Source organism: Pseudomonas sp. 10-1B (assembly GCF_000935045.1).
Taxonomy (GTDB): Bacteria; Pseudomonadota; Gammaproteobacteria; order Pseudomonadales; family Pseudomonadaceae; genus Aquipseudomonas.
Genome location: NZ_JYKS01000040.1, coordinates 1 through 55,195, shown reverse-complemented (window position 1 = coordinate 55,195; position 55,195 = coordinate 1). Strand labels below are relative to the sequence as shown.

Here is a 55,195-nt window from a genome sequence, read left to right as displayed (position 1 = left end):
GAGCCGACGGACGGAGCCAGCAGAACCGTTCCAGCATGAAGCTTTTTTCATTTCGACAGGTCAGCTCATCGAGCAATCGACAGCGCTTCGACCATACTCCAGAATGCAGCGGTTTCTAGGCGGAAAACCCTTGCACAGCCAACGACATACCAACTTTTAGTGAGCCTCAACGTGAAAACATCCCTGTCCATCCTCAGCCTGCTGCTGTTGCTCACAGGTACCGCGACCCTTCCGTCGACCGCTGCTGCACAACCCCCAGCCCAGGTTCAACGCGACCCGTCCAAGCTGCATCTTGCCTCAGGCAGCGCCCTGCTGATCGACCTGAACACCAACCAGGAACTGTATTCGAGCCACGCCGACCGCGTGGTGCCCATCGCCTCGGTGACCAAACTGATGACGGCGATGGTGGTGCTGGATGCCAAGCTGCCCATGGATGAAATGCTCACCATGACCATTGCCAACAACCCGGAAATGAAAGGTGTGTATTCACGGGTACGCCTGGGCAGCCAGCTCGACCGCCGGGAAACCTTGCTGATTACCCTGATGTCGTCGGAAAACCGTGCGGCCAACACCCTGGCCAACCACTACCCCGGCGGCTACCCGGCGTTCATCAAGGCGATGAATGCCAAGGCCCGCAGCCTGGGCATGGCACACACCCGCTACGTCGAGCCGACCGGCCTGTCGACGCAGAACGTGTCCACTGCTCGCGACCTGGCCAAGCTGTTGCTGGCCTCACGCAAGTACCCGATGCTGAGCGAGCTGTCGACCACCCGCGAGAAGACCGTGGCCTTCCGCAAGCCCAACTACACCCTGGGCTTCCGTAACACCGACCACCTGGTGAACAAGAGCAACTGGGACATCAAGCTGACCAAGACTGGCTTCACCAACGAAGCCGGGCATTGCCTGGTGCTGCTGACCCGCATGGACAACCGCCCGGTGGCCATGGTCATCCTCGATGCCTTCGGCAAGTACACCCACTTCGCCGATGCCAGCCGCATGCGCCAGTGGCTGGAAACCGGCGCAGCCAAGCCGGCACCGGCAGTGGCCATGCAATACAAGGCAGACCGGCAGAACAAGGGGCGGCTGGCGTCCGAGTGATCTGAGCCAGATATAGTAGGGCCTGCACCGGCCTATCGCCGGCAAGCCACACACAGACACTGCACAGGCCTTGAGGCTGATGCGGTCCATGTGGGAGCGGCCTTGTGTCGCGAAAGGGCTGCGGAGCAGCCCCAGGGTTTCAGCGCAGGTGCACAGATTGCTGGGGCCGCTTTGCGGCCCTTTCGCGACACAAGGCCGCTCCCACAATGACAGCACTAGCCGCAAGCCATGTGGGGCTTGCCGGCGATGGGCTGCACGGCAGCCCCAGGTCGTCAGGCCGTGGCACTGACCATTCCGCCCGCACTGCTGCCGCCCTCTTGCTGCAACAGCTCCAGCAGTTTCGCCGTGGCAGCCAGGATCTGCCCGTTGATGGTGGCAATGCTCGCCTGCTTGGCGCTCACAGCAGCCGCCTTGGCAGTTTCATCCATTTTGCTCTCCATCAGTGCCGCCAACTGCTTCTGCTCCTCGGCCAGTTGCTTCTGCAAATCCTTGATCAGCTGGCGCAGCGCGGTCACGCCCTGCGACTCGCCACTGTCTTCACTGTCCGTGGATTGCGCCTGGCTACCCGCTGAAACCTTCATGCTGTCGCTACTGATGCGCAAGGGGCCTGGCGCTTCACCGGCCTGGTTTGCCTGTTCACGCTCTGCAGTTGGGTTCGCGCCAAGGGTCTGCGCTGAAACGCCGTTGATCATCAGGTTGCTTGCTGTTATTGCGCTCATGTCGAATCCCTGCTTCAAAAATCGGTCCTTGCCGTAGCCCCCCCTATCGGCCACCTTTCGTAGTTCTTTAGCCCGCTTAAATTCCCCCTCGCCTGGCCCCTCTGCTACGCCTTTCCAGGCCGGCCTGACGCTTTTTTGCGCCGGCGGCTTGCGTCATCTGAAACATTTGCTTGCATTTAAATCGGCAGGTTTTGAATTCTCATTCGTCCTTATTAATGCAGCCCTCTTGGTTGGGCATAAGCTCGACTACACATTTCAGAAGACAGTCAGATGGCCAAATCACCAAAAAAATCCAAATCCAGGCTGTGGTTCCTGGTCCACAGCTGGCTCGCCCTGCCGATCTGGTTCTTCGTCCTGATCGTCTGCTTCACCGGCATGCTCGCCGTGGTCAGCCAGGAAATCGTCTGGCTGGCCAACCCGGACGTGCGAGCCAGCAAGCCCGACGGTGATGCCGAACGCCTGAGCTACCAGCAGGTGCTCGATGCCCTGCACAAAGCCGAACCGGACATGGTCGTGCGCTCGCTAAGCCAGCCCGACGGCTCGCATTTCGCACTCAATGCCTCGGTGACCTTCCCCGACGGCACCTCCCCGACGTTGTACGTAAACCCTTATACCGGGGTAATCCAAGGCAAGAGCCCGGACTTTAACTTCGAAGGCTTCACCCGCGCCCTGCACGGCTGGTGGCTGGTGCCATTCACCAATGGTTTCAGCTGGGGCTGGTACCTGGTTTCGCTGCTGGGCCTACCGATGCTGGCCTCGTTGGTTACCGGCCTGGTGGTCTACAAGAAGTTCTGGAAAGGCTTTTTCAAGCCGGTGCGCACCGGCCATGGTTCACGTATTTTCTGGGGCGACCTGCACCGCCTGGCCGGTGTCTGGTCGATCTGGTTTATCGCGGTGATTTCCATCACCGGAACCTGGTTCCTGATTCAGGCCATCCTGTTCGACAACAAGATCAGCATCTCCACCGAGCCGATCGTGCCGGTGATCGCGCGTGAACAGGTGCCCCAGACCGCCGATGGCAGCCCCGCGCCGCGCATCGACCTGGACGAGGCGGCCCGTATTGCCGGCCTGGCCATTCCGGGCCTGGAGATCAGTTTCATCTCGCTGCCTGCCACCGCGTACAGCCATGTCAGCATGGGCGGGCGCGGCTGGTATCCGCTGATGTTCCAGACCGCGTTGGTCAACCCCTACACCAGCAAGGTCGATAGCCAGTTCCTGCTCAGCGACCGCTCCACCCTGGAGTTCGTTACCGAGTCCATGCGCCCCTTGCACACCGGCGACTTCGGTGGCCTGCCGATCAAGCTGATCTGGTTCTTCTTCGGCCTGATCCTGACCTTGATGGTGTTCAGCGGCCTGCTGATCTGGACCAAGCGTACCGCCCAGGCCACCGCCGCCGCCCTCAAACGCAGTGAACGTGCCCCCCGCGCGGCACGCAGCGACACCACCGCGGAGATCCAGCCATGAACCAGGCCCAAGCCCTACCCGTCAGCCCGATGAAACAGTGGTGGTTGAAATGGCGTTTCCATCTGAACATTCTGCTGATTCTCATCCCACTGGGGTTCATGCCCAAATATTTCGCCGACGCCAAGCTGTTCCGCGGTGACGCTGGCCTGGGGGCCAACGTGATCAGCGATATCCAGGCCGGCCCCTACACGCTCGACCTGGCCGAGCTGCGTGACGAAGCGCCACGCGCCGACGGCCCGGCTGGCCACTTCAAATCCTTCAACGCAGCGCTGTGCAAGGCCTGCATCAATGATGTCAAGGCGGTTTACCTGCGCATCGGCAAACCGCGCAGCCTGCGCGCCGCCGGGACAATCTTCTTTGGCGCACCCTACCGCATGGGCACCAACCTGCCGATCCCGCCGCGCACCAAACCCGACGCGCAGATCTGGATCACCCTGGAAGGCTGGGACGGCAGCATGCACCAGGCGTCGGTCCCCCTGGCCAAGGCATCGCCAGCCACCGTGGCCTGGCTCGAGAAACAAGGAGGCAAGAAATGAAACACCTGATGCGCACCCTCGCCCTGCCCTTGCTGGCACTGGCCGCAGGCCCGGCCCTGGCGCACAACCCGATGTGCGAATGCGAAGAGCTGGCCAGCGGCCAGGTCAAGTGCACTGGCGGCTTTTCGGACGGCAGCGGTGCCCCCGGGGTGACCCTGGATGTGATCGGCTATGACGAACAGGTGCTGGTCGGCGGCAAACTGGGCGAGGACTCGACGCTGACCTTCAAGCGCCCTGATGGCGAATTCTACGTGCTGTTCGATGCCGGCCCCGGGCACGTGGTAGAAGTCGACTACGCCGATATCGCCCAGCCATGAGCCGCACCCAAGTGATTCGCCCGGCTGGCGCCGGGCACGAGACCCTGTACGTGCTGCTGGTCAGCCTGCTGATCGTGGTGCTTGCCGCCAGCGTGGTGATGCTGCGTGGCGAGCGTGAGGACGAACAGGCCATCGCCAGCCACCAGATCGATGCCCGCCGCGACCTCACCGCCGCCGAGCAAGGCCTGTACACCGACCTCAGGGTGGCCTTCGACGAGATCCAGCTGCTGCGCGAAGAAAACGCCGCACCGCCCAGTGTGCAGGCCCTGGCCGAGGAAGGCCTGCCACCATTCGTGGTCGATGCCGGCAGCCAGAGCCGTGGTGCTCACCAATGGTCGTGGCTGGCAGCCGGCGCCTACCTGGGCCGCAGCCAGGCCCCCGAGGTAGCGGGCAGCCTGCTACTGATCCTGCCGCCCGACAGCACTGGCCAGGCCGATGTCTGGCTGCGCCGCGACAGCGCCGCCGTGACCCCGGACGACCTCGGCCAGGCCGCCCTTGTCGCCGCTGGCTGGCAACAGGTGGTCAGCCACTACGACGCCGGGGTTACCCGCGAACACCGCCACTGAACCCAAGGACTTCCCCATGCTTCGCTCCGCCCTCGCCCTGCTCCTGGCCCTTGCCCTGCCGGCATTGGCCCTGGCCGATAACGGCAAGCCGCTGCGCATCGGTATCACCCTGCATCCCTACTACAGCTACGTGAGCAACATCGTCGGTGACAAGGCCGAGGTGGTGCCGCTGATTCCGGCAGGCTTCAACCCCCACGCCTACGAGCCACGGGCCGAGGACATCAAGCGCATCGGTACGTTGGACGTGGTGGTGCTCAATGGCGTCGGCCATGACGACTTCGCCGACCGCATGATCGCCGCCAGCGAAAAACCCGGCATCCACACCATCGAGGCCAACCAGAACGTACCGTTGCTGGCAGCCACCGGCATTGCCTCCCGCGGCGCCGGCAAGGTGGTCAACCCGCACACCTTCCTGTCGATCAGCACCACCATCGCCCAGGTAAACAACATCGCCCGCGAGTTGGGCAAGCTCGACCCGGACAATGCCAAGTTCTACACGCAAAACGCCCGCGCCTATGCCAAGCGCCTGCGCGCCCTGCGTGCCGAGGCCCTGGCCAAGGTCACCGAGGCCCCTAGCGCCACCTTCCGTGTCGCCACCATCCATGCGGCCTACGACTACCTGGTACGCGACTTCGGCCTGGAGGTGACTGCAGTGGTCGAACCGGCCCATGGCATCGAGCCAAGCCCGGCCCAGTTGAAAAAGACCATCGACCAGCTCAAGGCCTTGGACGTGAGGGTGATCTTCTCGGAAATGGACTTCCCGTCTGCCTATGTCGAAACCATCCAGCGTGAGTCCGGCGTACGCCTGTACCCACTGACGCACATTTCCTACGGCGAATACACCAAGGACAAGTACGAAGTGGAAATGAAGCGCAACCTCGACACCGTGGTCCGCGCCATCCAGGAGAACCGCGCATGACCGCCGCCGCCAACCTGGTGACGGCCTGCGGGCCGCGCATCGAGTTCGCCGGCATCGACCTGACCCTGGGCCGCACGCGCATCCTCGAACAGGTCAGCTTCAGCGTTGCCGCCGGCAGCGTGCACGCCATCGTCGGGCCCAACGGCGGCGGCAAGAGTTCGCTGATCAAGACCCTGCTCGGGCAGATGCCCCACCAAGGCCAACTGACCCTGCACTGGCCGGGTGAACGCGAGGTGATCGGCTACGTGCCACAGGCGCTGGAGTTCGACCGCGGCTTGCCGATGACGGTGGACGACTTCATGGCTGCCATGTGCCAGCGCCGCCCAGCTTTCCTCGGCCTGTCGCGTCGCGTGCAACCAGCCATCGACGCGGCCCTGGCGCAGGTCGGCATGCTCGACAAACGCAAGCGGCGCATGGGCGCGTTGTCCGGTGGCGAACGCCAGCGCGTGCTGCTGGCCCAGGGGCTGATCCCCGAGCCGCAGTTGCTGGTGCTGGACGAGCCCATGTCGGCGCTCGATGAAGCCGGTATCCAGGTGTTCGAACAGCTGCTGCTGGGCTGGCGCCAGGCCGGTACCACCGTGCTGTGGATCGAGCACGACCTGGAAGCCGTGCTGAGCCTGGCCGACCGGGTCACCGGCCTGAGCCGCCAGGTGCTGTTCGACGCCCCGCCCGCACAGGCCCTGACCCCAGAGCGCCTGCTCGGCCTGTTCTCCGTTCACCCGCGCAGCGAGAGCCTTGCCTGATGAGTTTTGACACATTTCGCCAACTGGTCCAGGACTGGGCCACTGCCGGCTACCTGCCCGAGGCGCTGGCCTACGGCTTCGTGGTCAACGCCCTGCTGGCCGGCCTGATGATCGGCCCGGTACTGGGCGGCCTGGGTACCCTGGTAGTGGTCAAGCGCTTTGCCTTCTTCTCCGAGGCGGTCGGCCACGCCGCGCTGACCGGCGTGGCAATCGGTATCCTGCTGGGCGAACCCTACACCGGCCCCTACGGCAGCCTGTTCGGCTACTGCCTGCTGTTCGGCATCCTGCTCAACTTCCTGCGTAACCGCACCGGGCTGTCGCCAGACACCCTGATCGGCGTATTCCTGTCAGTGTCGCTGGCGCTGGGCGCCAGCCTGCTGCTGATGCTGGCGGGCAAGATCAACGTGCACATTCTCGAGAACGTGCTGTTCGGCTCGGTGCTGACCGTCAGCGGCCAGGACCTGGTGGTGCTGGGCATCGTCGCGGTGCTGGTACTGGCCCTGGCCGTGCCGCTGTACAACCGCATCATGCTGGCCAGTTTCAACCCACAGCTGGCAGCCGTACGCGGGGTGGCGGTGAAAACCCTGGACTACCTGTTCGTGGTGCTGGTCACGCTGGTCACCGTGGCTTCGGTAAAGGTGATCGGGGCGATCCTGGTCGGTGCGCTGCTGGTGATCCCCGCCGCTGCCGCACGCCTGGTCAGCCAGTCGCTCAAGGGCTTTTTCTTCCTGTCGGTGCTGATCGCCACCCTGAGCACTCTGCTTGGCATCCTGCTGCCGATCGTCCTCGACCTGCCGGTGCCATCGGGCGCCGCGATCATCCTGGTCGCCGGCATCTGCTTTGCCCTGGCCGCCCTGGCCCGCGCCCTCGTCCCCCGCCTGCAAGGAAACCCGGCATGAACCTGAAACGCCTGACCCTGGCGCTGGCCCTGGCCGGCCTGCCGTCGCTGTCTTTCGCCACGCAAGTGCTGACCACCCTGCCCGTCACCCACAGCCTGGCCAGCGCCCTGCTCGATGGCACGGCGGTGCAGCTCAAGCGCGCGGCGCCGGCCAACCTGCCGGCCAGCCGCCAGCCGTCGTATTTCAGCGGGCGTGGCGGGGCCAGCCTGCACAAGGCTGCGCAGCAGGCCGATGCAGTGATTGGTGTGCGCTCGATCTGGCGTGACGACCCGCTATACCCGATGGCCCGGCGCAGCAATATCCGCATTGTCGAGATCGATGCTGCGCGGCCAGTGGATGGCGCCCTGCCGGGCATTGCGGTGAGCGGTGACGATGCCTATGGCGCTTACCCCTGGCTCAACCCGACCAACCTGGGGCGCATGGCCGACGTGGTGGCTAATGACCTGGAGCGATTGGCGCCGGACGACAAGGCGAAGATCCAGGGCAATCTGGCGGGTCTTAAACGGCAATTGCTGGAGCTTTCGGCCAGCAGCCAGACACGCCTGGCCAAGATCGACAACCTGACGGTGGTGAGCCTGTCCGAGCGCCTGGGTTATCTTGCCAGCGGCTTGAACCTGGATGTGGTCGAGCAGCCGCTGCCGGCCGAGTGGGATGCACCGGCGCTCAAGGCCTTGGCGGAGAACCTGCAGGCGCAGGATGTGGCGCTGGTGCTGGATCACCGGCAGCCGGCGGCGGCGGTGGCCGAGGTGATCAAGGCGGCCGGGGCGAAGCTGGTGGTGGTGGAGAGTGACCCTGAGGATGCCTTTGTGGGGCTGAAAGCCAGTGTCGACCAAGTGGTTGAGGCACTGGGCGAAAGCTGATGTTGCCTGTACCGGCCTCTTCGCGGGCTTGCCCGCTCCCACAGCTACATCACAGGTTTCAAGGGCTGTGTCGTACCTGTGGGAGCGGGCAAGCCCGCGAAGAGGCCGGCAAAGACAGCATACAGCTAACGCTTCATGCACCTCTGATAGCGTTCATCCACTCGCCCAGCAAACCACGCCGTGGTCAGTTTGCGGGTGATCTTCGGGCTTTTCAGCTGGATCCCCGGCAGCACCGCCCGCGGCACCGGCTTGCCAGCCGCGGCATCCGCCAGGGCGAAAACCCCGCTGTACAACTTGCTGTCCTCGAAGGCCAAACTGTCACCCTTTTCCAGTTGGCTGCGAATCTGCGGGTTACGCAGCCCCAGCTTCACCCCCAGCTTGCGCGCGGCTTGTTCGGTAGTACCCGGCATGATCGCCCCGGGCGCGATCAGGTCGCCGTCCAGGGCCAACGGCACGCCTGTCACCTTGCTCAGCGCTGCCTGAAACGCTGCATTGCGGCTGGCGTACCAGCCCGCGTTGAAATCGGCAAAGCGGTACAGCTGGCGTTCGTAGCTGGCCGGGTAGCCCAACAAGTGGGCAATGCCGAAGTACATGCCGCCCCGCCGGCTGAACACTTCCTGGCGAATGCTGCCATCGTGGCTGTAGGGGTAATCCTGCGCATGCTTTTCGGCGAAATCGATGCTGACCTGCATCGGCCCGCCGGTGTGCACCGGGTTGAGCCCGCCGAGCAAGGTCTTGCCCAGTGGCACACGGGCGATGACCTCGTCGTACAGCTCGCTCAACTGCTTCTCGCTGCGCACCGCCTGCAAGCGCTGCTGGTAGCTCTTGCCACTGCCCGAAGGGGCCTTCAATGCGCCGTCGACCAGCAGCTTGGGGATATGCAGGCGCGCGGCGCGGCGGTCGATTTCCTCGCGGGCGATACGCCCCAGGTTGGGCACCTGCGGGTCGGCGCTGAAGGTCGACTCCTGCTCGGTCACTGCCAGCACCGCGCACAGGTTGCTTTTGCTGGGGACAAGGCGCTGGGCTTGGAAAGCCACCTGGATGTCCCTGGCCCAGCCCTCGCGGTCCTTGGCCTGGGCGGGCAACAGCCGCAGCAGCTGTGCACGGACCTTGGCCGGATCCGCCTGTGGTGCTTCCTCCCGACGCCCGGCGCAGCCTTGCAGCAGCGCCAGGGCCATCAACCCGGCAGCCAGGAGCCGGCCGTTCAGGGCTGCTCACCGACCAGGTAGGTCTTGCTGATGTGGCGGAACAGCGGGTGGCCGGCACTGCCCATCAGCTCGAACAGCACCATTTCGCGGGTTACCACCTGCGCCCCTGCGGCACGCATGCGTGCCAGGCCCGCCGCCTTGCTCGCCGGGGTACGGCTGTCGCAGGCATCCTCGACCACGAACACCTGCTTGCCCAACGCCAGCAGGCCAAGCACGGTCTGCAACACGCAGACGTGGGTTTCCATGCCGCAGACGATCACCTGTTCACGTGCCAGCAGGCTGGCTGGCAGACATTGCGCCGCCACGCAGGAAAAATGGCTTTTCTCCACCACTTCGGCGGCCGGCGCGGCGGCCAGCAGCTCGGCCAGGGTATGGCCCAGGCCCTTGGGGTACTGCTCGGAAATCACCGTCGGCAACTCCAGCTCGGCCGTCGCCGCCAGCAACCAGCGGGCCCGTGCGCGGGTGCCTGCGGGGTCGCTCATGGCGCCAATGAGTTTTTCCTGGATGTCGACGACCAGCAGTGTGGCCTTGTGTGGATCGATCAGCATTGTCTAGCCCTTGCCTGGGAAAAGGCCTAGCCTCCCCCAGGCAAGCGGTGGCGTCAATCAGGCGGAAAGCCGAAGCGGTTGCAGCGATGCAGTCAGCGCGCCGAGCACACGGTCCTCATGCTCGTGGATGAAGAAGTGACCGCCCGGGAACATCTGCAGCGTGAACTCGCCGTGGGTTTCCCTGCGCCAGGCCTGCAGTTGCTCGTCGTTGGCCCGGTCCTCCGTGCCGCCCAGCACATGCAGCGGGCACTGCAACGCCGGCCGCTGGCGGTAGGCATAGGTGCCGCACAGCAGGAAATCGGCGCGCAAGGTCGGCAAGGTCAGGCTCATCAGCTCGGCATTGGCCAGCACTTCCTCTGGCGTACCCTGAAGCTCGCGCAACTCGCTGATCAGCTCAGCATCGCTCTTGGGCTCGCGCCAGTTCTTGCCGTCATAGTCCTCCCGACGGGTCGGGGCCGCCGTGCCGCAGGCGAACAAGGCCAGCGGCGCCGGGCAGCCCAGCGCTTGCAGCTCATGGGCCAGCTCGAAGGCCAGCAGCGCCCCCAGGCTGTGACCGAGCAATGCATACGGCGCACTGGCTGCCAGGCGCTGTTCGCTGGCCAGTTGCCGGGCCAGGGCCTGCATGTCGGTGTGCAGTGGCTCGGCCATACGCGCACCGCGCCCGGGCAGCTCTACTGGGCGCACCTGCAGCCAAACCGGCAGCTTGCGCCGCCAGCGGCTGTAGACCATGGCACTTGCCCCGGAATACGGCAGACACAGCAGGTTCAGCGCAGTCACTGGGCGGCGGCTTCGGCCATTTTCTGGCGCAGGCTCAGCGGGCGCATGTCGGTCCAGACCTCGTCGATGTAGGCCAGGCAGTCCTTCTTCAGGCCGCTCTTGCCCACGGCACGCCAGCCATTGGGGATGGCCTTGTAGTCGGGCCAGATCGAGTACTGCTCTTCGTGGTTGACCACTACCTGGAACTGGATATCGTCGCGGTCGAAAACGGAAGTCATTGCCTGTCTCCTTGAATGATGGGTGCCGCTGCGCGCCTGGCGCAGGGCGGCTTTCAAGTAGACGTAGCAAGTTGCAAGAAAATTAGTGGGGATATCATCCAGACAGGCCGCCAACCCTGTAGGGAGAAACTGTCTTGTATTGCCTGGGCTGGCCTCATCGCCGGCAAGCCAGCTTCCACAGGTACTGCGCAGGGCTTGAGGCCTGCACAGTCCCTGTGGGCATGTCGAGGCGTCGAACCGCCGCGAACACCGGCAAAGCCGGTGCTATCCATCGCGCTGGATTCTTCGCGGGTGACCTAGAATCGGCGGGTACTGATCAGCTCATCCAGCACCCGGGCTCCCACAAGGACCGCGAAAGGCTTGAGGTCTGCACTGTGCCTGTAGGAGCCCGGCTTGCCGGCGATGGGCCGCAAAGCGGCCCCAATCGTTGAGCAAGACAGTTGCTCTCACAGGTACTGCACAGGGCTTGAGGCCTGTGCGGCCGCTCCCAGATCAAGGAGCGCATTTCAGTTCAGGTATCACGCAGCAGGTCGTGGGTATCGAGAAGGCGGAAGGCGACCTGCGGGTTTCGCTCCAGTCCACGCCGAATCGCCGCCGGGATCGACTGCCGGGTCTTGCGGCACAGCCCGAGCTGGTCATCCAGTTCGATAACGATGCCGCGCATGGTCCGCACTTCGTTGAAACCCGGGGCAATGTGCACGCGGATGCCGAGGTTTTCGTACATCCGTTGCTGCAGGCGTTGCAGGTCTTCCAGGTCCTTGAGGTTTTCCAGGCGTTCGACCAGGCGTTTCTCTTCCTGGCGAGTCAGCAGGAGGATGCGCTGGGCTGTCTGCGGGTGGTCGGCCAGGTGTTCGCGGCCACAGTCGCAGGCGCCAGGGGGACAGGGTTGGCGCAAAGGAGGTGGTGTACTCATGCTGCAAGCATAGCTTGTACCGGCCCCTTCGCGGGTGAACCCGCTCCCACAGGTTGAAGCGGGCTTGCCCGGAACAAGCTCATCACGAACTTTCCTGTCAGGATAAAAAATTTCATAAACCTCTAGACCGCCACCCTTCACTTCGCCTATAAATCGCAAAAAGGAAATTTATATTCCTGACAAGAAACACCCCTTCGCCTCCTCGCGAAGCTTCTTTTGCCCTTGTGCCGACCTGCCCCACTCCATCACGAGGCCTTTCCGACATGCACCCCGCTCCCGATCACTTCATCCTGCGCGTCAGTTGCCCGGCCGTGTCCGGCATCGTCGCCGCGGTGACCACCTACCTGGCCGAGCACGGTTGCTACATCAGCGAGATGGCGCAGTTCGACGACGAGGACAACGGGCGCTTCTTCATGCGCGCGGTGTTTCGCTACAACACCGGTACCCAAGGCGACACGCCACAGCTGGAGGCTGGCTTTGCCGATGTGGCCCAGCGCTTCGACATGCAGTGGAGCCTGCACAGCAGCGCCCGCCCGATGCGCGTACTGCTGATGGTGAGCAAGTTCGACCACTGCCTGGCCGACCTGCTGTACCGCCATGCCAAGGGCGAGTTGGAGATGCAGATCACCGCCGTGGTTTCCAACCACCTCGACCTGCGTCCCATGGCCGAGCGCCAGGGCATCCGCTTCGTCTACCTGCCGGTCGGCAAGGACACCAAGGCCGAACAGGAAGCCGCGCTGCTGCGCATCGTCGAGGACACCGGCACCGAACTGGTGGTGCTGGCGCGCTACATGCAGATCCTCTCCGACGACCTGTGCCGCCAGCTGTCGGGCCGGGCAATCAATATCCACCACTCGTTCCTGCCCGGCTTCAAAGGCGCCAAACCCTACCACCAGGCCTACCAGCGCGGCGTGAAGCTGATCGGAGCTACCGCCCACTACGTGACCAGCGACCTCGACGAAGGCCCGATCATCGAGCAGGAAGTGCAGCGCGTGGACCACGCCTACGCACCGGATGACCTGGTGGCCATCGGCCGTGACACCGAAACCATCGCCCTGTCCCGCGCCGTGAAGTACCACCTGGAGCACCGGGTGTTCCTCAACCACGACCGCACGGTGATCTTCAAATGAACGCCATTCCCAGCGTCAAGCTGATCGACGGCAAAGCCACCGCGGCGCGGGTGCTGGCCGAGGTCCGCGAACAGGTCCAGACCCTGCGCCAGGGCGGCTTGCAGCCGGGCCTGGCCGTGGTGCTGGTGGGCACCGATGCCGCCAGCCAGGTATATGTGCGCAACAAAGTGCTGCGCGCCGAAGAAGTGGGCATCCGCTCGCTGGAACATCGCCTGGCCGCCGACACCACCCAGGCCGAACTGCTGACCCTGATCGACCGCCTCAACCGCGACTCGCAGGTGAACGGCATCCTCGTGCAACTGCCCTTGCCAGCGCACATCGATGAACACCGCGTGCTGCAAGCCATCAGCCCGCTCAAGGACGTGGACGGTTTCCACAGCGAGAACGTCGGCGGCCTGGCCCAGGGCCGCGACGTGCTCACCCCATGCACGCCCAGCGGCTGCATGCGCCTGCTGCGTGATGCCTGTGGCGAGCTGCGCGGCAAGCACGCCGTAGTGGTCGGCCGCTCGAACATCGTCGGCAAGCCCATGGCCGCCCTGCTGCTGCAAGCCGACTGTACGGTGACCGTGGTGCACTCACGCAGCCAGGACTTGCCGGCATTGTGCCGCCAGGCCGACATCCTGGTAGCTGCAGTGGGTAAACCACGGCTGATCGGTGCCGATTGGCTCAAACCCGGCGCAGTGGTGATCGACGTCGGCATCAACCGCATCGATGAAGGTGGCCACAGCTGCCTGGTCGGCGACGTCGACTTCGCCGCCGCGCTGCCCCAGGTGGCCGGCATCACCCCGGTGCCCGGCGGCGTCGGCCCGATGACCATCGCCTACCTGATGAAAAACACTCTGCTCGCCCTCGACCTGCAGCAACAGGCCGCCCACCAGGAGCGCACCGCATGCCTTTCGCCCTGCTGAAATACGGCCTGAGCGCCGACTACCCGGTGGAGGTCGACCTGCCGCCGCCGTGCGACCTCAAGCCACGCTATGACGTGGTGATCATCGGCGGTGGCGGCCACGGCCTGGCCATCGCCTACTACCTGGCCAAATACCACGGCGTGACCAATGTCGCGGTGCTGGAAAAGGCCTACCTGGGCGGCGGCAACACCGCGCGCAACACGGCGGTGATCCGCTCCAACTACCTCACCAGCGAAGGGGTGCGCTTCTACGCCGAATCAGTGCGCATGTTCCAGAACCTGTCGAACGAGTTCGACTTCAACATCATGTATTCCGAGCGCGGCCAGCTCACCCTGGCGCACACCGACGCCACCGTGCGCGCCTTCCGCCAGCGCGCCGAGGTCAACAAGCACTTCGGCGGGCGCACCGAGATGATCGACCGCCAACAGATCCGCGAGCTGGTACCCAGCCTGAACCTCGACCCCGGTCACCTGCCGGTGCTGGCCGGGCTGTGGCATATCGACGGCGCCACCGCGCGCCATGATGCCGTGGCCTGGGGCTATGCCAAACAGGCCGCCAAGCGCGGCGTGGAAATCCACCAACTGACCGAAGTGCAGGACCTGCTGATCCGCAATGGCCGCATTGAAGCGGTGCAGACCAACCGTGGCACCGTGCAGTGCGGCTGCGTGGTCCAGGCGGTGGCCGGTGCCAGCTCGCTACTGATGGCCAAGGCCGGCATTCGCGCGCCAATCCACACCTACCCGCTGCAGGCCATGGTCACCCAGCCGTTCAAGCCGTTTCTCGATCCGCTGGTCAGCTCGTCGGCGCTGCACTGCTACGTGCAGCAGACCAGCCGCGGCGAGATCGTCTTCGGCGGCGGCTCCGACCCCTACCCGCTGTACAACACCCGCTCCACCCTCGACCTCAAGGAAAGCCTGCTGGCCCACGCCATCGAGATGTTCCCGTTCATGGCCAACGCCAAGCTGATGCGCCAGTGGGCCGGGATCACCGACATGACCCCGGACTACAGCCCGATCTTGGGCCTGTCGCCGGTCGACAACTACTACCTGGACGCTGGCTGGGGCACCTGGGGCTTCAAGGCCACGCCGATCTGCGGCAAGAGCATGGCCGAGCTGGTCGCCAGCGGCGGCAAGGTGCCGGCCATGATCGCGCCCTTCGCCCTGGAGCGCTTCAGCCGCTTCCAGCAAGTCAACGAAATGGGCGCCACCGCGGCCAGCCACTAGAGGAACGCACGATGAAGATCCTGACTTGCCCCTTGAATGGCCCGCGCAACATCAGCGAGTTCACCTACGGCGGCGAATGCAAGCACATGCCCGACCCGGCCAGCTGCAGCGACGCCGAGTGGGCCGACTATGTGTTCAACAGCGACAACCTGGCCGGGGTGGTACTCGAGTGGTGGCTGCACAACGCCTCCAGCTACTGGTTCCTGGCCGAGCGCCACACCGTGAGCGACCTGGTGCTCCGCACTTTCGACCCTAAAGCGCTGTTCGACCGCCGCGTCGACTTTGCCCAGACCGCCACACCGGAGATTGCCGGATGAACAGCCACACGCGCCTCCCCGCCCCGATGGGCCTGCTGATCGACCGCGAGCGGCCCTTGCGTTTCGAATTCGACGGCCAGCCCTGCCAGGGTTTTGCCGGTGACAGCATCGCCAGCGCCCTGCTCGGCAATGGCCGCTGGCTGCTGTCGCGCTCGTTCAAATACCACCGCCCGCGTGGCCCGCTGAGCCTGGCCGGGCAAGATGCCAACACCCTGGTGCAACTGCCCGACGAGCCCAACGTGCTGGCCGACCTGGAGGCGGCCCGCGACGGCCAGGTGGTCGCAGGACAGAATTTCAACGGCAGCCTGGAGCACGACCGCGACGCCTACCTGGGCAAGTTCTCACGCTTCATGCCGGTAGGCTTCTACTACCGCTCGTTCTACAAGCCCAAGGGCATGTGGAAGGTCTGGGAGCCGCTGATCCGCAAGAAGGCCGGCCTGGGCGTGCTCGACCTCGGCTTCAAGCCGCAGTACTACGACAAGGCCTACTTGTTTGTCGATGTGGCGATCATCGGTGCCGGCCCGGCCGGCCTGCGCGCCGCGCTGGACGTGGCCAATGCCGGGGCCAAGGTGTTGCTGGTCGAACAACAGCCGGTGCTCGGCGGCTCGCTGACCTACGCCCGCTTCGACATCGCCGGCACCCGTGCCGCCAGCCTGCGCCAAGAGCTGCAGGCTGCTGTCGAGGGCCACCCGAACATCCAGGTGCTGTGCGAGGCCACCTGCAACGGCTGGTTCACCGACAACTACCTGCCGGTGATCCAGCACAAGCGCCTGTACAAGGTACGCGCCACCCGTTGCCTGGTGGCAGCCGGTTCGTTCGACCAACCGGTGGTGTTCCGCAACAACGACCTGCCCGGGGTGATGCTGACCAGTGCCGCGCAACGGCTGATGAAGCTGTACGCGGTCAAGCCTGGCCAGCGCGCGGTGATCCTCACTGGCCACGACGACGGCTACCTGGCCGCCCTCGACCTGCAGGAGCAAGGTGTTGCCGTCGCCGCGCTGGTCGACATGCGCGCCGCGCCGGCCGATGCCGCGCTGGCCGCCGAACTGCAGCGCCGCGATATCCCCGTGCACCTGGGCAGCACCGTGTACGAGGCGCTGCACGAAGCGGGCCTGCGCCATGTGAGTGGCGTGGACATTCGCCCGATCACCGGCCAGGGCAAGGTCGGCCCGCATGGCCTGCGCCTGGCCTGCGACCTGCTGTGCATGTCGGCCGGCTACATGCCGGTGTACCAGTTGCTGTGCCAGGCCGGCGGCAAGCTGGCCTACGACGGCAACCGCGACGAATTCGCCATCAGCCACTTGCCGGCCGGGCTGGACATCGCCGGCTCGGTGAACGGTCGCCACCGCCTGGACAACGTACTGGCCGACGCCAGCCGTGGCGCCGCCGAGGCTTTGGCCGCGCTGGGCTTGCCGGCGCCTGCGCCGTCGCGGTTCAGCGCCGAGGCCAAGGTCAACTTCCCCTGGCCGATCTTCCCCCACCCCAAGGGCAAGGATTTCGTCGACTTCGACGAAGACCTGCAAGTGCGCGATATCGTCAATGCCACCCGCAGCGGCTACCGCGACGTGCAACTGGTCAAGCGCTTCTCCACGGTCGGCATGGGCCCGTCCCAGGGCCGTCATTCAGCGCTGCCCACCGCGCGCCTGGTGGCCCAGGCCACTGGCCGCAGCATCGGCGAGACTGGCGTGACCACCGCCCGCCCACCGTTCCAGGCGGAAAAACTGGCGCATATTGCCGGACGCGCCTTCACCCCATACCGGCAAACGCCGATGCACTGCCGCCACCTGGAAGCCGGGGCGAAGATGATGCCTGCCGGTATCTGGCAGCGCCCGGCCTATTACGGCAAGCCTGGGGAGCGCGAGCGTTGCATGCAGGAAGAAGCCCGCCATGTACGCGAGAAGGTCGGCCTGATCGACGTTTCCACCCTCGGCGGCCTGGACGTGCGCGGCCCCGATGCTGCCGAACTGCTGGAGCGCCTGTACACTTTCGGCTTCGCCAAGCTGGCCATCGGCCGCACCCGCTATGCGCTGATGACCAACGAACATGGCGTGGTGATCGACGACGGTGTCTGCGCGCGCCTGGGCGAGCAGCACTTCTACGTCACCGCCACCACCAGCGGTGTAGATCGCATCTACCAGCAGATGCTCAAGTGGAACGCGCAGTGGCGCCTGGACGTGGATATCACCAACGTCACCGCCGCCTTGGCCGCGGTCAACCTGGCCGGGCCGCTATCACGCCAGGTACTGGCCAAGGTGTGTGACGATGTCGAGCTGTCGGCCGCAGCCTTCCCCTACCTCGGCGTACGCCAGGGCAAGGTGGCCGGCATTGCGGCGCGGATCTTGCGGGTCGGCTTCGTCGGTGAACTGGGCTACGAAGTCCACGTGCCGGCGCGGCACGCCGAACGCCTGTGGGACGCCCTGATGCAGGCTGGCGCGGGGCTGGGCATTCGCCCCTTCGGCGTCGAGACCCAGCGCTTGCTGCGCCTGGAAAAGGGCCATGTGATCATCAGCCAGGACACCGACGGCATGACCCACCCGGCAGAGATCGACATGCAGTGGGCCATTGGCCGCAAGAAGCCATTCTTCGTCGGCAAGCGCTCGATCGAGATCCTCGAGGCGCAGCCGCTCAAGCGCAAGCTGGTCGGCTTCAGCCTGCCCAAGGGCAGCCCGCAGCCGCTGGAGGGCCATCTGGTGCTCGACGGCCCGGACATCAGCGGCAACGTCACCTCCTGCGAGTACTCGCAAACCCTGGGGCAGATCATCGGCCTGGCCTACGCCGGCGCCCACCAGGCCACACCTGGCATGTGCATCCCGATCCGCGTGGAGGGCGGCGTGATGGTCAATGCCAAGGTGGTGCCACTGCCCTTCTTCGATCCCGACAACCTGCGCCAGGAGCTCTGAGCCATGACCCTTTTGCAAGCCGAAGCTTTTGTTCCACGCAGCCCGCGGGCCGAGTTGTTGCACACCTGCGCGTTGACCGACCTGAGCGATCTGGCTCGGGTCGGGTTTCGTGGGGGCGACAGTGCCGCCTATCTGCAGGCGCGTGGCTACCGCTTGCCGTCGCTACCCAACCAGGCCCTGCGCCAGGAGGACGGCGGCTGGGTGGTGCGGTTGTCGCAGAGCGAGTACCTGATGTTGGGCAGCCTGGCCGATGACGGTGCACGGGTGGCTGGCGCAGAGGCCGAGTGGGTGCTGGATGACCAGCGCAATTACCTGCTGCCGCGTCAGGACAGCCATGCCTGGTTGCAGCTGTCGGGGGTGCATGGCAGCGCGGTGATGGCCAAGTTGTGCGGGGTGGATTTGCGGGCGCAGGCGTTTCCGGTCGGTGCCGTGGCCCAGACCTCGGCGGCGCGGATCAATGTGATCGTGGTGAATGTCGGGCGTGATGAATTGCCGGCGTTGCAGTTACTGTTCGATCGGGCTTCGCTGGCGTACTTCCAGGAGGCGGTGCTGGATGCCATGAGTGAGTTCGATGGTGGCTGGGTTGAGGTGGATGAGTTGCTGTAGCCACCTGCACCGGCCTCTTCGCGGGTAAACCCGCTCCTACAACGACCGCACAACCGTTGTAGGAGCGGGCTTGCCCGCGAAGAGGCCATCAGCAGTTAACTCAGGGCTCGAACCCTTCGACAATGATCACCTCTGCCTTCGCCACTCCCTGGCGATGGCTGCACGCCTCCTGATACAGCGCCGACCTATAACAGGCCACCGCCTGCTCATACGAATCGAACTCGATCACCACGCTACGCTGAGGGGTAGGCCGCCCTTCCATTGCCTCGCTGCGCCCGCCACGGGCCAGGAAGCGGCCGCCGAATGCCTTGAAGGCAGCCGGGGCGCGCTGGGTGTACTGCTGGTATTGCTCGGGGTCGGTCACGTCCACATGGGCGATCCAATAGGCCTTCATGCGTTGCTCTCCTGTCACAGCGATATTTGTGTATGATGGTATACCATAAAATCACCCTGACACAGTGAGCGTGCAACATGGCTTTCAACACCATCGAAGAACTTCTCGAGGACTACCGGCAAGGCAAGATGGTCCTGCTGGTGGATGACGAGGACCGGGAAAACGAAGGCGACCTGCTGATTGCCGCGGAGCGTTGCGACGCCCAGGCCATCAACTTCATGGCCCGCGAAGCGCGCGGCCTGATCTGCCTGACCCTGACCGACGAGCACTGCCAACGCCTGGGCCTGGAGCAGATGGTACCGGCCAACGGCAGCGTGTTCAGCACCGCGTTCACCGTGTCGATCGAGGCCGCCACCGGCGTCACCACTGGCATTTCCGCCGCCGACCGGGCACGCACCGTGGCCGCGGCCATGGCCCCCGACGCCCGCCCCGAAGACCTGGTACAACCCGGCCACATCTTCCCCCTGCGCGCCCGCGAAGGCGGCGTGCTGACCCGCGCCGGCCACACCGAAGCCGGCTGCGACCTGGCGCGGCTGGCCGGCTTCACCCCGGCCTCGGTGATCGTCGAAGTGCTCAACGATGACGGCAGCATGGCCCGCCGCCCCGACCTGGAAGTGTTCGCCGCCCGGCATGGCATCAAGATCGGCACCATCGCCGACCTGATCCATTACCGCCTGAGCACCGAGCACACCATCAAGCGCATCGGCGAACGCGAACTGCCGACCGTGCATGGCACCTTCCGCCTGGTCACTTACGAAGACCACATCGAAGGTGGCGTGCACATGGCCATGGTCATGGGCGACATCCGCCGCGACCAGCCGACCCTGGTGCGGGTGCATGTGATCGACCCGCTGCGCGACCTGGTGGGCGCCGAATACGCCGGCCCGGCCAACTGGACGCTATGGGCGGCGCTGCAGAAGGTGGCCGAGGAAGGCACCGGCGTGGTGGTGATCCTGGCCAACCATGAATCCTCCCAGGCCCTGCTCGAACGCGTGCCGCAGCTGACCCAGCCGGTACGGCCTTATCAACGCGGGCAGTCGAAGGTGTATTCAGAGGTCGGTACCGGGGCGCAGATTCTGCAGGACCTTGGCGTGGGCAAGCTGCGTCACCTGGGGCCACCGCTGAAGTATGCGGGCCTGGCGGGGTATGAGCTGGAAGTGGTGCAGAGCATTCCGTTCGAGCCCGGGATAGTTGGCTGAGAACACATAAGCAACTGATTTAGCAGGCCCCTGTGGGAGCGGGTTTACCCGCGAATGCGTCGGTGGCATCACCATTGTATTCGCGGGTGAACCCGCTCCCACAGGGCCCGCGGTATTTCCGAGAAGACGGAGTGATGGCCGGTCGCCGCATACCTCTTGCGAAAAACTTGGAATACCATAATATGATATCCCGTAGACCTTGAATCTGCTGGCCAGTACCTACAATCAAAAACGGCCACCAAGCACTTTGTTTTAGCTGCTCCCCGAATACTGTTGGCGGGCGCACCACAAGCCCGCCTCGAATAACAAAAGCAACGAGGGCGTAACCATGCTGTTGAGCAAACGTGTAACCGCAGTGCTGTCCGCCAGCCTGCTGACCCTGGCATGTCAGGCCACCCAGGCCGCCGAAAGTCTCAATTTCGTCAGCTGGGGCGGTACCACCCAAGACGCCCAGAAAGAAGCGTGGGCCGTACCCTTCACCAAAGCCACCGAGATCAAAGTCGTCCAGGACGGCCCCACCGACTACGGCAAGCTCAAGGCCATGGTCGAAAGCGGCAACGTGCAGTGGGACGTGGTCGACGTCGAAGCCGACTTTGCCCTGCGCGCGGCCAGTGAAGGCCTGCTCGAACCCCTCGACTTCAACCAGATCAAGCGCGACCAGATCGACCCGCGCTTCGTCTCCGACCATGGCGTCGGCTCGTTCTTCTTCTCCTTCGTGCTCGGCTACAACGAAGGCAAGCTCGGTGCCAACAAGCCAGTGGACTGGACCGCGCTGTTCGACACCAAGACCTATCCCGGCAAGCGCGCCCTGTACAAATGGCCCAGCCCCGGCGTACTGGAACTGGCCCTGCTGGCCGACGGCGTAACCCCCGACAAGCTGTACCCACTGGACCTGGACCGCGCCTTCAAGAAGCTCGACACCATCAAGAAAGACATCGTCTGGTGGGGCGGTGGTGCCCAGTCGCAACAACTGCTGGCCTCGGGTGAAGCCTCGCTCGGCCAGTTCTGGAACGGCCGCGTCTACGCCCTGCAGCAAGACGGTGCACCAGTGGGTGTGAGCTGGAAGCAGAACCTGGTCATGGCCGACTTCCTGGTCATCCCCAAAGGCGCCAAGAACAAGGACGCGGCCATGAAGTTCCTGGCCAACGCCAGCAGCGCCGAAGGCCAGGCCGAATTCGCCAACAAGACCGCCTACGCGCCGGTGAACGTCGACAGCGTGGCCAAGCTCGACAAGGACCTGGCGCCAAACCTGCCAACCGCCTACGCCCAGGACCAGGTCACCCTCGACTTCGCCTACTGGGCCAAGAACGGCCAGGCCATCGCGGCCCGCTGGAATGAGTGGTTGGTCAAATGAAAGTCGCCATCAACGCCCTGCATAACGCGCAAGGTGCCCCCACCGGCGCCGGCGCCCCGGGAACGGCCCCCCGCCGTACAAGCCTGAGCCAACGCTGGAAAGGCAGCCGCAACCTGCTGCCAGCCCTGCTGTTCCTTGGCCTGTTCTTCTTCGCCCCGCTGGTCGGCCTGTTGCTGCGCGGGGTGCTGGAGCCAACACCGGGGCTGGGCAACTACGAGCAACTGTTCGCCAACTCGGCCTACGCCAGGGTGCTGTTCAACACCTTCTCGGTGGCCGGCGTGGTCACCCTGATCAGTGTGCTGCTGGGCTTCCCGCTGGCCTGGGCGATCACCCTGGTACCCAAGGGCTGGGGCCGCTGGTTGCTGAACATCGTGCTGCTGTCGATGTGGACCAGCCTGCTGGCGCGCACCTACTCGTGGCTGGTGCTGCTGCAGAGCTCGGGGGTGATCAACAAGGCGTTGATGGCCATGGGTATCATCGATACCCCGCTGGAAATGGTGCATAACCTGACCGGCGTGGTGATCGGCATGAGCTACATCATGATCCCGTTCATCGTGCTGCCGCTGCAGGCGACCATGCACGCCATCGACCCGATGGTGCTGCAGGCCGGCTCGATCTGTGGCGCCAGCCCATGGACCAATTTCTGGAAGGTATTCCTGCCGCTGTGCCGCTCGGGGCTGTTCTCCGGGGCGCTGATGGTGTTCGTGATGTCGCTCGGTTACTACGTCACCCCGGCCCTGCTCGGCGGTGCGCAGAACATGATGCTGCCCGAATTCATCATCCAGCAGGTGCAGTCGTTCCTCAACTGGGGCCTGGCCAGCGCCGCCGCCGCACTGCTGGTGGTGATCACGTTGGTGCTCTTCTACCTGTACCTGAAGCTGCAGCCGGAATCCCCGGTTGGCAACGCGAGGTAAACCGCCATGCTCCTGTCTCCCAATGCCATGGGCCGCCCGCTGCGTACGGGCCTGTACCTGACCACCGGGGTCATCGCGGCCTTCCTGCTGCTGCCGGTGGTGTTCATCGTGTTGCTGTCGTTTGGCTCATCGCAGTGGCTGGTGTTTCCGCCACCGGGCTGGACCTTCAAGTGGTACGGCCAGTTCTTCTCCAACCCGGAGTGGATGGACGCCGCGCTGGCCAGCCTGAAAGTGGCCGTACTGACCACCATCGCCGCCGTGCTGCTGGGCTTGCCCACCGCGTTCGCCCTGGTACGTGGCCGTTTCCCGGGCCGCGAGCTGCTGTATGGGCTGTTCACCATGCCGATGATCGTGCCGCTGGTGATCATCGCCGTGGCGGTGTACGCGCTGTTCCTCAAGCTCGGCTACACCGGCACGCTGTTCGCCTTCGTGGTCAGCCACGTGATCGTCGCCCTGCCCTTCACCATCATCTCGATCATCAACTCGCTGAAGCTGTTCGACCAGTCGATCGAGGATGCTGCAGTGATCTGCGGTGCCTCGCGCCTGCAGGCGATTTTCAAGGTCACCTTCCCGGCGATTCGCCCGGGCATGATCGCCGGTGGCTTGTTCGCCTTCCTGGTGTCGTGGGATGAAGTGGTGCTGAGCGTGATGATGGCCAGCCCCGACCTGCAGACCCTGCCGGTGAAGATGTGGACCACCCTGCGCCAGGACCTGAGCCCGGTCATTGCCGTGGCCTCGACCCTGCTGATCGGCCTGTCGCTGCTTGTGATGTTCATTGCCGCCGCCTTGCGCCGGCGCACCGAAGCCAACGCCTGAGCGCACGGAGAAAACAACAATGAGTGCAGTGATCAAAGACAACGCGCAGAACAAGACCCTGGTCAGCCTGCGTGGCCTGAACAAGCACTACGGCGACTTCACCGCCGTGGACAACCTCGACCTGGAAATCCAGGACGGCGAGTTCCTGACCTTCCTCGGCTCCAGCGGCTCGGGCAAGTCCACTACCCTGTCGATGCTGGCCGGCTTCGAAACGCCCAGCAGCGGCGAGATCCTGGTCGATGGCCAGTCGCTGGTCAACGTGCCGCCGCACAAGCGCGACATCGGCATGGTGTTCCAGCGTTACTCGCTGTTCCCGCACCTGAACGTGCGCGACAACATTGGCTTCCCCCTGGCCATCCGCAAACTGGGCGCCGCCGAGACCAACAAGCGGGTCGACGCCATGCTCAAGCTGGTGCAGTTGGAGAAGTTCGCCCATCGCAAGCCGTCGCAGATGTCCGGTGGCCAGCAGCAGCGCGTGGCGATTGCCCGGGCGCTGGTGTACGAGCCACGCATCCTGCTGATGGACGAACCGCTCGGCGCACTGGACAAGAAACTGCGCGAAGACCTGCAGGACGAACTGCGCCAGTTGCATCGGCGGCTGGGCATTACCATTGTCTACGTCACCCACGACCAGGAAGAAGCCATGCGCCTTTCGCAGCGCATCGCCATCTTCAGCCACGGCAAGATCGTCGGCCTTGGCACCGGTTACGACCTGTACCAGAACCCGCCGAATGCCTTCGTGGCTTCGTTCCTGGGCAACTCCAACTTCCTGCGGATCAAGGCCAGCAGCAATGGCGCGGGCAGCTTCGAGGGCCAGCCGGTGGCCATCCGCCTGACCCCGGGCCTGGCCGCCTCGCAGGATGCGCTGATCATGGTGCGCCCGGAAAAGGCCCTGGCCCTGACCGCCGAACAGGCCGCGCGCGAGCCGCTGCCGGCGGGCTGGAACGAGGTCAGTGCCAAGGTTGGCGAAGTGTTGTTCCTGGGTGAGAGCCAGACCTGCCATGTGGTGACCGCGGGTGGTACCGAGCTGACGGTGAAGGCATTGTCGGCCGCGGGAATGCCGATGCAGCCGGGCGATACCGTGAAAGTGCGTTGGGCGGTGGCTGATGCATGCATCTATACCGAGTGGGCCGAGAGTGACCTGAGCAAATCCGCCGGGGCGCATTGAGATTGCCGGGGCCGCTTTGCGGCCCATCGCCGGCAAGCCAGCTCCCACCTAGACCGCATCGACCTCAAGCCATGCGCTATCCCTGTGGGAGCTGGCTTGCCGGCGATGGGCTGCGAAGCAGCCCCAGTAACGCTAACTGACAGACATCAGAAAGGGCCGCCTACGGACTGTCACATTATCATCACGCCACTGTCGTAATCTGCCGGCCAACTCTATGCCATAGGGCCACCCGGCATGCCCCGCCTGCTTGTCTTGCTGCTCATCCTGCTACCGCTAGCGACCCCGGCCGAGCCCGCGTACTTGCGTGCGCAAGGCTCGAACACCATTGGCGCGGCCTTGCTGCCGGCACTGGTACAGGGGCAATTGCGCGCGCAGCAAGCCAGCGCGATCGAACAACAACCGGGCAAGCAGCCTAACGAGACGGTGATCACCGCGCGCGACATACATGGGCAGCCCGTGCGCGTCGACATCGCCGCCCACGGCTCCAGCACCGGCTTCGTCGCCCTCGGTCGGGGCGAGGCCGACCTGGCCGCCGCCTCGCGGCCGATCAACGACAGCGAAGTGCGCCAGCTGCGGGCCCTGGGCGACCTGCGCGCTGCTGCCGCCGAGCAAGTCATCGGCCTGGATGGCGTCGCGGTCATCGTCCATCCCGACAACCCACTGCCGCAACTCACTACAGGGCAATTGGCGCAGATTTTCTCCGGCCAGATCCAGCGCTGGGAGCAATTGGGCGTTGCCAGCGGGGCCATTCACCTGTACGCCCGTGATGACCGCTCCGGCACCTACGAAACCTTCAAGGCACTGGTGCTGGAACCGCAGCACAGCGAACTGTCGGCCAAGGCCCAGCGTTTCGAGTCCAGTGACGAACTGGCCGCGCGGGTGGGCGCCGACCGCCAGGCCATCGGTTTCAGCAGCCTGGCCGCGGTACACGGGGCCAAGGTGCTGGCGGTGGCCGAAGGCGACGCACCAGCCATGCTGCCGGAGCGCGCACTGGTGGCCAGCGAGGACTACCCGTTGTCACGGCGCCTGTATTTCTACCTACCGGCCAATCCCAAGCCCCAGGCCAGGGCCTTGGCCGATTTTGCCCAGAGCCCGGCCGGCCAGGCGATCGTCGCCCAGCAGGGCTTCGTTTCGCAGCAGGTCAAAGCCCAGCCTGTCCCGCCCCAGGCCGACATGCCGCCGCGTTATCGCACCCTGGCCCAGCAGGCACAGCGGTTGAGCGTGAACTTCCGCTTCCAGGAAGGCAGCGCCAGCCTCGACAACAAGGCCCTGCGCGATGTACAGCGGGTGGCCGAGTACCTGCGCCAGGCCGACAAGTTGCGAAGCAAGGCGGTACTGGTGGGCTTTGGCGACCCCAAGGAAACACCCGGGCGCGCCGCCCTGCTCTCGCGCCTGCGCGCCCAGGCGGTGCGCCGCGAGCTGGCGCGCGACGGGGTCGAGGTGCTGGAGGTGATGGGAATGGGCGATGAACTGCCGGTGGCCGGGAATGAGCTGGAACAAGGACGGCTGCGTAACCGGCGAGTAGAGGTGTGGGTGTACTGACTTCTGTAGGAGATCGCCCAGCCCATAGGGCTGGGTCATCTCCCAATAAAGAACAGCAGCCTCAGAAGTTGTAACGTGTAGTCAGCATGAAATTACGCGGGTCGCCATAGAAGCCGCCGTTGTAGAAGCCCAGGTTGCTGTAGTAACGCTTGTCGGTCAGGTTGTTGCCATTGAGTGTCACCGACAGCTGCTCGGTCACCTGGTACCTGGCCATGGCATCCAGGGTCAGGTAGCTGGCCTGGGTGTGCCGGTAGTCGTCGGCGTCGGTGGCCGGGTTGTAAAGGTCCTTCCACACCTTGCTCTGCCAATTGGCCGAGCCGCCCACGGTAAGCTTGTTCCAGGCACCCGGCAGGCGGTAGGTGGTCGACAGGCGCAGCAGGTTCTCAGGCTCGATGGTGGCGATCTTTTCACCATCGCCATCCTTGGTGATGCGATGGGTGAAACCACCCTGAACATGCCAGTCGGGCGTCAGTTCACCCGCCACTTCCAGCTCGAAACCGCGGGTCTTGGCGCCCTGTACGGCGCGATAGATCGAGGTGTTGCTGGCCGCGTCGAAGCCGACCAGCTCAGGCAGGTTGTCCTGGCGCACTTCGAACAACGCCAGGCTGGCGTTCAGGCGGCCGTCGTAGAACGCGCTCTTGAGTCCGACCTCATAGGCATCGCCCTCCTCCGGCTCGATCATCTTGCCATTGATGTCTTCCTCGCTTTCATGTGGCTTGAAGATGCTGGTGTAGCTGCCATACACCGACCAGTTGTCGTTCAGGTCATAGACCACCCCGGCATAGGGCACCACCACGCCGTTCTCTTCCAGGTCCTGGGTCTTGCTGCGCTGGCCAGTGGCAGTGTCCAGACGGGTGCTGTCGAGCTGCCAGTTGGACAAGCGGCTGCCCACGATCAGCGAAAGGTTGTCGGTAGGTTTGAAGCGCCCGGTCAGGTATGCGGCGCTCTCCTGCAGGCGGGTATCGACCTTGCTGCTGGGGCGGCCCCAGTCCGGCTCGGGGAAGTTGCCATCCCATTGGAAGATGTTCGGCGCACTGCCGAAGAAGAACGGCCAGTTGTCCTCGTGGGCACGAATGTCACGATGGGACACACCCAGCACCAGTTCATGCTCGCGCCCCAACAACTGGAACGGCCCGTTGGCATACAGGTCGTAGGCGTTCTGGTCGGTCTTGTAACGGTAGCGCCCCAGCCACACGCCCATGCCGCTGCCATCGACCGGGTTGGGGTTGCCGCTGGCGGCCGAACCGAGGGTTATCGGCGCATCGGTTTCAGTACGGCTGGCCGAGGCCTTGATCGACCAGTCGTTGGCCAGGCGCTGTTCCAGGGTCACGAAAAGGTTGTCGTTGGTGTTGTCCCACTGGCTCCACTTGGTAGCCGGGTTGAACGAGCGCGGCATGCTGAAACCGCTACCGGTGCTGTCGACCAGGGCCGTGGAGGGGCCCCAGGACGAGCCCTCGGGGCGGTTGGTCTGACGGCTGAGGCCAACGCTGAGCAATGTATCGTCTGAGAGGTCGGCTTCGACGATGCCGTACATCACTTGCTTCTTCTCGGACAGGTTGTCCATGAACGACTGGCCGTCCTCATAAGCGGTGACGAAGCGGCCACGCACGTTGCCCTCGGGTGTAAGGGCACCGCCGATGTCGAATTCACCACGGTAGGTATCCCAACTACCAGCGCCCAGGGATACGTAACCGGAAAGTTCGCGGGTGGGCCGCTTGCGCACCAGGTTCACCGTTGCCGATGGGCTACCGAAGCCGCTGAGCAGGCCAGTGGCGCCACGCAGCACCTCGACGCGGTCATAGATGACCATGTCGGTCTGGTCGATGCCATTGCCGAAGCGAAACGCCGCAGGGATGCCATCGATCTGGAAGTTGTCGATCTCGAAACCGCGCGCCTGGAAGCTGGCGCGGTTGCTGTCGAGCTTGGTCACCGTAACGCCCGGGGTCTTGGCCAGTACGTCACTGATGCTGGTGAGGTTCTGGTCGTCCATCTGCTGGCGGGTGATCACGCTCACCGACTGGGGCGTTTCACGCGGCGACAAGGCCATGCGCGTGGCAGTGCGGGTGGCACCAGTGGTATAGGAATGCGTGCCCTCGGTCGTCTCCCCCAGAGCAGTATCGGTAATGGCCGTGGCCCCCAGCTCCAGGGTGCCCTTGCCATTGGCTTCTTCGGCCCAGACGATGCCTCCCGGTACGGCAAGGCTCGCCGCCAGAATGGCCAATGCCAGCGGCTGGCGCCGCAGGCGGACGTTGGAGGCGATCCCTGCCCCGTGTACCGTCTCCAGAGAATGGTGCTGTTGCACGCTTGATGCCCCTTTTGGTCTGTCAGTACGTTGGGGGCTAATCATCGGTATTGTTGTTATTGGCTGTTGCCACGCCGCTGGCGTACTGCTCTGCGGCAGCGCGCGCATCTTAATATCGACTGCCAATCGTTTACAATTGAAAACAATTCGCAATGAGATATTGCATGCAAAGAAATGTAACAGCTCGCCATTCGGCATCACCGGCAAACGGGTCTAGGCTCAAGCCCATGTGATACCGGGCCCCTCTGACGGCTACCAGGCCGCCATGTCGGATCACTGTTGCCATGCAACGTCGACATTCAAGGAGGGGCTCATGACAGCTCTACAGACATTCCTCACCACCCCGTTCCTCGGTACCAGTGCCTGGTTGTGGCTGTTGTTCATGGCCATCGTCATCGGGTTGCTGGTGCTCGACCTGGGCGTGCTGCATCGCCACGACCGGGAAATCGAAATGCGCGAAAGCCTGCTGCTGTACTCGGGCTACTTCAGCGTCGGCGTGCTGTTCGGGGCCGGCGTCTGGTACCAATTGGGCGCGCAGTCGGCACTGGAGTTCTACACCGGTTTCCTGGTCGAGCAGTCGCTGTCGATGGACAACGTGTTCGTCATGGCGATGATCTTCAGCTACTTTGCCATCCCCCGCCGCTACCAGCACCGCGTGTTGTTCTGGGGCATCCTGGGGGTGGTGTTCCTGCGGGCGATCATGATCGGCGTGGGCGCGGCGCTGGTGCAAAACTTCGCCTGGGTACTGTATATCTTCGGTGCCTTCCTGCTGTTTACCGGGGTGAAGATGGCGCTGTCGAAGGAAGACAGCCGCCCGGACCTGGCCAACAACCCCATACTGAAGTTCGTGCGCCGGCACATGCGGGTCACCGACCAGATCCACGGCTCGCATTTCTTCGTGCGCCAGACCCCAGCCGGGCACAGCAAGGCGCTGCGCTATGCCACCCCATTATTCATGGCGCTGGTGCTGATCGAACTGGCCGACCTGGTGTTCGCCGTCGACAGCGTGCCGGCAATCTTCGCCATCACCCAGGACCCGTTCATCGTCTATACCTCGAACATCTTCGCCATCCTCGGGTTGCGCTCGCTGTATTTTGCGCTGGCGGCGTTGATGCACCGGTTCGTTTACCTCAAGTATGCGTTGGCGATGGTGTTGATCTTCATTGGTTGCAAGATCTTCTATCACGGCATGGTGGGCAAGGTGCCGGCGTTGTTGTCGCTGGGGGTGACGTTCGGGTTGTTGCTGGGTGGGGTGGTGGTTTCGTTGCTGAAGACACGGGGGGAGGCGGAGATTCAACCCAAAAAGCCTGCGAATGCCGGTGGTGAATTTAGCAATAAAAAGGAAGACCCGCAGATGCGGGTCTGAGGTTACGAATCTGAGCGAAAATCATTTCTTTATAATGAAATAACCCACCGCCGCCCAGACTGATGAGATCAGGATCAGCCAAAGAGCTGCCCCTAATTTTCGCCTCAACTTGGGCGGAAACCTTTCAAGTTCCGCCTCGTCCAACCATCCCAAGCGCAAATGAAGCCAAGGAAATGTAACCAACGCGCTTACCGTGCTCATCAGTAAACATCGAGACCTCAGATTCCCTCCGCCCCATACGGGCTTCATCTGTTCCAGGTAGGGATTACTGGTAATCGCTGAAAGAGCGATATCAAAATCCTTCGACAGCGCTATCTGTACATTCATAGCAATACCGACAAGGCCGATGATGAAGGGCGCAACTAAGAAAGCTATTTGCAAGTATGGCGACCAGCTATCAAAGTCAATCATCCACCACCTCATAAATCATTTCACCCACCTTCTCGCCAGCTGCGCCAATACCAATAGAGCCTGCCGCAGACCCGGCGCCAACCAGGACAATCCCGCATACGGGAACACCAAGGCCGCCGGTACCCACCGCGAAAACACCGCATAGCGCCGTAGCGGCAGCACCTGCGATGTAACCTCCCACCATTCCTCCTCCTAAGCCACCAGCGAAACTACCCGTTTCGGTGAATCGGACTTTCCGGCAGTCTTCAGTTTCACCTGCACCACAGACCTCCTGCACTTTCAGATAAGATGACGTACCCCCCAGCCCAATTGCAGCATACCCGCCATACTCAAGGTACTTGCTAAGCCGCGCCACCTTGTCCAGATGCGTCACATACCCCGGAATCTGCCCCGGTCCACCCGCCTTCGACCAATGATGCACGAGGCTCTTGGTCGAAATATTCAAGCTCTTCTTCAGCCGCTCGTAGCTCCCCAGGTTCAACTGTTTGTTAAGAAATGCCGCTTTCAACTGACCGTCAAGCTGCTGCAGAAGCTGTCGCCGTTCAGCGAAGAAGCTGGGGCTGTTCAAGTGACCATGGCGCATGAACTCGCGCTGATGCAGTTGCTCGATACTGGTCAACGTATTGCCGACCTGTTTTAAACCTTGATCCAGCATATCCTTACCCACGCCCATGGACTGGCTGGCGTTGCTGAGCAAGCCGGCGATCTCGGCCTGGTGCTGCATCATGAAATCCGCTTCGGCGAAATCGAGCACTTCCAGTGCGCGCCGTGCGTGCTGCGCCGCAGCCATCAGTTGCCCCTCTTCGCGTGTACAGGCATCGCCGTTATCAGGATCACCGATAACGAAGATCTCCCCTGCTTTGAACCCTAGTGCAAACGTCGGGTTAAGCCGTTGTAACCGGGAAATCGGCAAAGTGGCATCGTGCTCGGCCAATTGCAGCAGCACCTGGGCGAACGACATGCGCCGGGGAACGATGTAGAACCCAGGTTCCAACGTACCAGGCAGAGCACTCATTACAGGTTGGGAGAAGCGTTCGGGGGACACAGCAGCTGCCACCGGTTCGGCAAAGCTGGCATTCGCACGCTCAATTGACCGCCTGGACGGCGGGGCCTCATGCAACGGAGCGACCACCCGGTTACTGCCCGGCGAACAGTCACAGACCACCAGCGCACCGTCCATGGCCACCCGCCGGTCACCGGAAATAAAGTGATCCACACCTTCGGCGACTGTTCCCACCTGCCCACAAAGGGGGCATGGCGTGGTCTGGTCGCCTTCGCGGAGCACCATTCGGCCTTCGTCTAGATATCCGGCCCCTGTCGCAATACAGACAGCACCCGTTGTGGTGACATCACCATCTACTGCCTGACCTTTTCCCGCTAGATTGGCGCGCATCTACAAGCTCCCTGTACATGGTTCAGGTCTGGAAACCTAACACCAGCAGAGAGACTTCAAGTGCCTGTAATCAAAAATCAGAAGTTTCCTACAAACTAGCCAAGCTTACCGTCCCAGGGATCTTCTACAGATTTTTCTTAATGGCTCAAGTGAACTTTCCTACATCACAAGCCCTGCTCATCTGGTTGTTATTCTTCAGTCCGCTTCGTCAGCATGCATGCTTTCCGCACAAGGGGTGCACCATGCAAAAACTACCTATTCCTGAACTTACAAAATTACGTATCAACCGCAAGCTAATTGCCGCCGTTGCCATCCCAATCCTTGCTGCCGGCACCCTGGCAGTAATTTTCAACGAAGTGTTCTTCTATAATGAGGCCGGCCAGATGACCCACGTACGCACGATCTTCGGTGAGGAGAAAGTGGTCGAGGACGTTGGCTACGCAACCAAGTGGTTCGGCCGCAGTACAGCCTGGCGCCGTACCATCGGCGTCCAGTCGTCCTTGCGGATGGACAACCCGGAGGACACACGGGGTGGGCACCCTTCGATCACGCTGGAAAACCTGCCTATCGTTTTCCTGGGCAACGTCGATGCCAAGGCCGAATTCAGTACCCAGTTTCGCCTGCCTTCAGGCGAGGCGTTCTTGAAGATTGCCCAGGAGTACCGCACACCCGACAACTTCCTGCAGCGGGCACTGCTACCCGCGGTCAAGGAAACGCTACAGGCCACGGCCTCGCTGATGAGCGCCGACGACTACTACGCCGGCAATCGCAGCCATTTCGGTGCCGAGTTCGAGAACCAGCTGCGCAACGGCCTGTACCTGACCAGCCGCAAGGAAATACGCGTGCAACGCGACAACCATCCAGCCCAGACCGCGATTCTGCAAGCTGGCACTGAACAGGGCAGTTTTGGCGACAACAGCGCAACGCGTTTCATCATTGAAAAGAAGCTGGACAAAAACGGCCAAGAGCTGCGCAAACAGCAGCAATTCCGCCTGTTTGGCGTTGAGGTTGTCGACGCCCGCGTCACCCATATCGACCCCAACCCGCAGTACCAGCAGCGCATGGTTCGGGTGCAACAGGCGTTGGCGGAATTGGCCGTGGCCCGGCAGAACCGGTTAAAGGAGGAAGAAGAGAAGGAGCTGGTTTCCGCTCGCGGCGCCAAGGACGTCGAGGCCAAGCGCCAGGAGAGCCTGCGCCAGCAGATCGAACGTACTACCGAAGCCGAGACCGAGAAACAGCTCACGCTGATCAACGCCGAACGGGAAAAGCGGCGTGCCGAGATCGACAAGCAAACGGCCGAGTTGCTGCGGGACAAGGCCCGTGTGAATGCCGAAGCCACCAAGATCACTGCCGATGCCGAAGCTTACGCCCGCGAGGCCTCGATCAAGGCGGATGGCGCCTTGCAAACCAAACTCGACGCGCTGGTGCAGATCAACCGAGCCTGGGCGGAGGCTGCTGCACGCGCGCCGGTGCCGAGCGTGATGATGGGAGGTGCCGAAGCAGGCGTTGGCAGGCAGGATGAAATCAGCAGGCTCATGAGCGTACTGGCGACGAAGGCTGCCAAAGACCTGGTGGTGGACCTGAAGACGCAGTAAACCTTGAAGGGCCTCATTCGCGGGTAAACCCGCCCCCACAGAACTGCACATAACTCATTGATTTAGCAGGGTCCCTGTGGGAGCGGGCGTGCCCGCGAACACCGGCGCAGCCGGTGCCATTCACCGCGTTGGATTCTTCGCGGCGGTTCGACGCCTCGACACGCCCGCTCCCACAGAGGCCGCGTCGCGCTAACGAATTGAGTTCTCTGCGCGACAGCGCAGCCCAAGGGCTGGGTCATCTCCCACAGAATTGCACATAACTCATTGAGTTAGCAGGGCAATGTGGGAGCGGCGGTGCGGCGATCCGATTCACCCGCGAAGAGGCCAGTGCCGGCTGACCAAATCACCGTCCGCTACGCATCATCTCCGCCGGCACATACTTGCCTATCTCATACTTGCCAATCGCCGCCCGGTGCACTTCATCTGGCCCGTCGGCCAGGCGCAGGGTACGCTGCATGGCGTACATGTAGGCCAGCGGGAAGTCGCCGCTCACCCCTGCTCCGCCATGCATCTGGATCGCCCGGTCGATCACCTTCAGCGCCACGTTCGGCGCCACCACCTTGATCTGCGCGATCTCGCTACGGGCCACCTTGTTGCCGACCGTGTCCATCATGTACGCCGCTTTCAGCGTCAGCAGCCGAGCCATGTCGATTTCCATGCGCGAGTCGGCAATCTTGTCGACGTTACCGCCCAGGCGCGCCAGTGGCCGGCCGAACGCCGTGCGTTCCACCGAGCGCTTGCACATCAGTTCCAGCGCACGCTCGGCCATGCCGATCGAGCGCATGCAGTGGTGGATACGGCCCGGGCCAAGGCGCCCTTGGGCGATCTCGAAACCGCGGCCCTCGCCGAGGATCACGTTTTCGTAAGGCACCCGTACGTTCTCGAAGAGGACTTCGGCGTGGCCGTGGGGGGCATCGTCATAGCCGAACACCGGCAGTGGCCGGACGATCTTCACCCCGGGCGTATCGGTGGGCACCAGCACCATCGAATGCTGCTGGTGGCGTGGCCCCTGCGGATCGGACAGGCCCATGAAGATCATGACCTTGCAACGCGGGTCACAGGCGCCGGAGGTCCACCACTTGCGGCCGTTGATCACCCATTCGTCACCGTCACGCACGGCGGTGGCGGCCATGTTGGTGGCGTCCGAAGAGGCCACGTCCGGTTCGGTCATGGCGAATGCCGAGCGGATCTCGCCACGCAACAGCGGCTCCAGCCACTGACGTTTCTGCGCTTCGCTGCCATAGCGCACCAGCACTTCCATGTTGCCGGTGTCTGGCGCCGAGCAATTGAACGGTTCCGGCCCGAGCAGCGAGCGGCCCATGATTTCCGCCAGCGGGGCGTATTCCAGGTTGCTCAGCCCGGCGCCATATTCCGACTCGGGCAGAAACAGGTTCCACAACCCTTCGGCGCGGGCCTTGGCCTTGAGTTCTTCCATGATCGCGGTGGGCTGCCAGCGGTCGCCCTCGGCAACCTGGCGCTCGAACACCGCTTCGGCGGGGTAGACGTAGGCGTCCATGAACGCGGTGACACGCTCGCGCAGTGCCTGGACCTTGGGCGAATAGGCGAAATCCATCGGGGCTACCTTCACGGTTCGGAGTACATGGAGCAGAGCCTAGAGCAGCATTGCCCGATCCACCTAGTCTATTTTCCACGTGTATAAACATTCATAACCGATATATGATCGACCGATAATTCCAACAAAGAGCGGCGCCCATGAACCTCAGCAAGGTCGACCTCAACCTGTTCATCGTGTTCGATGCGATCTACACCGAAGCCAACCTGACCCGCGCCGGGCAGATCGTCGGCATTACCCAGCCAGCAGTGTCCAACGCCCTTTCGCGGCTGCGCGAAACCTTCAACGACCCACTGTTCGTGCGCACCGCACAGGGCATGGTGCCTACGCCCATGGCGCAGAACATCATCGGCCCGGTGCGCAATGCCCTAGCGTTGTTGCGCACATCGGTGCAGGAAAGCCGCATCTTCAACCCGCAACAGGCCAACAAGACCTTCCGCATCAGCATGACCGACCTGACCGAAGCGGTAATCTTGCCGCCTCTGTTCCAGCGCCTGCGCCGCCTGGCGCCGGCTGTGCTGATCGAGAGCTTCCTGTGCAAGCGCCGCGAAACCACCAAGGAACTCGCCGCCGGCCGCCTGGACTTCGCCATCGACGCGCCGTTGAACACCGACCCGCAGGTGCGCCACGTCAAACTGATGCAAGACCGCTATGTCTGCGCCCTGCGCCAAGGCCACCCGCTGGCCGACAGCAAGCTGACTATCGACAGCTACCTGGGCATGACCCACATCCATATTTCCAGCCGCCGCAACGGCTTGGGCTATGTCGACCTGGCGTTGGGCAAGATGGGCGTGCAGCGCAAGGTCGCCCTGCGCTCGCAGCATTACCTGATGGCTTCGCAAGTGCTGCAACAGACCGACATGGCGATGACCGTCCCCGAACGTTTCGCCCGTCGTCATCAACTGCGTTACCACCCACTGCCAGTGGAAGTGCCCGCGCTGGAAACGCACCTGTATTGGCATGAAAGCACCGACCAGGACCCGGCCAACCGCTGGATGCGCGAGCAGATCACCGAGTTGTGCGAGCGCGTGGTGGCCGAGGAAGAAAAGGCGCTGGAGCTGGCCTGAACACGCCAACGAGGGCTCTTTGGTGAGCCCTTCGTATAAAATAGAAAAAAATTCTATCCAGCCATAAATTTATAGAAATTATTCTTACAAAAATTGGGAAACGATCTACTGGAAGCGAAAAATATCTCTGAAACCGCGGGTACGCTTACTCCAACGATCGCCGATTTCACGGCGACAGACATGGACCCGCCCCAATGCCCAGCGCCCCGCTCTATTTCGATTACGCCGCCACCACCCCGGTCGACGACCGGGTCATCGAAACCATGCTCGCCTGCCTTGGCAGGCAGGCCAACTTTGGCAACCCGGCGTCCAGTGGCCATGCCTTCGGCCAAGCCGCCCGCGATGCGGTGGAACAGGCCCGCCAGCGAGTGGCCGAACGCGTGGGCGCGCAGGCCGAGGCACTGGTCTGGACCTCGGGCGCAACCGAGTCGAACAACCTGGCGCTCAAGGGTATTGCCCAAGGCATCGGCCAGCCTGGGCACTTGATCACCAGCCAGTTGGAACACAAGGCCGTGCTCGACACGGTGGCCGAACTGGAACGCCAAGGCTGGGCCGTCACCCGCCTGGCACCCGATAGCGCCGGCCTGATCCAGCCCGAGGCGGTGCAAGCGGCATTGCGCGCCGATACCCGCCTGGTGTCGCTGATGGCGGTCAACAATGAGCTGGGCACCATCACCGATTTTGCCGCGATTGGCGAACTCGTAAGTGCCCACGGCGCCCTGCTGCACGTGGATGCCGCCCAGGCCGTGGGCAAGCTGGCCATCGACCTGAATGCGATGGCCGTGGACCTGATGTCGTTCTCGGCGCACAAGGTGTATGGGCCCAAGGGCATCGGCGCGCTCTACGTTGGGCCGCGCGCCCGCGCGCTGATGCGTGCGCAGATCCACGGCGGCGGTCATGAGCAGGGCCTGCGTTCCGGCACCCTGGCAACCCACCAGATCGTCGGCATGGGCAGCGCCTTTGCCCTGGCCGGGCAGCCCGGCGACAGCGAACACCTGCGTCTCGAACAACTGGCCAGGCGCCTGCGGGAAGGCTTGCTGGCCCTGCCCGGTGTCACCCTCAATGGCTGTGCCACACAACGCATTCCCCATACGCTGAACCTGTGCATCGACAGCAAAGGTTTCAATAGCGCGGCACTGGCCAGTGAACTGGCATTGTCGACCACTTCGGCCTGCAATTCGGCAAGCAATGCAGCCTCGCATGTGTTGCTGGCGTTGGGGCTGGACGAGCGCCAGGCACGCAACAGCGTGCGCTTGAGTATCGGCCGTTTCAGCACCGAAGCTGAAGTAGACAAGGCGCTTGAAGTGTTCGGCCGGGTGCTGGCAGCGGCATCAGCAGCACTGTGGTAAACACGCGTTAGAACAAGCGGCTGTCCGGGGTTAAATACCTGGGCCGGCCTCATCGCCGGCAAGCCAGCTCCCACCTCGCCCGCATTGACCTCAAATCCTGCGCAATACCTGTGGGAGCTGGCTTGCCGGCGATGAGGCCGGCCCAGGCAATACAAGACAGCTGCTCCCACCTCTACTGCACAGGGCTTGAGGCCTATGCGGTAGAGGTGGGAGCGGCCTCGCGTCGCGATGGGCCGCAAAGCGGCCCCAGGATCTCACAGGAAAGTGAACACCTGCGAAGCTGGCAACCGCGACTTGTTCAAGCCAGCGTTGAAGTCCGTCTCACTGCGATACCCCAGGCAGAGAATCACCACACTTGTAAACCCACGCTCACGCAAGCCCAGTTCGGCATCGAGCACCTTGCTGTCAAAGCCCTCGATGGGTGTGGCATCCAGCCCGTGTGCCGCCGCGCCGAGCAAGGCTGTCCCCAACGCCAGGTAGGTCTGTTTCTCCATCCAGTGCTGCACATCCTTCTGGTCAAAACGATGCAGGTCCACATAATGCCGGCGGCTCTGGTTCTGCGCCGCACGCGCCTGCTCGTCACGGAAACGCCCATCGGCAGCCTCCTGATCGAGCACCGCATTCAGGTGCGCTTCGGTCATCTCGGTGCGGGTGCAGAACACGATCACGTGCGAGGCATCGAGGATCTTCGACGAGTTGTAGGCATAGCGCTCCATGGTGCTCTTGGCCACGCGGGCCTTGCCTTCGGCGCTGTCGGCGACGATGAAGTGCCAGGGCTGGGAGTTGACCGAGGACGGGCTATGGCGCAGTTGTTCGAGCAGGGCATCGACAGTGGCCTGGGGAATACGGCGCGAGGCATCGTAGGCTTTGGTGGTGTAGCGGCGCTTGGCCAGCGAGACGGTATCCATGCAACAACTCCAGAAATGAACAGTGGATTTGCCGCGCATCTTATCTTTCCAGCAAAAAAGAAAAACCGGCACAATACAGCAACACTTTCATCCCTGGAGTGAAAATGCTGCGCATCGCCGACCTCGAACTGTTCGCCCGAAGCAGCGTGCTGGGCAGCTTCACTGCCGCCGCCCATGAAGCAGGCTTGCTGCCGGGCCAGGTGGCTGCCGCGATCAAGCGCCTGGAGCGCGACCTGGATGTGCGCCTGTTCGCTCGTACCACCCGCAGCCTGCGCCTGACAGCCGAAGGGGAGCGCTACCTGCCCACCGCGCTGAATGTGCTGGAGAGCCTGCGCCAGGGTCAGCAGGACCTGCATGGCAACCCCAATACCCTGCGCGGCACCCTGCAGGTGTCGGCACCGTCCGACATGGGCCGCAACATGCTGCTGCCGTGGCTGAGTGCCTTTCGCCGCGAGCACCCGGCACTGCAGTTGCGCTTCTTCCTGTCCGACCAGATTGCCGACCTCAACCGCGACCCAGTGGATGTGGCCATCCGCTATGGCCTCAACCAGGACGCCAACTACATTGCCCTGCCGCTGGCCGACTGGAACCGCCGGGTGCTGGTCGCCTCACCTGACTATCTGGCCCGCCACGGCCACCCGCTCACCCCCGAGGCCCTGCAGCAGCACGCCTGCCTGCTGTACATGCAACACAGTCGGGTGTACGACAAGTGGCAGTTGGGCAACCGCACCGTGCAGGTGCGCGGGCCGCTGGTCAGTGATGACGCCGATGTCATCCGCCGCCTGGCCATTCAAGGCGAAGGCATCGTCTATAAATCATGGCTGGATGTCAGCGCCAACATTACCGCCGGTGAACTGGAGATCGTCCTGCCCGAATTCCTCGGCGAGCCTGCCCCGATCACCCTGGTTTGCCCGCATCGCAAGCAGCTCACACCTGCAGTGGCGCAATTGCATCTGTGGCTGCGCGAGCGCTTCGAAGCCCTGCGCAGCCGGGCACTGAGCAACGGCTGCACAATCGTTCCAGACTGAGCCGCGGCGTTACGCTAAGGTAGTCATTTACCCCACGGCACACGGCGATGAGCAACTGGATCGACTTCAAGCAAGACGCCGACACCGGCATCGAGTCGGTCCGGGCGCATTTTGTCGGGCATGCCTATGACCCGCACTGGCACGACAGCTTTCTGGTAGGCGTGACCGAACAGGGCGTGCAACAGTTCAATTGCCGGCGGGTGCGCCACCGCAGCACGCCGGGGCAGGTATTTTTGCTCGAACCCGGCGACATCCACGATGGCCTGGCGCCCACAGAAGAAGGCTTCACCTACTCGACGCTGTACCTCGAGCCCACGTGGCTCGACCAGCAACTGCGAGCGCTGTTCGAGCAGGCGCCGGGCGACAGCCTGCCCAGCTTTGCCGATACCTTGTGCCACGATGAACGCCTGGCGCGTGCCACCGCCCTCGCCTTCCGCGCTGTGCATGACCAGGACTTGCGGATCGTCCGGCAAACCGCCATGGACGACCTGCTCGCCTGCCTGACCCGCCACCTGCACTGGCGCCGGCGCATCAACCCCGACCCGCGCCTGCCGCTGACCGCGCAGCGCGCGCGTGACTACCTGCACGCCAACCTGGAGCGCGACATCGGCCTGGAAGACTTGGCCCAGGCCTGTGGCATCGACCGCTTTCGCCTGACCCGTGCGTTCAAGGCCGCTTTCGGCATTGCTCCGCATGCCTACCTGATCCAGTTGCGCCTGGCGCGGGCCCGGCGCCTGCTCGCCCACGGCCAAACGCCAGCCGAAGTGGCCATGGCCCTGGGCTTTGCCGACCAGAGCCACCTGGGGCGCTGGTTCCGCCGCGCCTACCGGTTGACCCCGGCCGACTACCGCAAGCGCTGCTCAAACCTTCCAGACTGAGTGCCTGCGGGCAGCGAGCATGGTGCTTCGATTAGTCCGGAGCCCTTGACCATGTCGCAGTCGTTGTTGCCCTTCATTCTGTTTGCCCTGGTATCCAGTATCAGCCCGGGGCCGACCAACCTGTTGATCCTGACCCATGGCGCCCGCCTGGGTCTGCGCGCGAGCCTGGCGCCGATCTTGGCGGCCTGTGGCGCGGCAGCGGCGATCGTACTGCTGGTTGGCCTGGGGCTGGGAGAATTGTTGTTGCGCCACCCTTTGGCCCAACAGCTGATGAGCTGGGCCGGGGTGCTGTGGCTGAGCTGGCTGGCGTGGAAGATGCTGCGCAGTGCCGCCGCCCCGCTGCAGGGGACCACGGCGCAAGGTTTCAGCGCATTCAGCGCCGCCTCATTGCAGGTGGTGAACCCCAAAGTGTGGTTGATGGCCGTGGCGGTGGTCGGGGTGTTTGCTGCGCCGTCATTGCCGGTGTGGCAGTTGGCGCTGGTGTTCTGGCTGGTCGCCCTGCCGTGCATGGCCGCGTGGGCGGTGCTTGGAGTGGGTAGCGCGCGCTGGTTGCAGGCACCGCAGTTGTTGCGGGTGTTCAACCAGATGTTGGCTGGGGTGTTGCTGGTGTCTGCGTGGACAGCAGTCCTGGTTTGATGTTGTGCTGCCAATACCGGCCTCTTCGCGGGTGAACCCGCTCCCACAGGGACTGCATCTATCTCAGGAATGATGCAGGACCTGTGGGAGCGGGTTCACCCGCGAAGAGGCCAGCACAGTCATTCAGGAATGCCCGGGTACCCCACCCAACGCCTCACGGAACCGCCGGGTGCTGGCCACAGCCAGCAGCAACCCGACCACCGCCACGCTACCGCCCACCAGGCCGATATCCGCAACATCCATCTGGCTGCTGACGATACTGCCCAGCAGCGCACCACCGCCAATACCAATGTTATAGATGCCCGAGAACAGTGCCATGGCCACGTCGGTAGCGTCAGACGCCAGCTTCAGGGTCTTGGACTGCAGCGACAGGCTGAAGCTGAGAATCGCCACGCCCCAGAACATGCTCAGCGCAGCGAACACATAGAAGTTGCCCGACAGCGGCAGCAGTAACAGCAGGCACGCCGCCAGCACCCCGATCGAGCCCACCAGGAAGCCATGCGGGAAGCGGTCGCTGTAACGGCTGAACAGCAACGAACCAAATACCCCGGCGCCGCCGAACAACAGCAGCAACAGCGTGGTGCGCTCACCACCAATCTGCGCCACGTGTAGGGCGAACGGCTCGATGTAGCTGTAGGCGGTGAACTGTGCAGTGATCACCAGCGTCACCAGCAAATAGGTAATGACCAGCGCCGGGCGCTTGAACAGGATCGGCAGGCTGCGCAGCGAACCGGAGTTCTGGCTGGGCAGCAGCGGCAGCGATTTCATCAAACACAGCATGGTGGCCAACGCCACCCCGGCAATGCTCAGGAAGGTGATGCGCCAGCCCAGCGCCTCGCCTACCACGCGGCCCAGCGGAATGCCCAGGACCATGGCCAGGGTAGTACCGGTGGCCAGCAGGCCCAACGCCTTGGCCTGTTGGCCAGGTGGCGCCACACGCACCGCCAGCGAGGCGGTGATGGCCCAGAACACCGCATGCGCCAGGGCAATACCGATACGGCTGACCAGCAACATGGCAAAGCTCTGCGACAACCACGACAGCAAGTGACTGACGATGAACACCAGGAACACGAACAGCAACAAGCGCCGCCGTTCGATGTTGCGGGTGAGCAGCATCATCGGCAGCGATGCCAGCGCCACCACCCAGGCGTAGATGGTCAGCATCAGGCCGACCTGGGCGGTGCCCATGTCGAAGCTGCGGCCAATGTCGCTGAGCAACGCCACCGGGACGAACTCGGTGGTGTTGAAGATGAAGGCCGCCAGGGCCAGGGCTATGACGCTCAGCCAACTGCCGCTGCCTGCCGTGGGCGGCAGGTCGGTGGGTATGGGTCCGTTCATGGGGGAAAACCGGTTCTCCGCAGACAAGGCAACAGGGCACACGCCAGCCACCCGCTCTCAGGGGTGTCGACGCACGCGTTGTTATTGGAAGGAATGCCCGGCATGGTACGCGTCAAGCCGGGGCCTCACAACCGCAAGGCGGGCAGAAGGAGTACCATGCGCGCTTTGTGTGAAACGCGTGTGCAACGAGGAGCCCGATCCGCTCATGGACAAGCAGCACCCCCAGCAGCAGTGGCAGCAGGCAGTCATCGCCTATGCCCAGGCCGTCAACGACTACGTCGCGCAGGGCTGCGCACAAGGCTGGGACAATCTCGAAGAGCCGCAGGCAGCGGCCACCGAGCACCTGCTCGAAGCCTGGCTGGAAGCCCTGCAGGCGGCCAACCGCCCTGGCGTCGACGACCAGCAGCGCCAGGCCTTTCGGGAGGCCTGGCCGCCTGCCCATCAGCCCTTGCTGCCGTTGCTCGATGAACACGGCCAAGGTATAGGCAACCTCCTGCTGCTGGACGACGGCAGCCTGCTGGCTCGCATCGGCATGCCGTACGACAAAGGCCAGGTGGTGCGTATCGACCGGCATGGGGTAACCCCGGTGATAGGTATCGAACACTTCGGCCGCTGCCCGGCCCGCCGCTACTTCGCCCTGGCCAATGCCGAGGGCGTGCGCGTGACGGATGGCTGGGGCGGCCCACAGGTGCTGCGCCTGGCGTGGCCCACGGGGCTGGAGGGGTTGCCGCCGGGTTACCCGTTCGAGCCGTTCGACCTGCCGCCCACGCCTACCACGCTGATTCCCTTTCCGGATGGCCAGCGGGTGCTGCTGGTAAGCGCCGAAGGCATCTTCCTGCTGACCACCCAAGGTGCGACCCGCCTGCTGCCGCGCCAGGCACGGGTGCTCGACGAACTGGCCGAAGGCATCGACCCGGACGACATCAACCTGGGGCTGAGCATGGAGCACGACGCGGTGTCGGCGGATGGCCGGTTGATCGTGGTGGGCGAACAAGGCAGCCGTCACCTGGTGCTGGACGACCAGCTCAGGCCGGTGGCCGAAATCGGCCCAGGCAGTGAGTATCCGCACTTCGTGCTGTTCAACCGCGCAGGTGACCAGTTGCTGCTCAATGCCTGCCACTTCTACAGCGGCGCCACGCTTGGGGTCAAGGTGGCTGATCTGCCGGGGCTGGATACCGACTACTACAGCCACGACCCGCGTACCCCGCTGGTGCAGGATGGCGCGCGGGTGTATGCCGGGGTGGCACGCGCAGGTGAATACATCGTCGGCGACGCCTATGGCTACCTGCGGGCGTTTGGCGAAGACGGCACGGAGCATTGGCAGCATTACCTGGGGTCGACCATCAGCGCACTGGATATCAGTGCCGACGGGCGCACACTGGTGGCGGCGAGTCATGCGGGGTTTGTTTCGGTGATTGCCCTGGATAGCGAGCGGCCGGCCTGGCAGATCGGCACCGGGGCGCATGGCGAAGTGCGGCGCTGGTTATTCTGGAAAGGCTGGGACAAGGCAATGGCCTGGTAGCAGGTCCAGCATCGGCGTGCCACTACCCGAGTAGCGGCCACTGCGCCAATGGCCAGTAGGCGCCTTTGCGCGACTCGTACAGGGTGAAATGGCGGGCACCGAGGTAGAACTCTGGCGCGCTGCTGGCCTCCGGCGGCTGGCCGCGGTAATCCCTGGACAGCGTCAGGTGCGGGCGATATTCGCGGTTGGCCACCTCCACCCCCAACGGCAGCAGCGCCTGCTGCAAGGCGTACACCAGTTGCAACAGCGCCGGGGGTGTATGCTGCGGCTCCAGCACCAGGGCGCTGGCCCGCTGCCACACCTGCAAACGGTCGAGCGCCAGCCGAAGCGCCACCGCTGGCAACGCCAACTGGTCGACCGCAGCGCAGATCGCAGGCACCTGGGGGGCATCCACATCCCCGAGAAACAATAGCGTTACATGGAAATTGGCGGCGGGCACCGGCTTGCCGCTGCGCAGGTTCAGGCTACGTCGCCACTGGGCCAGGGCACGGCGCTGGGCATCGCTGACCGGCAAGGCGAAGAACAGCCGTTTGAAGGGGCTACCGCTGGGGCGTAGATCCTGAATCATACGAACTCCTGGACATGAAACGTTTGCGCAAGGCTGTAGGACATTACACCTAAGTCTCCCCGTACTTTCGTAACAATAAGTACAAACTACCCCCATGATTGTTTATGCTGGCGCGCTTATGCCATGGCGCATGGCTATTTTTCGACAAGTAAACGTCCATGAAAATTGCACTCGTACTGCTCTTCGTCCTCTCGATCGCCTATGTTCACCTGCGCGGTCGGGTTCGCCACAAGCTGACCCGCCAGCTGGGCGACCACTCCAGCTTCCTGGCGCCGATCAACAGCTTCCTGTACCTGTTTTCCAAGCACCCGGCCAAGCCTTACCTGCCGGTCGAGGCCTTCCCCGAACTGCGGCCGCTGCAGGACCACTGGCAGGAAATCCGCGAGGAGGCCCGCCAGCTGCTGCACGTGGGCGAGATCAAGAAGTCCGACAATTACGATGATGTCGGTTTCAATTCGTTCTTCAAGACTGGCTGGAAACGCTTCTACCTGAAGTGGTACGGCGAAAGCCATCCATCGGCGATGACCCTGTGCCCACGCACCACCGAGTTGCTGCAAGGCATCGGCACGGTCAAGGCCGCCATGTTCGCCACCCTGCCGCCGGGCGCCAAGCTGGTGCGCCATCGTGACCCGTATGCCGGTTCGTACCGCTACCACCTGGGCCTGGACACACCCAACGACGACGGTTGCTACATCGATGTGGACGGCGAGAAGTACTCCTGGCGCGATGGCGAGGGCGTGGTGTTCGACGAGACCTACATCCACTACGCGGCCAACACCACCGAGCACAACCGCATCATCCTGTTCTGTGACGTCGAGCGCCCGCTCAAGTACCGCTGGGCAACCGCGTTCAACCGCTGGTTCAGCCGCAACGTCATGGCTGCTGCCGCCGCCCCCAACGATGCCGGCGACAAGACCGGTGGCATCAACCGGCTGTTCACCCGCATCTACAAGATCCGCGAGCGCGGCAAGGCGCTGAAGAAGCGCAACCGCATGCGTTACTACCTGGAGAAGTGGGTCGTAGTCGCGGCGTTGGTACTGGTGTTCATCTATATCTGACCCAAAGTACAAGCCTCACACTTGCCACTCTTCGACTAGCCTGAAAGCTCCACTCGCAACCTCCCCAAGGTGAAGACGATGAGCATGATGGACTGGGACGCCTACCGTAAGCAGTTGATGGCCGGCATCGGCGATCTCAAGCAACTCTCCCCCGACACCGTGGCCGGCTACATCACCGCTAGCGGTGCGGGGGCCAAGACCAACCACCTGGACGCCAAGACCCGCGAGCTGATCTCCCTCGCCGTGGCCGTGACCACCCGCTGTGACGGCTGCATTGCCGTGCATTCGCAGCAGGCCGTCAAGCACGGTGCCAGCCGCGAGGAAATCGCCGAGGCCCTCGGCGTGGCCGTGGCGATGAATGCCGGTGCAGCCTTGGTCTACTCGGCGCGGGCCATGGATGCGGTGGGCAAGGCCAACGGCTGAGGGCAAACGGTGTCGCCGCCCTTGCGCGACGGCGCCGCGCCACCCAGACTTGCCGCCCCAGCCCTTGCAGGAACCAGCATGATCCACATCCGCCCGATGACGCCCGAAGACTTCGAACGCTTCTGGCCCACCCTCCAGGCCATTGTCCAGGCCCGTGAAACCTACGCATTCGACCCGGCCCTGAGCTTCGAACAGGCTCGCCATCTGTGGCTGGAGCTACCCTTGCACACGCTGGTGGCCGAGCAAGACGGCGAGCTGCTGGCCTCGTACTACCTCAAGGCCAATGCCGCCGGGCCTGGCGGGCACGTGGGCAATTGCGGCTACATGGTTTGCGAACAGGCACGCGGCCGCGGCGTGGCGCGGGTGCTGTGCGAACACTCGCAGAAGCTGGCGCGCCAGGAAGGCTTTCTGGCCCTGCAGTTCAACTCGGTGGTGGCCAGCAACGAAGTGGCGGTGGCACTGTGGCACAAGCTGGGCTTCGAAACGGTTGGCCGCTTGCCCAAGGCCTATCGCCATGCCCGCCTGGGGCTGGTGGACTGCCTGGTGATGTACAAGTGGCTAGCGGATGAGCCGGTGGTAGAGAAGCCGCCGTTGCTGATCGGGCGCAAGAATATCGAGGCGCGGGTCTCGCGGCGACGCGGGCGCTAACCACCTCTTGCAGGTCCGGCCTCTTCGCGGGTGAACCCGCTCCCACCTCGACCGCATAGGCCTCTGGCCCTGTGCAGTACCTGTGGGAGATTCTATGGTTTCTGGCAAGGGCATCAGGGTTGCCAGTGCTCGCCGCGGCATCTTCAGCGTGTGTGAGATCGAGCGCCGCCCGCGCGGCGCATCGCGAGCTGGCGCTCGCTCCTACGTTCGTTTCGGGCCAATTATTCCTATGGGATTTGCGCGCGAACGCCTTGGTGCATGGCTCGATATCGCGTCGTACGAACAAGGCGGTCGCGCGCGCCTGTCACAGGCCGCACTGGCCTGAAACAAACGATCGGGTGGAGGTGACGGGACAAGCCCGTCACCCCTCCCACACCACCGGACGTGCGGTTTTCCGCATCCGGCGGTTGGACAGCACAGCGTGACCGCCATGGCGTTATTCGCACATACATCCTGCTCATAACGCTCGACACAGCTTTCTCCAGCCTCGCCGGATGTCCGCACCTCTTTCCTGCTGGACCTTCACGAGGATCCACCTCGCTATCACCAGCCGGTCCCCCCGTTCATGTCAATCATGGCTACAGGGCGTTGGTTCAAAGAGCAATTGCTTGCCATCCGAAAAACTGGAGACGTATCGCCTATCCTTCGGCCCTTGGCTCCAGACGCATTACCATCCTTCTTCGCTACTACGGCCTCGGCTGACTTCTCGTCCGGTTTCCCGTTCGAGATCTCCCCGGGTAAGGTGCCAAAACCTTCGGTCCGTGCCGCCAGGCTCTACCTGATGTGTCTTTCGGTGACTGTTGGATTTCGCGGTTCCTAGAACGCTTATCGCCCACATCCTGCCTCACTGCCTGTTCGTGTTCCTGCGGTCGTACCTTTGCTACGCGCTTCTTTCAGCTTGGTCTCACGGCGTCCACCTTGCGTTTCGCTACAGTTGTCGTCACTCAGTCTGGTCATCAATCTCAGATGACTGGTTTTGGCCCATGCCGGGCACACTAGGAGCGAGCGCCAGCTCGCGATGCGCCGCGCGGGCGGCGCTCGATCTCACAGGCGCTGCATATCTTGTGGCAAACACTTGTCAGCCCTGATGCGGCCTCTGTGGGAGCGGGCTTGTCCCGCGCAGTTTATGGCACCGGCTTTGCCGGTGTTCGCGGCTAAAGCCGCTCCCACAGGGATAGCGTTAGGCTGAAACCTGTGCAGTACCTGTGTGGCTTGCCGGCGATGAGGCCGGTTCAGGCAATACAAGGCAGTTATTCACATCTCGACCGCATAGGCCTCAAGCCCTGTGCAATACCTGTGGGAGCTGGCTTGCCGGCGATGAGGCCGGTTCAGGCAATACAAGGCAGTTACTCCCACCTCGACCGCATAGGCCTCTGGCCCTGTGCAGTACCTGTGGGAGCTGGCTTGCCGGCGATGAGGCCGGTCCAGGCAATACAAGACAGTTGCCCCCACAAACCCTCAATCACCTCTACCAATCCATCACCAATAGGTTATAAGATAACGTTTCATTTGAAATAAGTTCTTACCAGCGACCCACCATGACAAGCGCCAGCACCACCCCCAGCCTGCTTACCCAGCGCCTGCAGAGCATCGATGCCCTGCGCGGCCTGGTGATCCTGTTCATGCTCCTGGACCACGTCCGCGAGACTTTCTTCCTGCACCGCCAGGTCAGCGACCCGATGGCCATCGACACTACCGAGCCGTCGCTGTTCGTCAGCCGCACCTTGGCCCACCTGTGTGCCCCGGTTTTCGTCCTGCTGACCGGCCTGTCGGCCTGGCTGTACGGCGAGAAGTACCAGGGCCGTGGCGATGTCTCGGCGTTCCTGTTCAAGCGCGGGCTGTTCCTGGTGGTGCTGGAATTCACACTGGTCAACTTTGCCTGGACCTTCCAGCTGCCGCCCAGCGTGATCTACCTACAGGTCATCTGGGCCATCGGCGTCAGCATGATCGCCCTGTCGCTGCTGGTATGGCTGCCGCGCGCCACGCTGCTGGCCCTGGGTGCGGTGATCATCGCCGGCCACAACCTGCTCGACAGCCTGCACTTTGGCGTGGAATCGGCCCTTCACGTGCCATGGGCGATCCTGCATGACCGCGGCTGGCTGGCGTTTTCCGAAACCCTGCGTTTGCGCACGTCCTACCCGGTGCTGCCGTGGATCGGTGTCATCGCCCTGGGCTACGGCCTGGGCCCCTGGTTCGCCCGTAGCAGCGAAGCTGGGCAACGCCAGCACCGCCTGCTGCTGGCCGGGTTGCTCGCGCTGCTGGGTTTTGTCGTGCTGCGTATGTTCAACGGGTATGGTGAAGCACCGTGGAGCGGCTACCCCACCTTCACGCAAACCCTGATGAGTTTCTTCAATATCACCAAATACCCACCGTCGCTGTTGTTCCTGGCCCTGACCCTGGGCTGCGGCCTGCTGTTGCTGCGCGCCTTCGAACGCGCCGGCCAGGCGCGCTGGATCAGTGCCCTGGCGGTGTTCGGGGCGGCACCAATGTTCTTCTACCTGCTGCACTTGTATGTGCTGAAGCTGCTGTACCTGGCCAGTGTGGCGCTGTTCGGCCTCAATCATGGCGACTATTTCGGCTTCGACGGCATTGCGGCGGTATGGCTGGGCGCGGTGCTGCTGGCGGTTTCGCTGTACCTGCCGGTGCGCTGGTTCGCCAGGCTGAAGCAGCGCCGCCGCGACATCCGCTGGCTGAAGTATCTTTAGCTGCAAGCTACAAGCTGCAAGCCGCGCACCGTATGCCTAGGCGCTACCGCTCAGCTTGAAGCTCGAAGCTCGAAGCTTGAAGCTTGAAGCTTGAAGCTCGAAGCCGAAGGCGTCTAAGATGCGGGCCGCCGGTTTCCACCACGGAATTAATAGGGAATCCCAGGCCCGCCAATACGGGCCAAACGGAACTGCCCCCGCAACTGTAAGTGCCGAGCCTGCTCCATCGATGCCACTGGGTGTAACTGCCCGGGAAGGCCGGAGCCGGGCCATGACGCACCAGTCAGGAGACCTGCCGGCCCATTCACCAACCGGCGGGGTGTCCGGGATTGGCCATCAGTGTTGCCCCTGCCGCCAGCGGGGGCTCGGCGATGCCTGTCCGTGCGTTCATTCCGTGAACTGTCCGATAGGAGATCGCCCAGCATGCTGCCCCGTTTCGCCACCCTGCTCGCCGGCCTAGGCCTCACTGGCCTGGCCCAGGCCGCCGCCACCCACTACCCACTGACGGTCGACAACTGCGGCAAGCCGCAAACCTTCGCCCAGGCGCCGCAGCGCGCGGTCACCATCGGCCAGGCCGGCACCGAGATGCTTTATGCGTTGGGCCTGGGCGACAAGTTGGCAGGCACTTCGCTGTGGTTCAACAACGTGCTGCCCGAGTACCAGGCAGTGAACGCCAAGGTGCCGCGCCTGGCCGACAATGACCCCAGCTTCGAGGCCGTGGTCGGTAAACGCCCACAACTGGTGGCGGTGCAGTTCGAGTGGATGGTCGGCGCCCAGGGCGTGGTCGGCACCCGCGAGCAGTTCGACGAGTTGAACATCCCCACCTACCTGCTGCCATCGGATTGTGAAGGCAAGGACAACCTGGTAGGAGCCGATGGCACCCGCTTGCAGGCGTTCCAGGTAGACAGCATTTACAAGAGTGTCAGCCAGCTGGCTGAAATCTTCGACGTGCAGGCGCGCGGCGCAGCGCTGAACGCCGAACTGAAAGGCCGCCTGGACAGTGCCAGAGCGCAACTGGCCGGCAAGGACCTGTCGGGTACCTCGGCAATGTTCTGGTTTTCCAGCGCCGACATCGACATCGACCCCTATGTAGCCGGCCGCCAGGGTGTCGCCGACTTCATGCTGCGCACCCTCGGCGTGCGCAACGTGGTCGAGTCCAGCGAAGAGTGGCCAACCGTAGGCTGGGAAACCCTGGCCAAGGCCAACCCGACCTGGCTGATCATTGCCCGCATGGACCGCCGTCGCTTCCCCGCCGACGACTACCAGAAAAAGCTGGAATTCCTGCGCAGCGACCCGGTAACCCGCAACATGGATGCGGTGAAGCACGATCGCATCATCATCCTCGACGCCGACGCCATGCAGGCCAGCATCCGCCTGTTCACCGGGCTGCAGACCTTGTCCGCAGCCTTCGCTAGCGATAAATCAGCCCAGTGATGCCCCGCCTGTTACCCTGCATCGCGGTTGCCCTGGCAACCTTGTTGGCGGCCCTGCTGGCCGGCACTGCCATCGGCGAAACCAACCTGTCGCCCAGCGTGGTTGGCCAGGTGCTGGCCAACCACCTGTGGCAGGCCGGTTACCCGGTCGACCCGATCGACGCCGGCATCGTCTGGAACTACCGCCTGACTCGCAGCCTGGTCGCGGCGGCCTGCGGTGCCGGCCTGGCCACCTGTGGAGTGATCCTGCAGGCACTGCTGCGCAACCCCTTGGCCGAGCCATACTTGCTGGGGCTATCGGCCGGTGCCTCGACCGGCGCGGTGCTGGTCGGCCTGCTGGGGCTGGGCAGCCTGGCCTTGAGCATGTCCGCCGGGGCCTTCATCGGCGCCCTCGCCGCTTTTGCCCTGGTGCTGGTGCTGGCCCGCGCTGCTGGCCCCAGCAGCAACAACGCCCAGGTGATCCTGGCCGGAATCGCCGGCTCGCAACTTTTCAACGCCCTGACGGCGTTCCTGATCACCAAGTCGGCCACCGCCGAGCAGGCACGCGGCATCCTGTTCTGGCTGCTTGGTAACCTCAGCGGCGTGCGCTGGCCTTCAGTGTGGCTGGCTGTGCCCGTAGCGTTGTTCGGTTTGCTGGTATGCCTGTGGCATCGCCGCGCGCTGGATGCATTCACCTTCGGCGCCGATTCGGCGGCCTCGCTGGGCATTCCGGTGCGACGTACCCAGTTGCTGCTGATCAGTTGTGCGGCGCTGGTGACAGCGGTGATGGTGTCCATCGTCGGCGCCATCGGTTTCGTCGGACTGGTCATTCCTCATGCCCTGCGCCTGCTGCTTGGCCCCGGGCACAGCCGTCTGCTGCCTGCCAGCGCGCTGGGCGGCGCGTTGTTCCTGATTGCCGCCGACATCCTTTCGCGCACACTGATCAGCGGCCAGGTGATCCCGGTGGGCGTGGTCACCGCTCTGATCGGGGCACCGGTGTTCGCGCTGATTCTGGTCAGCCGGCAGGGTCGCCCATGACAGTCATGACGGCTGTACAGATTGCACCGCTGAGCTGCCATGGCCTTGGCCTGCAACTGGCCGGCAACTGCGTGCTCAATGATATCGACCTCAGCGTCGTTGCCGGTGAAACCCTGGGCATCGTCGGCCCCAACGGCTCTGGCAAATCCTCGCTGCTGAAGTTGCTGGCAGGCCTGCGCAAGCCGGCCTGCGGCAGCGTGCAACTGATGGGCGAGCAACTGGCACAGATGCCCCGCCGCCGTGTCGCCCAGACCTTGGCACTGGTCGAGCAACAGGCCGACACCCTCGATGCGATCAGCGTGTTCGACGCGGTTGCCCTTGGCCGAACCCCATGGCTGTCGGCCCTGGCCCCATTCTCCCGGGAGGACCGTGCCATCGTCGAGCAGGCGCTGGCCGACCTCGATGCCTTGCACCTGCGTACACGCCTGTGGGGTTCGCTGTCCGGTGGCGAGCGCCAGCGCGTGCACATCGCCCGCGCCCTGGCCCAGCGCCCGCAGGTGCTGCTGCTGGACGAGCCGACCAACCACCTGGACATCCAGCACCAGCTGAGCCTGCTGCAACAAGTGCAGGCCCTGCCAGTGACCACCCTCGTGGCCCTGCACGACCTCAACCAGGCGCTCACCTGCGACCGGCTTGCAGTGCTCGACAAAGGTCGCCTGGTCGACCTCGGTACACCGTTCGAGGTACTTACCCCCGAGCGCCTGCTGAGCACCTTTGGCGTTCACGCCCACTACCTCACCGACCCCTTCGACGGCGCGCGCATCCTGCGCTTTCGCGCCACCTGACCCAGGAAGTTCTGCCCATGCTGTTGCGCCCTGTCGCCCTGCTGCTCGCCAGCGCCCTGCTTGCGCCGCTCGCCCTCGCAGACTCTGCCCAATCGCAAAGCAGCGGCTTTGTCGAGGATGCCAGCTGGAGCATCCTCAACCGCAGCGTATTCGACCAGCGCGATTACAAGCACGGCGGGCGCAACAGTGCCGCGCGCAATGCCTACAAACCGCGCAACGAGCGCAACGGCAAGGCCGAGGAATGGGCCTATGGCTTGATGGGTACCTTCCAGTCTGGCTACACCCAGGGGCTGATCGGCGTCGGGGTCGATGCCCATGCCTACCTGGGCGTACAACTGGACAGCGGCGGTGGGCGTGCCGGCAAGGCGCGGCTGCTCGGGCTCGATAACGACGGGCAGCCAAAAAACGAATACAGCCGGGGCGGCGCTGCGCTCAAGCTGCGCGTATCCAACACTGTGCTGTCCTACGGTGAACAACGGGTCAAGACGCCCGTGTTCAGCTCCTCCGACAGCCGCCTGCTGCCCGAGACCGCCACCGGTTTTTTTCTCACCAGCAACGAGTTGGACACCCTCAAGCTGGTAGCCGGGCACTTCAACGAAAGCACCGATCGCAACGCCTCCAGCCACGATCAGGGTTTTGTGGTGAACTACTCCAACGGCCGCCAGGGCAACAGCTTCGACCTGGCCGGCATGGTGTGGAACCCTGACGCAGCCTTCAGCGGCAGCCTGTACACCTCGCGCTATGAAGACAGCTGGAACCAGCACTACCTGGGCAGTACCCTCAGCCATGCGCTGGATGACCGCCGTAGCCTCAGCCTCGACCTCAACCTGTACCGCACCACCGATACCGGCAAGGCGCTGTCCGGGCGTATCGACAATACGACCTGGAGCCTGCTCTCGCGTTACAACCAAGGGCCACACGGCTTCAGCCTGGGCTGGCAGCAAGTGGACGGCAACACGCCATTCGACTATGTGACGCGGGGCGCGATCTTCATTTCCAACGCGGTACAGATGTCGGATTTCAACGCACCTAACGAAAAATCATGGCAGGCGCGCTATGACCTGAACATGGGCGCCTACGGTGTGCCCGGGTTGAACCTGACCGCGCTGTACGTGCGCGGGTTCGATATCGATGGCACGCATGTCGACCCCAATGGTGGGTATGCGTACCTGGGCTACGGCAAGGGTGGCAAGCATTGGGAGCGCGACCTTGAGGCGCGGTACGTGGTGCAGAGTGACAAGGCCAAGGGCACCACGTTCTCGCTGAGGCATAACGTGCACCGCGGGAACACGGCGCAGGCGGAGCTGGATGGGGACCAGATACGGCTGGCGGTCGAGTGGCCGATATCCGGTGGGTTCTGATAGACCGCGTGCCTGGATTGGGGCTGCTTTGCAGCCTCACGATCCATCAGGCAACCGGGCCACCCGTAGGCAACAACCCCCACTCCATCCGTTCCTGCACACTCATCGCCGCCGCCACCTCGGCAAACGCGCGCTCCAGTTCCGAACTGACATGGCCAAAAGCCCGGTACCTGGTCAGCAAATAGCGCTTCACCGCCCTTGGCCAAAGCTTTTCCTTATGCGCCGCTTTGATGATACCGCTGGCATGATGCCGCTTTGCCCCACGCCACAAGGCCAACAACCGGCTCTCGAAATCGTCATGGGTCCACGAGTCTGTGCGGTCGTCGAACTCGTCCAGCAGCCTGAGTTTATACAGGGCCATGTATGCCATCGTGAATCTCCCCCCGATGCAATGAATTAATCGTGCACGGGGAAAAATAAGCAAGCCGTTCCGCCATGGAAATGAACGTGTAGAGTACGCGCAAAGCACCGTTGTAGGCGCTTTCCTACAACTCAGCCCAAGCGCAGCTGCATGTGCGTGGTCTGCCAGACCGGATCTTGCTCCACATCCACGACTGCAAACCCCAGCGTGCCGCTCAAGGCAAATCACCGGGCTCGTCGTGGCCAGGCGGACATCGTTATAATCGGCAGTCTTCACTGCCCGACCAGGCCACGCCATGCCTCGCCTCCACAAGTTGCTGTTGCCCCTGTTGCTGACTGCTGCCCTCGCCGCCTGCGACCAGAAGCCCTCCCGTGAAGAACAGATCCTTGCCCAGCTGCCGCTGCAGGATGCCTACACGCATAACATCGAACGCATGGCCGAGCTGCTCGGCCGCACGCACCCGCAGCTGTCGCAAGCCACCATCCAGGATGTATTGCGCAAGCACCTGACGGTCGAGGACCAACGCCAGGACCTGTTCCGCCTGTACAGCGAGAAGAACTTCAGCGACGCCGAATTCGCCACCATCGTCGCTGCCACCCAGGACCCGGCCAAGGCCCGTGCCCTGGAAAACTCTGAGGACGGCAAGCGCCTGAGCGAAAAGCTCACAGCCCTGATGCGCGAGACGGCCCGCGACGTGAAGGTGCAGGCCTTGGTCGAGCAGCGCATGCAACAGGTGGAAGACGAGCTGAACGCGCTGGAAAAGGCAGGCTCTTGAACGGCTCTTGAACGTGGCCGGCAAGGCCATTCCCATTTCGTAGCCCTATTTCGACGGGTAACCCGCTGCCCTCGAGGCTGGCGCATTACCTGTGCAGGCTGTGTGAAAACTCAAAATCAGAGATCAGCCCGCCAGGGCTGATCTCTGATTGAGATTCTCAGATACCCGAGAGATACCTCTCAGGCCAGCATATCCAGCAGCCTGCGGGTTCCCAGGATGTTGATGGTTCGCTTCAGGTTGTAGCTGGTCACTGCCAGCGCCATCTCAGCTTTGGCTCCCTGTACTTGGCGCAGCAGGAACCGCCCGGTTCCCAGTGCCCACTGCTTCAAGTTGCCGAAAGGATGCTCGACAGTACTTTTCCGCCTCAGCATCATGTCCGGATTGGCATTCAAGCGTTTGGTCATTCGTTCAAACGCTGCCTCATTGGGATGGCGCTTCAGCG

The 55,195-nt window shown here is 63.5% G+C and carries 54 protein-coding genes, 1 pseudogene and 1 riboswitch; of the genes and pseudogenes, 38 read left to right on the top strand and 17 right to left on the bottom strand.

The window, feature by feature from the left end; genetic code table 11:
- The first annotated feature begins 171 nt into the window (after positions 1–171).
- Positions 172–1,098 (top strand): D-alanyl-D-alanine endopeptidase, encoded by a 927-nt coding sequence (gene pbpG, locus TZ03_RS20995; protein ID WP_051100168.1) that lies wholly within the window; start codon positions 172–174, stop codon positions 1,096–1,098.
- Positions 1,099–1,370: 272 nt separating this feature from the next.
- Here pbpG and TZ03_RS20990 read toward each other — a convergent pair whose 3' ends face one another.
- Positions 1,371–1,817, bottom strand: a complete 447-nt coding sequence (locus TZ03_RS20990) for a hypothetical protein (protein ID WP_051100166.1) — start codon at positions 1,815–1,817, stop codon at positions 1,371–1,373.
- Between the two features lie 270 nt (positions 1,818–2,087).
- Between TZ03_RS20990 and TZ03_RS20985 the strand changes: the two genes are divergently transcribed.
- Genes TZ03_RS20985 through TZ03_RS20950 form a run of 8 tightly spaced genes read left to right on the top strand, consistent with a single transcriptional unit; the run spans position 2,088 to position 8,121 of the window.
- A complete protein-coding gene (locus TZ03_RS20985; protein ID WP_051100164.1) occupies positions 2,088–3,281 on the top strand; it encodes a PepSY-associated TM helix domain-containing protein in 1,194 nt (397 codons plus the stop codon).
- Positions 3,278–3,817, top strand: coding sequence for a hypothetical protein (locus TZ03_RS20980; protein ID WP_051100162.1), 540 nt, complete (start codon positions 3,278–3,280; stop codon positions 3,815–3,817). The genes TZ03_RS20985 and TZ03_RS20980 overlap by 4 nt, the downstream gene beginning before the upstream one ends.
- Complete coding sequence (locus TZ03_RS20975; protein ID WP_051100160.1) at positions 3,814–4,134, top strand: hypothetical protein; 321 nt, start codon at positions 3,814–3,816, stop codon at positions 4,132–4,134. The genes TZ03_RS20980 and TZ03_RS20975 overlap by 4 nt, the downstream gene beginning before the upstream one ends.
- Positions 4,131–4,700 (top strand): DUF6162 family protein, encoded by a 570-nt coding sequence (locus TZ03_RS20970; protein WP_051100158.1) that lies wholly within the window; start codon positions 4,131–4,133, stop codon positions 4,698–4,700. The genes TZ03_RS20975 and TZ03_RS20970 overlap by 4 nt, the downstream gene beginning before the upstream one ends.
- A 16-nt stretch (positions 4,701–4,716) precedes the next feature.
- A complete protein-coding gene (locus TZ03_RS20965; RefSeq protein WP_051100156.1) occupies positions 4,717–5,619 on the top strand; it encodes a metal ABC transporter substrate-binding protein in 903 nt (300 codons plus the stop codon).
- Positions 5,616–6,362, top strand: coding sequence for a metal ABC transporter ATP-binding protein (locus tag TZ03_RS20960; protein ID WP_051100154.1), 747 nt, complete (start codon positions 5,616–5,618; stop codon positions 6,360–6,362). Before TZ03_RS20965 ends, TZ03_RS20960 begins: the two co-directional genes overlap by 4 nt.
- Positions 6,362–7,261 carry a metal ABC transporter permease gene (locus TZ03_RS20955; protein WP_051100151.1) on the top strand — a complete coding sequence of 300 codons (900 nt, stop codon included), beginning with the start codon at positions 6,362–6,364 and terminating at the stop codon, positions 7,259–7,261. Before TZ03_RS20960 ends, TZ03_RS20955 begins: the two co-directional genes overlap by 1 nt.
- Complete coding sequence (locus TZ03_RS20950; RefSeq protein WP_051100150.1) at positions 7,258–8,121, top strand: metal ABC transporter solute-binding protein, Zn/Mn family; 864 nt, start codon at positions 7,258–7,260, stop codon at positions 8,119–8,121. Before TZ03_RS20955 ends, TZ03_RS20950 begins: the two co-directional genes overlap by 4 nt.
- A gap of 125 nt (positions 8,122–8,246) precedes the next feature.
- On the opposite strand, the gene TZ03_RS20945 is transcribed toward TZ03_RS20950, so the two are convergent.
- From TZ03_RS20945 to TZ03_RS20925, 5 genes are all read right to left on the bottom strand, one after another.
- Positions 8,247–9,299 carry a DUF1615 domain-containing protein gene (locus tag TZ03_RS20945; RefSeq protein WP_051100148.1) on the bottom strand — a complete coding sequence of 351 codons (1,053 nt, stop codon included), beginning with the start codon at positions 9,297–9,299 and terminating at the stop codon, positions 8,247–8,249.
- Between the two features lie 26 nt (positions 9,300–9,325).
- Positions 9,326–9,877: a hydrolase gene (locus tag TZ03_RS20940; RefSeq protein ID WP_051100146.1), complete on the bottom strand. Its 552-nt coding sequence runs from the start codon at positions 9,875–9,877 to the stop codon at positions 9,326–9,328.
- 57 nt (positions 9,878–9,934) lie between these two features.
- Positions 9,935–10,654 (bottom strand): thioesterase II family protein, encoded by a 720-nt coding sequence (locus tag TZ03_RS20935; RefSeq protein WP_051100144.1) that lies wholly within the window; start codon positions 10,652–10,654, stop codon positions 9,935–9,937.
- Complete coding sequence (locus tag TZ03_RS20930) at positions 10,651–10,872, bottom strand: MbtH family protein (RefSeq protein ID WP_003256222.1); 222 nt, start codon at positions 10,870–10,872, stop codon at positions 10,651–10,653. Before TZ03_RS20930 ends, TZ03_RS20935 begins: the two co-directional genes overlap by 4 nt.
- A 511-nt stretch (positions 10,873–11,383) precedes the next feature.
- A complete protein-coding gene (locus TZ03_RS20925) occupies positions 11,384–11,785 on the bottom strand; it encodes a hypothetical protein (protein WP_051100142.1) in 402 nt (133 codons plus the stop codon).
- Positions 11,786–12,048: 263 nt separating this feature from the next.
- Between TZ03_RS20925 and purU the strand changes: the two genes are divergently transcribed.
- From purU to TZ03_RS20895, 6 genes are read left to right on the top strand one after another with little or no spacing between them, the layout of a single operon-like run.
- A complete protein-coding gene (gene purU, locus TZ03_RS20920; RefSeq protein ID WP_051100140.1) occupies positions 12,049–12,915 on the top strand; it encodes a formyltetrahydrofolate deformylase in 867 nt (288 codons plus the stop codon).
- Complete coding sequence (gene folD / locus TZ03_RS20915) at positions 12,912–13,823, top strand: bifunctional methylenetetrahydrofolate dehydrogenase/methenyltetrahydrofolate cyclohydrolase FolD (protein ID WP_051100138.1); 912 nt, start codon at positions 12,912–12,914, stop codon at positions 13,821–13,823. Before purU ends, folD begins: the two co-directional genes overlap by 4 nt.
- Positions 13,805–15,046 (top strand): FAD-dependent oxidoreductase, encoded by a 1,242-nt coding sequence (locus TZ03_RS20910; RefSeq protein ID WP_051100136.1) that lies wholly within the window; start codon positions 13,805–13,807, stop codon positions 15,044–15,046. The genes folD and TZ03_RS20910 overlap by 19 nt, the downstream gene beginning before the upstream one ends.
- An 11-nt stretch (positions 15,047–15,057) precedes the next feature.
- Positions 15,058–15,363 (top strand): sarcosine oxidase subunit delta, encoded by a 306-nt coding sequence (locus TZ03_RS20905; RefSeq protein WP_051100134.1) that lies wholly within the window; start codon positions 15,058–15,060, stop codon positions 15,361–15,363.
- The gene (locus TZ03_RS20900) at positions 15,360–18,263 is read left to right on the top strand and encodes a 2Fe-2S iron-sulfur cluster-binding protein (protein WP_051100132.1); all 2,904 of its coding nucleotides are present in this window, start codon (positions 15,360–15,362) and stop codon (positions 18,261–18,263) included. The genes TZ03_RS20905 and TZ03_RS20900 overlap by 4 nt, the downstream gene beginning before the upstream one ends.
- 3 nt (positions 18,264–18,266) lie before the next feature.
- Positions 18,267–18,869 carry a sarcosine oxidase gene (locus TZ03_RS20895; RefSeq protein ID WP_051100130.1) on the top strand — a complete coding sequence of 201 codons (603 nt, stop codon included), beginning with the start codon at positions 18,267–18,269 and terminating at the stop codon, positions 18,867–18,869.
- Between the two features lie 100 nt (positions 18,870–18,969).
- Here TZ03_RS20895 and TZ03_RS20890 read toward each other — a convergent pair whose 3' ends face one another.
- Positions 18,970–19,263: a DUF1330 domain-containing protein gene (locus TZ03_RS20890; RefSeq protein WP_023049469.1), complete on the bottom strand. Its 294-nt coding sequence runs from the start codon at positions 19,261–19,263 to the stop codon at positions 18,970–18,972.
- A gap of 77 nt (positions 19,264–19,340) precedes the next feature.
- Here TZ03_RS20890 and ribBA point away from each other — a divergent pair, with 77 nt between their 5' ends.
- From ribBA to TZ03_RS20860, 6 genes are all read left to right on the top strand, one after another.
- Complete coding sequence (ribBA, locus tag TZ03_RS20885) at positions 19,341–20,462, top strand: bifunctional 3,4-dihydroxy-2-butanone-4-phosphate synthase/GTP cyclohydrolase II (protein WP_051100128.1); 1,122 nt, start codon at positions 19,341–19,343, stop codon at positions 20,460–20,462.
- Between the two features lie 328 nt (positions 20,463–20,790).
- Positions 20,791–21,816, top strand: coding sequence for an ABC transporter substrate-binding protein (locus TZ03_RS20880; protein WP_051100126.1), 1,026 nt, complete (start codon positions 20,791–20,793; stop codon positions 21,814–21,816).
- Positions 21,813–22,730: an ABC transporter permease gene (locus TZ03_RS20875; RefSeq protein ID WP_051100124.1), complete on the top strand. Its 918-nt coding sequence runs from the start codon at positions 21,813–21,815 to the stop codon at positions 22,728–22,730. Before TZ03_RS20880 ends, TZ03_RS20875 begins: the two co-directional genes overlap by 4 nt.
- A 6-nt stretch (positions 22,731–22,736) precedes the next feature.
- The gene (locus tag TZ03_RS20870; RefSeq protein WP_015270845.1) at positions 22,737–23,546 is read left to right on the top strand and encodes an ABC transporter permease; all 810 of its coding nucleotides are present in this window, start codon (positions 22,737–22,739) and stop codon (positions 23,544–23,546) included.
- A 19-nt stretch (positions 23,547–23,565) separates the two neighbouring features.
- A complete protein-coding gene (locus TZ03_RS20865; protein WP_051100122.1) occupies positions 23,566–24,714 on the top strand; it encodes an ABC transporter ATP-binding protein in 1,149 nt (382 codons plus the stop codon).
- Between the two features lie 234 nt (positions 24,715–24,948).
- Positions 24,949–26,256, top strand: coding sequence for a substrate-binding domain-containing protein (locus TZ03_RS20860; protein WP_051100120.1), 1,308 nt, complete (start codon positions 24,949–24,951; stop codon positions 26,254–26,256).
- Positions 26,257–26,317: 61 nt separating this feature from the next.
- On the opposite strand, the gene TZ03_RS20855 is transcribed toward TZ03_RS20860, so the two are convergent.
- Positions 26,318–28,558 carry a TonB-dependent siderophore receptor gene (locus TZ03_RS20855; protein ID WP_236692864.1) on the bottom strand — a complete coding sequence of 747 codons (2,241 nt, stop codon included), beginning with the start codon at positions 28,556–28,558 and terminating at the stop codon, positions 26,318–26,320.
- A 313-nt stretch (positions 28,559–28,871) separates the two neighbouring features.
- On the opposite strand from TZ03_RS20855, the gene TZ03_RS20850 reads away from it, so the two are divergent.
- A complete protein-coding gene (locus TZ03_RS20850; RefSeq protein ID WP_051100118.1) occupies positions 28,872–29,924 on the top strand; it encodes a TerC family protein in 1,053 nt (350 codons plus the stop codon).
- 21 nt (positions 29,925–29,945) lie between these two features.
- On the opposite strand, the gene TZ03_RS20845 is transcribed toward TZ03_RS20850, so the two are convergent.
- Positions 29,946–30,335, bottom strand: coding sequence for a hypothetical protein (locus tag TZ03_RS20845; RefSeq protein WP_051100116.1), 390 nt, complete (start codon positions 30,333–30,335; stop codon positions 29,946–29,948).
- The gene (locus TZ03_RS20840; RefSeq protein WP_051100114.1) at positions 30,328–31,728 is read right to left on the bottom strand and encodes a PAAR domain-containing protein; all 1,401 of its coding nucleotides are present in this window, start codon (positions 31,726–31,728) and stop codon (positions 30,328–30,330) included. The genes TZ03_RS20845 and TZ03_RS20840 overlap by 8 nt, the downstream gene beginning before the upstream one ends.
- A 242-nt stretch (positions 31,729–31,970) precedes the next feature.
- Here TZ03_RS20840 and TZ03_RS20835 point away from each other — a divergent pair, with 242 nt between their 5' ends.
- Positions 31,971–33,323, top strand: a complete 1,353-nt coding sequence (locus TZ03_RS20835; RefSeq protein WP_051100113.1) for an SPFH domain-containing protein — start codon at positions 31,971–31,973, stop codon at positions 33,321–33,323.
- A gap of 343 nt (positions 33,324–33,666) precedes the next feature.
- On the opposite strand, the gene TZ03_RS20830 is transcribed toward TZ03_RS20835, so the two are convergent.
- Positions 33,667–34,896 (bottom strand): acyl-CoA dehydrogenase, encoded by a 1,230-nt coding sequence (locus tag TZ03_RS20830; protein ID WP_051100110.1) that lies wholly within the window; start codon positions 34,894–34,896, stop codon positions 33,667–33,669.
- Between the two features lie 140 nt (positions 34,897–35,036).
- Here TZ03_RS20830 and TZ03_RS20825 point away from each other — a divergent pair, with 140 nt between their 5' ends.
- A complete protein-coding gene (locus tag TZ03_RS20825; RefSeq protein ID WP_051100108.1) occupies positions 35,037–35,963 on the top strand; it encodes a LysR family transcriptional regulator in 927 nt (308 codons plus the stop codon).
- A 194-nt stretch (positions 35,964–36,157) separates the two neighbouring features.
- Complete coding sequence (locus TZ03_RS20820; protein WP_051100106.1) at positions 36,158–37,312, top strand: cysteine desulfurase family protein; 1,155 nt, start codon at positions 36,158–36,160, stop codon at positions 37,310–37,312.
- Positions 37,313–37,566: 254 nt separating this feature from the next.
- Here the strand turns inward: TZ03_RS20820 and TZ03_RS20815 are convergent, their stop codons facing one another.
- Positions 37,567–38,220, bottom strand: coding sequence for an oxygen-insensitive NAD(P)H-dependent nitroreductase NfsB (locus TZ03_RS20815; RefSeq protein WP_051100104.1), 654 nt, complete (start codon positions 38,218–38,220; stop codon positions 37,567–37,569).
- Between the two features lie 104 nt (positions 38,221–38,324).
- On the opposite strand from TZ03_RS20815, the gene TZ03_RS20810 reads away from it, so the two are divergent.
- Genes TZ03_RS20810 through TZ03_RS20800 form a run of 3 tightly spaced genes read left to right on the top strand, consistent with a single transcriptional unit; the run spans position 38,325 to position 40,762 of the window.
- Entirely contained in the window at positions 38,325–39,248 is a 924-nt protein-coding gene (locus tag TZ03_RS20810; RefSeq protein ID WP_051100101.1) for a LysR family transcriptional regulator, read from the top strand.
- 47 nt (positions 39,249–39,295) lie between these two features.
- Positions 39,296–40,126 carry an AraC family transcriptional regulator gene (locus TZ03_RS20805; protein ID WP_051100099.1) on the top strand — a complete coding sequence of 277 codons (831 nt, stop codon included), beginning with the start codon at positions 39,296–39,298 and terminating at the stop codon, positions 40,124–40,126.
- A 51-nt stretch (positions 40,127–40,177) separates the two neighbouring features.
- Positions 40,178–40,762: a LysE family translocator gene (locus TZ03_RS20800; protein ID WP_051100096.1), complete on the top strand. Its 585-nt coding sequence runs from the start codon at positions 40,178–40,180 to the stop codon at positions 40,760–40,762.
- 123 nt (positions 40,763–40,885) lie between these two features.
- Here TZ03_RS20800 and TZ03_RS20795 read toward each other — a convergent pair whose 3' ends face one another.
- On the bottom strand, positions 40,886–42,100 hold the full coding sequence (locus TZ03_RS20795; RefSeq protein WP_051100094.1) for a sugar transporter: 1,215 nt from the start codon (positions 42,098–42,100) through the stop codon (positions 40,886–40,888).
- A 205-nt stretch (positions 42,101–42,305) separates the two neighbouring features.
- Between TZ03_RS20795 and TZ03_RS20790 the strand changes: the two genes are divergently transcribed.
- Positions 42,306–43,622: a hypothetical protein gene (locus TZ03_RS20790; RefSeq protein WP_051100091.1), complete on the top strand. Its 1,317-nt coding sequence runs from the start codon at positions 42,306–42,308 to the stop codon at positions 43,620–43,622.
- A gap of 22 nt (positions 43,623–43,644) precedes the next feature.
- Here TZ03_RS20790 and thpR read toward each other — a convergent pair whose 3' ends face one another.
- Positions 43,645–44,190 carry an RNA 2',3'-cyclic phosphodiesterase gene (gene thpR, locus TZ03_RS20785; protein WP_051100089.1) on the bottom strand — a complete coding sequence of 182 codons (546 nt, stop codon included), beginning with the start codon at positions 44,188–44,190 and terminating at the stop codon, positions 43,645–43,647.
- 158 nt (positions 44,191–44,348) lie between these two features.
- Here thpR and lpxO point away from each other — a divergent pair, with 158 nt between their 5' ends.
- The 8 genes from lpxO to TZ03_RS20745 all read left to right on the top strand — a co-directional run bounded on the left by lpxO (position 44,349) and on the right by TZ03_RS20745 (position 53,617).
- Positions 44,349–45,248 (top strand): lipid A hydroxylase LpxO, encoded by a 900-nt coding sequence (gene lpxO / locus TZ03_RS20780; protein WP_051100087.1) that lies wholly within the window; start codon positions 44,349–44,351, stop codon positions 45,246–45,248.
- 78 nt (positions 45,249–45,326) lie between these two features.
- The gene (locus TZ03_RS20775) at positions 45,327–45,671 is read left to right on the top strand and encodes a carboxymuconolactone decarboxylase family protein (protein ID WP_051100085.1); all 345 of its coding nucleotides are present in this window, start codon (positions 45,327–45,329) and stop codon (positions 45,669–45,671) included.
- Between the two features lie 78 nt (positions 45,672–45,749).
- Positions 45,750–46,319, top strand: coding sequence for a GNAT family N-acetyltransferase (locus TZ03_RS20770; RefSeq protein ID WP_051100083.1), 570 nt, complete (start codon positions 45,750–45,752; stop codon positions 46,317–46,319).
- Between the two features lie 1,538 nt (positions 46,320–47,857).
- Positions 47,858–49,024, top strand: a complete 1,167-nt coding sequence (locus TZ03_RS20765) for a DUF1624 domain-containing protein (protein ID WP_051100081.1) — start codon at positions 47,858–47,860, stop codon at positions 49,022–49,024.
- A 112-nt stretch (positions 49,025–49,136) separates the two neighbouring features.
- A riboswitch (cobalamin riboswitch) is annotated at positions 49,137–49,336 on the top strand.
- Positions 49,337–49,444: 108 nt separating this feature from the next.
- Positions 49,445–50,455 (top strand): ABC transporter substrate-binding protein, encoded by a 1,011-nt coding sequence (locus TZ03_RS20760; RefSeq protein WP_051100079.1) that lies wholly within the window; start codon positions 49,445–49,447, stop codon positions 50,453–50,455.
- Complete coding sequence (locus TZ03_RS20755) at positions 50,455–51,471, top strand: FecCD family ABC transporter permease (RefSeq protein ID WP_051100076.1); 1,017 nt, start codon at positions 50,455–50,457, stop codon at positions 51,469–51,471. The genes TZ03_RS20760 and TZ03_RS20755 overlap by 1 nt, the downstream gene beginning before the upstream one ends.
- A complete protein-coding gene (locus TZ03_RS20750) occupies positions 51,468–52,256 on the top strand; it encodes an ABC transporter ATP-binding protein (protein WP_051100074.1) in 789 nt (262 codons plus the stop codon). The genes TZ03_RS20755 and TZ03_RS20750 overlap by 4 nt, the downstream gene beginning before the upstream one ends.
- A 17-nt stretch (positions 52,257–52,273) precedes the next feature.
- The gene (locus TZ03_RS20745) at positions 52,274–53,617 is read left to right on the top strand and encodes an OprD family porin (protein WP_051100072.1); all 1,344 of its coding nucleotides are present in this window, start codon (positions 52,274–52,276) and stop codon (positions 53,615–53,617) included.
- A 46-nt stretch (positions 53,618–53,663) separates the two neighbouring features.
- Here the strand turns inward: TZ03_RS20745 and TZ03_RS20740 are convergent, their stop codons facing one another.
- Together TZ03_RS20740 and TZ03_RS31820 are read right to left on the bottom strand one after the other, a co-directional pair.
- The gene (locus TZ03_RS20740; RefSeq protein ID WP_236692862.1) at positions 53,664–53,978 is read right to left on the bottom strand and encodes a hypothetical protein; all 315 of its coding nucleotides are present in this window, start codon (positions 53,976–53,978) and stop codon (positions 53,664–53,666) included.
- Between the two features lie 131 nt (positions 53,979–54,109).
- A pseudogene (locus TZ03_RS31820) lies at positions 54,110–54,181 on the bottom strand (GNAT family N-acetyltransferase); the annotation flags it as partial.
- A 92-nt stretch (positions 54,182–54,273) separates the two neighbouring features.
- On the opposite strand from TZ03_RS31820, the gene TZ03_RS20735 reads away from it, so the two are divergent.
- On the top strand, positions 54,274–54,753 hold the full coding sequence (locus TZ03_RS20735) for a hypothetical protein (RefSeq protein WP_051100068.1): 480 nt from the start codon (positions 54,274–54,276) through the stop codon (positions 54,751–54,753).
- 179 nt (positions 54,754–54,932) lie between these two features.
- Here TZ03_RS20735 and TZ03_RS20730 read toward each other — a convergent pair.
- On the bottom strand, positions 54,933–55,195 hold a 263-nt coding region (locus TZ03_RS20730; protein ID WP_051100065.1), incomplete at its 5' end, for a transposase.

Bases quoted from the DNA above. Each gene is read 5' to 3' on its own strand.
- TZ03_RS20990 (WP_051100166.1), bottom strand. From the start codon at position 1,817: ATGAGCGCAATAACAGCAAGCAACCTGATGATCAACGGCGTTTCAGCG.
- TZ03_RS20985 (WP_051100164.1), top strand. From the start codon at position 2,088: ATGGCCAAATCACCAAAAAAATCCAAATCCAGGCTGTGGTTCCTGGTC.
- TZ03_RS20980 (WP_051100162.1), top strand. From the start codon at position 3,278: ATGAACCAGGCCCAAGCCCTACCCGTCAGCCCGATGAAACAGTGGTGG.
- TZ03_RS20975 (WP_051100160.1), top strand. From the start codon at position 3,814: ATGAAACACCTGATGCGCACCCTCGCCCTGCCCTTGCTGGCACTGGCC.
- TZ03_RS20970 (WP_051100158.1), top strand. From the start codon at position 4,131: ATGAGCCGCACCCAAGTGATTCGCCCGGCTGGCGCCGGGCACGAGACC.
- TZ03_RS20965 (WP_051100156.1), top strand. From the start codon at position 4,717: ATGCTTCGCTCCGCCCTCGCCCTGCTCCTGGCCCTTGCCCTGCCGGCA.
- TZ03_RS20960 (WP_051100154.1), top strand. From the start codon at position 5,616: ATGACCGCCGCCGCCAACCTGGTGACGGCCTGCGGGCCGCGCATCGAG.
- TZ03_RS20955 (WP_051100151.1), top strand. From the start codon at position 6,362: ATGAGTTTTGACACATTTCGCCAACTGGTCCAGGACTGGGCCACTGCC.
- TZ03_RS20950 (WP_051100150.1), top strand. From the start codon at position 7,258: ATGAACCTGAAACGCCTGACCCTGGCGCTGGCCCTGGCCGGCCTGCCG.
- TZ03_RS20945 (WP_051100148.1), bottom strand. From the start codon at position 9,299: ATGGCCCTGGCGCTGCTGCAAGGCTGCGCCGGGCGTCGGGAGGAAGCA.
- TZ03_RS20940 (WP_051100146.1), bottom strand. From the start codon at position 9,877: ATGCTGATCGATCCACACAAGGCCACACTGCTGGTCGTCGACATCCAG.
- TZ03_RS20930 (WP_003256222.1), bottom strand. From the start codon at position 10,872: ATGACTTCCGTTTTCGACCGCGACGATATCCAGTTCCAGGTAGTGGTC.
- TZ03_RS20925 (WP_051100142.1), bottom strand. From the start codon at position 11,785: ATGAGTACACCACCTCCTTTGCGCCAACCCTGTCCCCCTGGCGCCTGC.
- purU (WP_051100140.1), top strand. From the start codon at position 12,049: ATGCACCCCGCTCCCGATCACTTCATCCTGCGCGTCAGTTGCCCGGCC.
- folD (WP_051100138.1), top strand. From the start codon at position 12,912: ATGAACGCCATTCCCAGCGTCAAGCTGATCGACGGCAAAGCCACCGCG.
- TZ03_RS20910 (WP_051100136.1), top strand. From the start codon at position 13,805: ATGCCTTTCGCCCTGCTGAAATACGGCCTGAGCGCCGACTACCCGGTG.
- TZ03_RS20905 (WP_051100134.1), top strand. From the start codon at position 15,058: ATGAAGATCCTGACTTGCCCCTTGAATGGCCCGCGCAACATCAGCGAG.
- TZ03_RS20900 (WP_051100132.1), top strand. From the start codon at position 15,360: ATGAACAGCCACACGCGCCTCCCCGCCCCGATGGGCCTGCTGATCGAC.
- TZ03_RS20895 (WP_051100130.1), top strand. From the start codon at position 18,267: ATGACCCTTTTGCAAGCCGAAGCTTTTGTTCCACGCAGCCCGCGGGCC.
- TZ03_RS20890 (WP_023049469.1), bottom strand. From the start codon at position 19,263: ATGAAGGCCTATTGGATCGCCCATGTGGACGTGACCGACCCCGAGCAA.
- ribBA (WP_051100128.1), top strand. From the start codon at position 19,341: ATGGCTTTCAACACCATCGAAGAACTTCTCGAGGACTACCGGCAAGGC.
- TZ03_RS20880 (WP_051100126.1), top strand. From the start codon at position 20,791: ATGCTGTTGAGCAAACGTGTAACCGCAGTGCTGTCCGCCAGCCTGCTG.
- TZ03_RS20875 (WP_051100124.1), top strand. From the start codon at position 21,813: ATGAAAGTCGCCATCAACGCCCTGCATAACGCGCAAGGTGCCCCCACC.
- TZ03_RS20870 (WP_015270845.1), top strand. From the start codon at position 22,737: ATGCTCCTGTCTCCCAATGCCATGGGCCGCCCGCTGCGTACGGGCCTG.
- TZ03_RS20865 (WP_051100122.1), top strand. From the start codon at position 23,566: ATGAGTGCAGTGATCAAAGACAACGCGCAGAACAAGACCCTGGTCAGC.
- TZ03_RS20860 (WP_051100120.1), top strand. From the start codon at position 24,949: ATGCCCCGCCTGCTTGTCTTGCTGCTCATCCTGCTACCGCTAGCGACC.
- TZ03_RS20850 (WP_051100118.1), top strand. From the start codon at position 28,872: ATGACAGCTCTACAGACATTCCTCACCACCCCGTTCCTCGGTACCAGT.
- TZ03_RS20845 (WP_051100116.1), bottom strand. From the start codon at position 30,335: ATGATTGACTTTGATAGCTGGTCGCCATACTTGCAAATAGCTTTCTTA.
- TZ03_RS20840 (WP_051100114.1), bottom strand. From the start codon at position 31,728: ATGCGCGCCAATCTAGCGGGAAAAGGTCAGGCAGTAGATGGTGATGTC.
- TZ03_RS20835 (WP_051100113.1), top strand. From the start codon at position 31,971: ATGCAAAAACTACCTATTCCTGAACTTACAAAATTACGTATCAACCGC.
- TZ03_RS20830 (WP_051100110.1), bottom strand. From the start codon at position 34,896: ATGGATTTCGCCTATTCGCCCAAGGTCCAGGCACTGCGCGAGCGTGTC.
- TZ03_RS20825 (WP_051100108.1), top strand. From the start codon at position 35,037: ATGAACCTCAGCAAGGTCGACCTCAACCTGTTCATCGTGTTCGATGCG.
- TZ03_RS20820 (WP_051100106.1), top strand. From the start codon at position 36,158: ATGCCCAGCGCCCCGCTCTATTTCGATTACGCCGCCACCACCCCGGTC.
- TZ03_RS20815 (WP_051100104.1), bottom strand. From the start codon at position 38,220: ATGGATACCGTCTCGCTGGCCAAGCGCCGCTACACCACCAAAGCCTAC.
- TZ03_RS20810 (WP_051100101.1), top strand. From the start codon at position 38,325: ATGCTGCGCATCGCCGACCTCGAACTGTTCGCCCGAAGCAGCGTGCTG.
- TZ03_RS20805 (WP_051100099.1), top strand. From the start codon at position 39,296: ATGAGCAACTGGATCGACTTCAAGCAAGACGCCGACACCGGCATCGAG.
- TZ03_RS20800 (WP_051100096.1), top strand. From the start codon at position 40,178: ATGTCGCAGTCGTTGTTGCCCTTCATTCTGTTTGCCCTGGTATCCAGT.
- TZ03_RS20795 (WP_051100094.1), bottom strand. From the start codon at position 42,100: ATGAACGGACCCATACCCACCGACCTGCCGCCCACGGCAGGCAGCGGC.
- TZ03_RS20790 (WP_051100091.1), top strand. From the start codon at position 42,306: ATGGACAAGCAGCACCCCCAGCAGCAGTGGCAGCAGGCAGTCATCGCC.
- thpR (WP_051100089.1), bottom strand. From the start codon at position 44,190: ATGATTCAGGATCTACGCCCCAGCGGTAGCCCCTTCAAACGGCTGTTC.
- lpxO (WP_051100087.1), top strand. From the start codon at position 44,349: ATGAAAATTGCACTCGTACTGCTCTTCGTCCTCTCGATCGCCTATGTT.
- TZ03_RS20775 (WP_051100085.1), top strand. From the start codon at position 45,327: ATGAGCATGATGGACTGGGACGCCTACCGTAAGCAGTTGATGGCCGGC.
- TZ03_RS20770 (WP_051100083.1), top strand. From the start codon at position 45,750: ATGATCCACATCCGCCCGATGACGCCCGAAGACTTCGAACGCTTCTGG.
- TZ03_RS20765 (WP_051100081.1), top strand. From the start codon at position 47,858: ATGACAAGCGCCAGCACCACCCCCAGCCTGCTTACCCAGCGCCTGCAG.
- TZ03_RS20760 (WP_051100079.1), top strand. From the start codon at position 49,445: ATGCTGCCCCGTTTCGCCACCCTGCTCGCCGGCCTAGGCCTCACTGGC.
- TZ03_RS20755 (WP_051100076.1), top strand. From the start codon at position 50,455: ATGCCCCGCCTGTTACCCTGCATCGCGGTTGCCCTGGCAACCTTGTTG.
- TZ03_RS20750 (WP_051100074.1), top strand. From the start codon at position 51,468: ATGACAGTCATGACGGCTGTACAGATTGCACCGCTGAGCTGCCATGGC.
- TZ03_RS20745 (WP_051100072.1), top strand. From the start codon at position 52,274: ATGCTGTTGCGCCCTGTCGCCCTGCTGCTCGCCAGCGCCCTGCTTGCG.
- TZ03_RS20740 (WP_236692862.1), bottom strand. From the start codon at position 53,978: ATGGCCCTGTATAAACTCAGGCTGCTGGACGAGTTCGACGACCGCACA.
- TZ03_RS20735 (WP_051100068.1), top strand. From the start codon at position 54,274: ATGCCTCGCCTCCACAAGTTGCTGTTGCCCCTGTTGCTGACTGCTGCC.